The organism is Kosakonia sp. YIM B13588 (assembly GCF_042788165.1).
Lineage (GTDB): Bacteria > Pseudomonadota > Gammaproteobacteria > Enterobacterales > Enterobacteriaceae > Kosakonia > Kosakonia sacchari.
Map to the genome: position 1 here is coordinate 400,417 of NZ_JBHZPO010000001.1, position 57,671 is coordinate 458,087.

53 protein-coding genes (2 of these 53 only partly in view) are annotated in these 57,671 nt (G+C 54.4%); 25 read left to right on the forward strand and 28 right to left on the reverse strand.

Going from position 1 to position 57,671, the window contains the following annotated elements; translation table 11 throughout:
* From ACFX4U_RS01945 to nifH, 8 genes are all read right to left on the reverse strand, one after another.
* Window positions 1-110: the start of a NifB/NifX family molybdenum-iron cluster-binding protein gene (locus ACFX4U_RS01945; protein WP_313506994.1), read on the reverse strand. Its footprint begins 349 nt before the window's first position; only the first 110 of its 459 coding nucleotides appear in the window; it begins with the start codon at window positions 108-110; the stop codon falls past the left edge of the window.
* The gene (nifN, locus tag ACFX4U_RS01950; RefSeq protein ID WP_313506993.1) at window positions 97-1,482 is read right to left on the reverse strand and encodes a nitrogenase iron-molybdenum cofactor biosynthesis protein NifN; all 1,386 of its coding nucleotides are present in this window, start codon (window positions 1,480-1,482) and stop codon (window positions 97-99) included. The genes ACFX4U_RS01945 and nifN overlap by 14 nt, the downstream gene beginning before the upstream one ends.
* A gap of 10 nt (window positions 1,483-1,492) precedes the next feature.
* The gene (gene nifE / locus ACFX4U_RS01955; protein ID WP_313507146.1) at window positions 1,493-2,866 is read right to left on the reverse strand and encodes a nitrogenase iron-molybdenum cofactor biosynthesis protein NifE; all 1,374 of its coding nucleotides are present in this window, start codon (window positions 2,864-2,866) and stop codon (window positions 1,493-1,495) included.
* A 156-nt stretch (window positions 2,867-3,022) separates the two neighbouring features.
* Window positions 3,023-3,685, reverse strand: coding sequence for a NifB/NifX family molybdenum-iron cluster-binding protein (locus ACFX4U_RS01960; protein WP_313506992.1), 663 nt, complete (start codon window positions 3,683-3,685; stop codon window positions 3,023-3,025).
* Between the two features lie 11 nt (window positions 3,686-3,696).
* Window positions 3,697-3,915 carry a putative nitrogen fixation protein NifT gene (gene nifT, locus ACFX4U_RS01965; RefSeq protein WP_313506991.1) on the reverse strand — a complete coding sequence of 73 codons (219 nt, stop codon included), beginning with the start codon at window positions 3,913-3,915 and terminating at the stop codon, window positions 3,697-3,699.
* Between the two features lie 40 nt (window positions 3,916-3,955).
* Entirely contained in the window at window positions 3,956-5,518 is a 1,563-nt protein-coding gene (gene nifK, locus ACFX4U_RS01970) for a nitrogenase molybdenum-iron protein subunit beta (protein ID WP_313506990.1), read from the reverse strand.
* 55 nt (window positions 5,519-5,573) lie between these two features.
* Window positions 5,574-7,022 carry a nitrogenase molybdenum-iron protein alpha chain gene (gene nifD, locus ACFX4U_RS01975; RefSeq protein WP_313506989.1) on the reverse strand — a complete coding sequence of 483 codons (1,449 nt, stop codon included), beginning with the start codon at window positions 7,020-7,022 and terminating at the stop codon, window positions 5,574-5,576.
* Window positions 7,023-7,038: 16 nt separating this feature from the next.
* Window positions 7,039-7,920 carry a nitrogenase iron protein gene (nifH, locus tag ACFX4U_RS01980; protein ID WP_305736132.1) on the reverse strand — a complete coding sequence of 294 codons (882 nt, stop codon included), beginning with the start codon at window positions 7,918-7,920 and terminating at the stop codon, window positions 7,039-7,041.
* Window positions 7,921-8,289: 369 nt separating this feature from the next.
* On the opposite strand from nifH, the gene nifJ reads away from it, so the two are divergent.
* Window positions 8,290-11,802 (forward strand): pyruvate:ferredoxin (flavodoxin) oxidoreductase, encoded by a 3,513-nt coding sequence (gene nifJ, locus ACFX4U_RS01985; RefSeq protein WP_313506988.1) that lies wholly within the window; start codon window positions 8,290-8,292, stop codon window positions 11,800-11,802.
* Window positions 11,803-11,987: 185 nt separating this feature from the next.
* Window positions 11,988-12,485, forward strand: coding sequence for a cupin domain-containing protein (locus ACFX4U_RS01990; protein WP_305736130.1), 498 nt, complete (start codon window positions 11,988-11,990; stop codon window positions 12,483-12,485).
* A 45-nt stretch (window positions 12,486-12,530) separates the two neighbouring features.
* Here ACFX4U_RS01990 and ACFX4U_RS01995 read toward each other — a convergent pair whose 3' ends face one another.
* Together ACFX4U_RS01995 and ACFX4U_RS02000 are read right to left on the reverse strand one after the other, a co-directional pair.
* Window positions 12,531-13,259, reverse strand: coding sequence for a metallophosphoesterase (locus ACFX4U_RS01995; protein WP_313506987.1), 729 nt, complete (start codon window positions 13,257-13,259; stop codon window positions 12,531-12,533).
* Window positions 13,260-13,439: 180 nt separating this feature from the next.
* Window positions 13,440-14,342, reverse strand: coding sequence for a LysR family transcriptional regulator (locus ACFX4U_RS02000; RefSeq protein WP_313506986.1), 903 nt, complete (start codon window positions 14,340-14,342; stop codon window positions 13,440-13,442).
* 101 nt (window positions 14,343-14,443) lie between these two features.
* Here ACFX4U_RS02000 and ACFX4U_RS02005 point away from each other — a divergent pair, with 101 nt between their 5' ends.
* The gene (locus tag ACFX4U_RS02005; protein WP_313506984.1) at window positions 14,444-15,268 is read left to right on the forward strand and encodes an SDR family oxidoreductase; all 825 of its coding nucleotides are present in this window, start codon (window positions 14,444-14,446) and stop codon (window positions 15,266-15,268) included.
* Here ACFX4U_RS02005 and ACFX4U_RS02010 read toward each other — a convergent pair.
* Window positions 15,265-16,206 carry a zinc-dependent alcohol dehydrogenase family protein gene (locus tag ACFX4U_RS02010; RefSeq protein WP_313506983.1) on the reverse strand — a complete coding sequence of 314 codons (942 nt, stop codon included), beginning with the start codon at window positions 16,204-16,206 and terminating at the stop codon, window positions 15,265-15,267. The genes ACFX4U_RS02005 and ACFX4U_RS02010 overlap by 4 nt on opposite strands.
* Window positions 16,207-16,251: 45 nt before the next feature.
* On the opposite strand from ACFX4U_RS02010, the gene bla reads away from it, so the two are divergent.
* The 7 genes from bla to glgX all read left to right on the forward strand — a co-directional run bounded on the left by bla (window position 16,252) and on the right by glgX (window position 28,417).
* Window positions 16,252-17,121: a class A beta-lactamase gene (gene bla, locus ACFX4U_RS02015; protein ID WP_313506982.1), complete on the forward strand. Its 870-nt coding sequence runs from the start codon at window positions 16,252-16,254 to the stop codon at window positions 17,119-17,121.
* A gap of 162 nt (window positions 17,122-17,283) precedes the next feature.
* Window positions 17,284-20,334 (forward strand): formate dehydrogenase-N subunit alpha, encoded by a 3,051-nt coding sequence (gene fdnG / locus ACFX4U_RS02020; protein ID WP_313506980.1) that lies wholly within the window; start codon window positions 17,284-17,286, stop codon window positions 20,332-20,334.
* A gap of 12 nt (window positions 20,335-20,346) precedes the next feature.
* Window positions 20,347-21,234 (forward strand): formate dehydrogenase subunit beta, encoded by an 888-nt coding sequence (gene fdxH, locus ACFX4U_RS02025; RefSeq protein WP_313506979.1) that lies wholly within the window; start codon window positions 20,347-20,349, stop codon window positions 21,232-21,234.
* A complete protein-coding gene (fdnI, locus tag ACFX4U_RS02030; protein WP_313506977.1) occupies window positions 21,227-21,868 on the forward strand; it encodes a formate dehydrogenase-N subunit gamma in 642 nt (213 codons plus the stop codon). Before fdxH ends, fdnI begins: the two co-directional genes overlap by 8 nt.
* A 106-nt stretch (window positions 21,869-21,974) precedes the next feature.
* On the forward strand, window positions 21,975-23,762 hold the full coding sequence (treZ, locus tag ACFX4U_RS02035; protein WP_313506976.1) for a malto-oligosyltrehalose trehalohydrolase: 1,788 nt from the start codon (window positions 21,975-21,977) through the stop codon (window positions 23,760-23,762).
* On the forward strand, window positions 23,759-26,269 hold the full coding sequence (treY, locus tag ACFX4U_RS02040; RefSeq protein ID WP_313506975.1) for a malto-oligosyltrehalose synthase: 2,511 nt from the start codon (window positions 23,759-23,761) through the stop codon (window positions 26,267-26,269). The genes treZ and treY overlap by 4 nt, the downstream gene beginning before the upstream one ends.
* 69 nt (window positions 26,270-26,338) lie before the next feature.
* On the forward strand, window positions 26,339-28,417 hold the full coding sequence (gene glgX / locus ACFX4U_RS02045) for a glycogen debranching protein GlgX (RefSeq protein WP_305736120.1): 2,079 nt from the start codon (window positions 26,339-26,341) through the stop codon (window positions 28,415-28,417).
* Window positions 28,418-28,459: 42 nt separating this feature from the next.
* Here glgX and tehA read toward each other — a convergent pair whose 3' ends face one another.
* Window positions 28,460-29,413, reverse strand: a complete 954-nt coding sequence (gene tehA, locus ACFX4U_RS02050) for a dicarboxylate transporter/tellurite-resistance protein TehA (protein ID WP_313506974.1) — start codon at window positions 29,411-29,413, stop codon at window positions 28,460-28,462.
* A gap of 224 nt (window positions 29,414-29,637) precedes the next feature.
* Here tehA and yahO point away from each other — a divergent pair, with 224 nt between their 5' ends.
* The 8 genes from yahO to ACFX4U_RS02090 all read left to right on the forward strand — a co-directional run bounded on the left by yahO (window position 29,638) and on the right by ACFX4U_RS02090 (window position 37,109).
* A complete protein-coding gene (yahO, locus tag ACFX4U_RS02055) occupies window positions 29,638-29,913 on the forward strand; it encodes a DUF1471 family periplasmic protein YahO (RefSeq protein WP_017456766.1) in 276 nt (91 codons plus the stop codon).
* A 183-nt stretch (window positions 29,914-30,096) separates the two neighbouring features.
* Complete coding sequence (locus ACFX4U_RS02060) at window positions 30,097-31,662, forward strand: hypothetical protein (protein ID WP_313506973.1); 1,566 nt, start codon at window positions 30,097-30,099, stop codon at window positions 31,660-31,662.
* Window positions 31,659-32,060, forward strand: coding sequence for a fucose-binding lectin II (locus ACFX4U_RS02065; protein WP_313506972.1), 402 nt, complete (start codon window positions 31,659-31,661; stop codon window positions 32,058-32,060). The genes ACFX4U_RS02060 and ACFX4U_RS02065 overlap by 4 nt, the downstream gene beginning before the upstream one ends.
* A gap of 10 nt (window positions 32,061-32,070) precedes the next feature.
* A complete protein-coding gene (locus ACFX4U_RS02070) occupies window positions 32,071-32,472 on the forward strand; it encodes a fucose-binding lectin II (RefSeq protein ID WP_313506971.1) in 402 nt (133 codons plus the stop codon).
* Window positions 32,473-32,665: 193 nt separating this feature from the next.
* Window positions 32,666-34,912 carry an AAA family ATPase gene (locus tag ACFX4U_RS02075; protein ID WP_313506970.1) on the forward strand — a complete coding sequence of 749 codons (2,247 nt, stop codon included), beginning with the start codon at window positions 32,666-32,668 and terminating at the stop codon, window positions 34,910-34,912.
* Window positions 34,909-35,967, forward strand: coding sequence for a hypothetical protein (locus ACFX4U_RS02080; protein ID WP_313506969.1), 1,059 nt, complete (start codon window positions 34,909-34,911; stop codon window positions 35,965-35,967). The genes ACFX4U_RS02075 and ACFX4U_RS02080 overlap by 4 nt, the downstream gene beginning before the upstream one ends.
* A gap of 141 nt (window positions 35,968-36,108) precedes the next feature.
* Window positions 36,109-36,543, forward strand: a complete 435-nt coding sequence (locus ACFX4U_RS02085; RefSeq protein WP_313506968.1) for a hypothetical protein — start codon at window positions 36,109-36,111, stop codon at window positions 36,541-36,543.
* Window positions 36,544-36,557: 14 nt separating this feature from the next.
* Window positions 36,558-37,109, forward strand: coding sequence for a sigma-70 family RNA polymerase sigma factor (locus ACFX4U_RS02090; RefSeq protein ID WP_313507145.1), 552 nt, complete (start codon window positions 36,558-36,560; stop codon window positions 37,107-37,109).
* 37 nt (window positions 37,110-37,146) lie between these two features.
* On the opposite strand, the gene ACFX4U_RS02095 is transcribed toward ACFX4U_RS02090, so the two are convergent.
* The 4 genes from ACFX4U_RS02095 to lysC form a co-directional block, all read right to left on the reverse strand.
* Entirely contained in the window at window positions 37,147-37,881 is a 735-nt protein-coding gene (locus ACFX4U_RS02095) for a hypothetical protein (RefSeq protein WP_313506967.1), read from the reverse strand.
* 72 nt (window positions 37,882-37,953) lie between these two features.
* Complete coding sequence (locus ACFX4U_RS02100) at window positions 37,954-39,252, reverse strand: glycoside hydrolase family 10 protein (protein ID WP_305736103.1); 1,299 nt, start codon at window positions 39,250-39,252, stop codon at window positions 37,954-37,956.
* 7 nt (window positions 39,253-39,259) lie between these two features.
* Entirely contained in the window at window positions 39,260-39,547 is a 288-nt protein-coding gene (locus ACFX4U_RS02105) for a VF530 family DNA-binding protein (RefSeq protein WP_249881912.1), read from the reverse strand.
* A gap of 274 nt (window positions 39,548-39,821) precedes the next feature.
* Window positions 39,822-41,183, reverse strand: a complete 1,362-nt coding sequence (gene lysC, locus ACFX4U_RS02110; protein WP_349350573.1) for a lysine-sensitive aspartokinase 3 — start codon at window positions 41,181-41,183, stop codon at window positions 39,822-39,824.
* A gap of 639 nt (window positions 41,184-41,822) precedes the next feature.
* On the opposite strand from lysC, the gene ACFX4U_RS02115 reads away from it, so the two are divergent.
* Both ACFX4U_RS02115 and ACFX4U_RS02120 read left to right on the forward strand, forming a co-directional pair.
* Window positions 41,823-43,208, forward strand: a complete 1,386-nt coding sequence (locus tag ACFX4U_RS02115; protein WP_313506962.1) for a diaminobutyrate--2-oxoglutarate transaminase — start codon at window positions 41,823-41,825, stop codon at window positions 43,206-43,208.
* A gap of 17 nt (window positions 43,209-43,225) precedes the next feature.
* The gene (locus ACFX4U_RS02120; protein ID WP_313506960.1) at window positions 43,226-44,689 is read left to right on the forward strand and encodes an aspartate aminotransferase family protein; all 1,464 of its coding nucleotides are present in this window, start codon (window positions 43,226-43,228) and stop codon (window positions 44,687-44,689) included.
* A gap of 78 nt (window positions 44,690-44,767) precedes the next feature.
* On the opposite strand, the gene ACFX4U_RS02125 is transcribed toward ACFX4U_RS02120, so the two are convergent.
* The 5 genes from ACFX4U_RS02125 to ACFX4U_RS02145 are packed head-to-tail and all read right to left on the reverse strand — an operon-like array spanning window position 44,768 to window position 47,822.
* Entirely contained in the window at window positions 44,768-44,995 is a 228-nt protein-coding gene (locus tag ACFX4U_RS02125; protein WP_086869080.1) for a helix-turn-helix transcriptional regulator, read from the reverse strand.
* Window positions 44,996-44,997: 2 nt separating this feature from the next.
* Window positions 44,998-45,531, reverse strand: coding sequence for a DUF2975 domain-containing protein (locus ACFX4U_RS02130; RefSeq protein WP_313506958.1), 534 nt, complete (start codon window positions 45,529-45,531; stop codon window positions 44,998-45,000).
* A gap of 25 nt (window positions 45,532-45,556) precedes the next feature.
* Window positions 45,557-45,904 (reverse strand): hypothetical protein, encoded by a 348-nt coding sequence (locus ACFX4U_RS02135; RefSeq protein WP_313506957.1) that lies wholly within the window; start codon window positions 45,902-45,904, stop codon window positions 45,557-45,559.
* Window positions 45,891-47,006, reverse strand: a complete 1,116-nt coding sequence (locus tag ACFX4U_RS02140) for a serine hydrolase domain-containing protein (protein ID WP_313506956.1) — start codon at window positions 47,004-47,006, stop codon at window positions 45,891-45,893. The genes ACFX4U_RS02135 and ACFX4U_RS02140 overlap by 14 nt, the downstream gene beginning before the upstream one ends.
* Window positions 47,007-47,015: 9 nt before the next feature.
* Window positions 47,016-47,822, reverse strand: a complete 807-nt coding sequence (locus ACFX4U_RS02145) for a MipA/OmpV family protein (RefSeq protein WP_305736096.1) — start codon at window positions 47,820-47,822, stop codon at window positions 47,016-47,018.
* Between the two features lie 146 nt (window positions 47,823-47,968).
* On the opposite strand from ACFX4U_RS02145, the gene ACFX4U_RS02150 reads away from it, so the two are divergent.
* Window positions 47,969-48,709, forward strand: coding sequence for an SDR family oxidoreductase (locus ACFX4U_RS02150; RefSeq protein ID WP_313506952.1), 741 nt, complete (start codon window positions 47,969-47,971; stop codon window positions 48,707-48,709).
* A gap of 294 nt (window positions 48,710-49,003) precedes the next feature.
* Here ACFX4U_RS02150 and ACFX4U_RS02155 read toward each other — a convergent pair whose 3' ends face one another.
* A complete protein-coding gene (locus tag ACFX4U_RS02155; protein WP_313506950.1) occupies window positions 49,004-49,399 on the reverse strand; it encodes a DUF4440 domain-containing protein in 396 nt (131 codons plus the stop codon).
* Between the two features lie 153 nt (window positions 49,400-49,552).
* On the opposite strand from ACFX4U_RS02155, the gene ACFX4U_RS02160 reads away from it, so the two are divergent.
* Complete coding sequence (locus ACFX4U_RS02160; protein WP_313506948.1) at window positions 49,553-50,518, forward strand: hypothetical protein; 966 nt, start codon at window positions 49,553-49,555, stop codon at window positions 50,516-50,518.
* 7 nt (window positions 50,519-50,525) lie between these two features.
* A complete protein-coding gene (locus ACFX4U_RS02165) occupies window positions 50,526-51,131 on the forward strand; it encodes a hypothetical protein (protein WP_305736092.1) in 606 nt (201 codons plus the stop codon).
* 31 nt (window positions 51,132-51,162) lie between these two features.
* Here ACFX4U_RS02165 and ACFX4U_RS02170 read toward each other — a convergent pair whose 3' ends face one another.
* A complete protein-coding gene (locus ACFX4U_RS02170; protein ID WP_313506946.1) occupies window positions 51,163-52,077 on the reverse strand; it encodes a LysR family transcriptional regulator in 915 nt (304 codons plus the stop codon).
* 128 nt (window positions 52,078-52,205) lie between these two features.
* On the opposite strand from ACFX4U_RS02170, the gene ACFX4U_RS02175 reads away from it, so the two are divergent.
* Window positions 52,206-53,615 carry an MFS transporter gene (locus tag ACFX4U_RS02175; protein WP_305736090.1) on the forward strand — a complete coding sequence of 470 codons (1,410 nt, stop codon included), beginning with the start codon at window positions 52,206-52,208 and terminating at the stop codon, window positions 53,613-53,615.
* On the opposite strand, the gene ACFX4U_RS02180 is transcribed toward ACFX4U_RS02175, so the two are convergent.
* The 4 genes from ACFX4U_RS02180 to ACFX4U_RS02195 all read right to left on the reverse strand — a co-directional run bounded on the left by ACFX4U_RS02180 (window position 53,612) and on the right by ACFX4U_RS02195 (window position 55,791).
* The gene (locus ACFX4U_RS02180) at window positions 53,612-54,220 is read right to left on the reverse strand and encodes a class I SAM-dependent methyltransferase (protein ID WP_313506944.1); all 609 of its coding nucleotides are present in this window, start codon (window positions 54,218-54,220) and stop codon (window positions 53,612-53,614) included. The genes ACFX4U_RS02175 and ACFX4U_RS02180 overlap by 4 nt on opposite strands.
* 64 nt (window positions 54,221-54,284) lie before the next feature.
* Complete coding sequence (locus tag ACFX4U_RS02185) at window positions 54,285-54,827, reverse strand: NUDIX hydrolase (protein ID WP_305736088.1); 543 nt, start codon at window positions 54,825-54,827, stop codon at window positions 54,285-54,287.
* A gap of 152 nt (window positions 54,828-54,979) precedes the next feature.
* Entirely contained in the window at window positions 54,980-55,153 is a 174-nt protein-coding gene (locus ACFX4U_RS02190; RefSeq protein WP_017456786.1) for a hypothetical protein, read from the reverse strand.
* 155 nt (window positions 55,154-55,308) lie between these two features.
* Complete coding sequence (locus tag ACFX4U_RS02195; RefSeq protein ID WP_313506943.1) at window positions 55,309-55,791, reverse strand: GNAT family N-acetyltransferase; 483 nt, start codon at window positions 55,789-55,791, stop codon at window positions 55,309-55,311.
* 345 nt (window positions 55,792-56,136) lie between these two features.
* On the opposite strand from ACFX4U_RS02195, the gene ACFX4U_RS02200 reads away from it, so the two are divergent.
* Window positions 56,137-56,757 carry a response regulator transcription factor gene (locus tag ACFX4U_RS02200; protein ID WP_305736086.1) on the forward strand — a complete coding sequence of 207 codons (621 nt, stop codon included), beginning with the start codon at window positions 56,137-56,139 and terminating at the stop codon, window positions 56,755-56,757.
* Here the strand turns inward: ACFX4U_RS02200 and ACFX4U_RS02205 are convergent.
* Window positions 56,754-57,671 carry the final stretch of an AAA family ATPase gene (locus tag ACFX4U_RS02205; protein ID WP_313506941.1) on the reverse strand. It continues 4,626 nt past the right edge of the window, so the window shows 918 of its 5,544 coding nt (coding positions 4,627-5,544); its start codon lies off the right edge, out of view; it ends in the stop codon at window positions 56,754-56,756. The genes ACFX4U_RS02200 and ACFX4U_RS02205 overlap by 4 nt on opposite strands.

Consider the following 57,671-nt stretch of genomic DNA (forward strand, 5'->3'; position numbering starts at 1 on the left):
GTGGCGCCAAAGTGTTGATCCACATGGTGATAATCCGAACTGGCAAAAGCGACTTTCATTGACCATTCGCCCTGACAAATGGTGCTGAACTGACGATTAACATGCGGCATACAGATCTCCAGGCGTAACGTTGTCGTCGGCGTGCTGGCGCAGCGGCGAGCGGTAGGTTGTAGGCGGGTGATGGCGCTCGCGCATCACATTCGCCAGCTCAAACAGCGTGTCACGAATGCCGCTGTACCCCTGGCGCAGGCGACGAAATTCCCCCAGCCGGTCATACACCGGGAACCCGGCGCGGATAAGTGACAAATCAAACTGCGCGGCGAGATCGGCGGCATGAGAATTGGCCACCAGTAACGCGGCGGGCGTCGCGCAAAGCCGATCCTGCATATCTTCCAGATCGCCGATAACCACGGTTTCCACCGGCAGATTTTGCAATCCCGGCTGGCTGACCGGTGCGACAATCGGGCCGGGGATCATGCCCTGGCTGCGGGCGAAATCGCACCACGCCGCCAGGTGATCGCCTTCTGCTGCCATGGCGATAGCCGCACCCTGCAGCCACATATGGCAATCGATCATCGCATCCTGCACTTGCCCGCGCTGGCGCTCAATCCACGCGGGGACATCGCGCCCGGAGAGGGTTTTCAATCGATGAATAAACATGTCGCACGCCTCAAGCGTCATCAGATGCGGCAAGGCGATCACCTCGCCACGGCTGCGCTGCGCCAGTAACGCCGCCGCACGGCCCAGCGAGTTGCCAATCACAAAGGTGGCCAGGTTTTGCCCCATCTGTTCAATCATACGCAGCGATGTTCCCCCCTGGGTAACAGGCGAAAAATCACCCTCTGCCAGATGCCCGTCCAGCGACAGCGACAGATCCGGCACAATCACCGGTTGCAGGCCGAAGGCTTCAACATAACTGCGCAACAGTTCGATATCGCCTGGTGTCAGTAAATGGCTGACCAGCAGGTTGACACGGCGGTTGCGCAGGCTGGCGGCGGGCTGTGCGGGTACCCACTGTTCAATCATGCTTTCCAGCACGGCGCTGTAGCCGTTTTCCAGCGAGCCGTAGAAATCGGGTGTGTTGACGGTGAGCAGCGCAACGCCTTTATGCCGGGGAAAATCATCACGAAACTGGCGCACCACCCGCGAAATGTCGCTGCCCTGGGCTTCTGAAAGCCCGGTGCTGAGCAGCACAATGGCTTTCGCGGCGTTGCGCTGGCAGAGAACATTGAGCGCGGTAAAAATGTTTTCATCGGCGCCCATAATGGTGGAAGTCGGATCCATCGCCGTCGATTGCAGGGGGATCGGATCGTGAAAATGTTGAATAAAGAACACCTTCGCGAACGCGCTACATCCCTGTGCGCCGTGTACCAGCGGTATGCACTGTTCGACACCCAGGCTTGCGAGGATCGCCCCCAGCGGCTGGCCGCTTTTTATCGGGCTGACCGCCAGCGGTTTTTTACTGCGCAGAATTTCGGCCATTGAACGCTCCTTATTGCCACGGCGCGCGGGCATGCGTTTGCGGCCAGACCGGGCTTTCCAGGGTCTGACAAAGTTGTTCGGCAAGCGTGATGATGCCGCGATAACCGGCAAAGGCGTGCTCACGCTCCTGGTTGATATCAAGAAAGGGCAGACGCGCTTTATAGGCGGTGTACATGTTGCGACCGCCTGCGATCATCATGTCGGCTTTGCAGCGATAAACCACATCCAGCAAGGCGCGGGCGTTGCCTTCGTCCAGCATAATGGCGTCATCGCCCATCAGTTCACGGATGCGCTGTTTATCCTCTTCGGTGGATTTGCGGGTTCCGGTAGCGACGACCGTCATGCCGAGATCCTGCAGTGCCGAAACCACCGACCAGGATTTAACGCCACCGGTATAGAGCAGCACTTTCCTGCCGCGTAAACGTTCGCGCAGCGGGGCCAGTGCCTGTTCTGTTGCGCGCTCCTCACGCGTAATCAGCTGTTCGGTGCGCGCCATTAAATCGCTATCGCCGGTGAGTGTTGCCAGCTGGCGCAGGGCATCAGAAGTGGCGCGAACGCCATAAAAACTGCCTTCAAACCACGGCGTGCCGTAGCGTTGTTCCAGCGATCTGGCGACATTAATCAGCGCCCTGGAGCAAACCAGCATATTGACCTGCGCACGGTGCAGCGTCTGGATCTCGGCAAAGCGCCCGTCGCCGGAAAGGGTTCCCAGGACGCGAATCCCCAGCTCATCAAGCAGTGGCTGGATATGCCAGAACTCGCCGGCGATGTTAAATTCGCCAATCAGGCCAATATCATGGCGGTGCGCCGGGGCAAAAGGGGTATTTTCCGGCCACGGCGCGGGTTCGCGTCCGCCGATGACTTTTTTCACCATCACTTCGCCCGCCAGGCGGTTACCCAGGTTTTTGCTACCGTAAAAACCGGCCACATCTACGGCAATCACGGGCACACCGGTGGCGGTCGCTGCGGCCTGGCAGACGGCTTCAATGTCATCGCCTTCCATTGCCGGAACGCAGGTGTTGTAAATAAATACCGCCGCCGGATGATAGCGGTCGACAATATGGCGCACCGCGTGAAACAGCCGCCGCTCGCCGCGTCCCATGATGACATCCTGCTCGTTCAAATCGGTGGTGAAGCCGAGCCGGTTAACTCGCGGGCCGGAGCTCAGGCTGCCGCGGTTATCCCATGAGCTACCGGCGCAGCCAATCGGGCCATGTACCAGATGCGCCACGTCGGAAAGTGGCAGCAGGGTGATCTGTGCGCCGTCGAAGGCGCAGCCTCCGGCAGTCGCACCGGGTTTTGGCGCGCTACAGCCGGATTTCTGTTTATGGTTATGCTCGCAGGCCGGTTCATCGAGCAGGGCCAGGATGTCGTTCCCCTTCATCATCACCTCATTTTCTGGTTGGGTTAGCGTTAATGGTGCAAATCGCAAGCCAGAAAAGAGTGATTGATTTTTAAGGGGAAAGTGTTGTGCGCTTTGTGACAAAACAGACAATTGGCGCAATGCCCACGCCAAAAAACGCCCCCATCAGGGGGCGGTTTAAAACACCCGCGCTTCCAGCGGATTAGCGCGTTCCAGCCGTTTCGCCAGCCACGGCGGTAACGGCCCGGCCAGCAGGTTCTGGATAGCGGCGCACTGGGACAAAATGGTATTGCCCGGTGACACTTTCATCGGGTGAATATTATGGCGAATCAACCGTGCGGCTGCCGGGCCGCCGATCGCTTCACAAAACAGCAAATGGCAGTCGTGGAGTAACTGCGCGCGGATTTCATTCGGCTCCTGGTTTTGCGGGTGAGAAGGGTAGCGGCGCAGATCATGGAGCCAGCCGCCCTGGTCATCAAACCCGTAAATAAAGAAAAGTCGCCCCTGGCCGAAATGACCATTGATGGTGAGCCCATCCTGTGAGCAGAAGGCGACAACCAATTGCGGACGGCGGGTTTTGCCTTCCTGCACCTGCAAATGGGCAGGTAGTTCGCCGCGCAGGCAGGCTTTAACCCGCGCCCAGCGGCCACTGGACATCAGGGCTTCCGCATACGGAAACCGGGCTTCCAGTTGCGGTAATTCGAGTGCTGCCAGCACATTGGGTGTCAGCACTTCATCACTGCTGTGGGTAAGCCAGGCCATGATTTGTGCGGGTTGCAGCTCCGGCAGGCACTGGAACAGCGCCAGCATCCGCCAGAACAGCGTATCGTTGTCGGACATTGCGCACCTCCTTATACCTGCGCATCGCGGGTGGCGCGCAGGCTGAGCGGAAAAGCCGGGCGGCCGGGTTGCAGATTGACGTAATAACGGCGTCCACCTTCCAGTTCAAGCGCGCCGCCCCAGTGTTCCGGCGTGTCATGTTCAATCTGCAATACGCGGGCTTCCAGATCCTGTTTCGCGATATAGCAATAGAGATCCGCGCCGCGCTGGCGAAGAATAATGACCGGCATAGAGCCTCCCTGGCCCCGCGTGGCGCGGGGCATGTAATGGTTAACGGATAAGATCGAAGCTGTAGTCGGTTTTGCCGAGCTTGATGGTCTCTTTGTCCACTTTCTCCAGTACCGCATTCACAAGGGTAGTGAGAATGCTCATGGCGCCCTCGTAGCCCCAGGTGGTCTGGCGGTGCAGATGGTGGCGGTCAAACAGCGGAAAACCGAGGCGGATCAGCGGAACTTCAAACTGTTCACCCTTGGCTAAGGTGTCGCGCTGAATAAACTTGCCGTACGAGTTGCCAATCATAAAATCCGGCTGACGGGTAAACATCAGCGAGCGGAAATGCCACAAATCGCAGTTGATAAACACCTCGCTCTCCTGGCCGTACGGTGAGGCGTCGAGCATTTTCTTCATCGCTTTCAGCCAGCGCTTGTTACCGTTATGGCAGAGGATAACGGTCGGTTCGCAGCCCAGCTCCAGCAGGAAACGGGTCAATCCCATGACAAAATCCGGATCGCCAAACAGACCGAATTTTTTACCGTGCAGCCAGGTGTGGGAATCGAGCATCATATCGACCAGCCGCCCGCGCTCCAGCGCCAGTGAATCGGGAATGGCCTTGCCGGTTAACTGACTGATCGCCATCAACAGCTCGTCTGTTCCTGCCAGCCCAACGGGAACAGAAACCTCGGTGGCGGGCTGATTCCACATCTCCTGCACCACTTTTTTGCTTTTTACCAGCTGCCAGGGCTGCAGCAGCAGGGTGTCGATAGCGTCCGGCGCCTCGCGCATTTCTTGCTGCGTCGTACCGCCCGCATACATCTGGTAATGCCCGTTGGCGGGAGTATCCAGCACTTCCGACGGATCGGAGAGCACACTCGCCGGCACCTCCATTTGTTCCATCATGCGTTTCAGCACGCGGAAATTGCCGAGATAGGTTTCGAACCCGGTCACCAGGTTGATACGTGAAATTTTGCCGGGCTGTGCTTCATGGTCTGCCGTAAAGGTACGGGCAAAACCTTCAAACATGTTGTCCCAGCCGGTGATATGGCTGCCGATAAAACTGGGGGTGTGCGCGTAGGGCACGGGGATGGCGGCATCAAGAAAACCATCTTTTTTGGCGTTGGCGATAAAGGCCTGCAAATCATCACCGATCACTTCCGCCATACAGGTGGTAGAGACGGCGATAATCTCCGGTTTATACAGCGCGCTGGCGTTTTGTAAGCCGGTATTGAGGTTGTTATTCCCGCCGAACACGGCCGCGTCTTCCGTCATTGAATCCGACACGCAGGCCACCGGTTCTTTAAAGTGGCGGTTAAAGTACGTGCGGAAATAGGCCACGCAACCCTGTGAACCGTGCACATACGGTAGGGTATTGGCAAACCCCAGCGAACAGAGCACCGCGCCCAGCGGCTGGCAGGCTTTTGCCGGGTCGATAGTCAGCGCTTCGCGTTTAAAGTTCAGCGCTTCATATTCCGGGGTGGTGGTCCATTGAAACACTTCCTGCACCCGCTCCGGCGAGTGCGCCTCTTCGAGTGCCCGTTTACCGGCAAACAGCGTCTGGTAAGCATCCTGTTCAAACAGGGGATGGCAATTCTGTATTTTCTCAGCAGTCTGGCTCATGGTGTTCTCCTCCCGCGCCACAAATCGGTGAACAAACGGGATAACAGGATAAAAATCAGGCGGATTTCAGCCACGGCGCGGTCAACTGACCCCAGGCGGGATTGTTGAGCGTCATATCCATATCACGAGCGAAGATGGCGAAGCCGTCATAGCCGTGGTACGGGCCGGAGTAATCCCAGGAGTGCATCTGGCGAAACGGCACGCCCATTTTCTGAAAGATATACTTCTCTTTGATGCCGGAACCGATGAGATCCGGTTTCAGTGCGTTGACGAACACCTCCAGCTCATAACTGCTGGCATCATCAAACAGCAGCGTGCCCTCTTTCAAATCCGGCAAGGTGCGGTCGTAATCATCGTTATGACCGAACTCATAACCGGCAGCGATGATCTCCATCCCCAGGTCTTCATAGGCGCCAATCACATGGCGCGGACGCAGCCCGCCCATATAAAGCAGCACCTTGCGACCCTCCAGACGCGGGCGATATTTGGCGATAATGGCGTCGTTTTGCGCCTGGTATCTGGCGATCACCGCTTCGGCGTTGGCGCGAATGGTGTCGTCAAACTGGTCGGCGATTTTGCGCAGCGATTCCGCGATTTTCGTCGGACCAAAGAAGTTGTATTCCATCCACGGAATACCGTGCTTCTCCTCCATATGGCGCGAGATGTAGTTCATTGAGCGGTAACAATGCACCAGGTTCAGTTTGACGAACGGCGTGTTTTCCATCTCCACCAGCGTACCGTCGCCAGACCACTGTGCCACCACCCGCAAGCCCATCTCTTCGAGCAAAATGCGCGAAGCCCAGGCATCGCCGCCGATGTTGTAATCGCCGATGATCGCCACATCGTAAGGGGTGGATTCGAACGGTTTGCCTTCGCGGTTATCCAGCACCCAGTCGCGGATCACATCGTTGGCAATATGGTGACCGAGGGATTGCGACACGCCGCGAAAGCCTTCGCAACGCACCGGAATAACCGGTTTGTTAATGGCTTTGCGGCTGGCGTTCGCGACGGCCTCAATGTCATCGCCAATCAGGCCGACCGGGCATTCCGACTGAATCGAAATGCCTTTGGTCAGCGGGAACAGCTCTTCCAGCTCTTCGATCAGTTTGGCGAGCTTTTTGTCGCCGCCAAACACGATGTCGCGCTCCTGAAAATCGGAGGTGAAGTTGAGCGTGCCGAAGCTGTCCACGCCGCTGACGCCGGTGTAGTAGTTCCGCCGCCCGGCGCGGGAGTACTGGCCGCAGCCGATTGGGCCATGCGAGATATGCGCCATATCCTTGATTGGCCCAAATACCACCCCTTTCGATCCGGCATACGAGCAGCCGCGCACGGTCATCACGCCTGGCTGCGATTTGCGGTTAGAGATGATGCATTTACCGACGCTTTCCTGCTCCGGGTCCGTCACCATCATGTGTTTTCTGCGTTCTTTGCGCGTCTTCTCCGGGAAAACCTCGAGCACTTGCTCGATTATCTCCAGGTTGCGTTCGCCTGTTGCATTGCTCATGGGTGTGCTCCTGTGGTCAGACGGCGTTTTCTTCGGCGGCGGTTTTACCAATGATGCTGGTGTCTTCCACATCCATAATGCCGAACTCCATCAGCAGTTCTTCCAGTTCATCCATGGTGCAGGGGGTGGGCACCACCATTTTGGTGTTGTTGACGATTTTGCTGGCAAGGCTGCGATATTCGTTCGCCTGGTTGCAGGTCGGGTCATATTCGATAACCGTCATACGGCGGATTTCCGCACGCTGCACGATGTTGTCGCGGGGAACAAAGTGGATCATCTGCGTGCCGAGTTTTTCTGCCAGCGCAATGATCAGTTCATCTTCACGATCGGTCTGGCGCGAGTTGCAAATCAGCCCGCCGAGGCGCACTTTGCCGGATTTGGCGTATTTCACGATGCCTTTGGAGATGTTGTTGGCGGCGTACATCGCCATCATTTCGCCAGAGCAAACGATGTAGATCTCCTGCGCTTTGTTTTCACGAATCGGCATGGCGAAACCACCGCATACCACGTCGCCCAGCACGTCGTAGAAAACAAAATCGAGATCCGGCACGTAAGCGCCTTCTTCTTCGAGGAAGTTAATCGCGGTGATCACCCCGCGACCGGCACAGCCCACGCCTGGCTCCGGGCCGCCGGACTCTGCGCAGCGCACGCCGCCGTAACCGATTTGCAGCACGTCTTCTAACTCCAGGTCTTCCACGGAGCCGACTTCAGCAGCCATCTCCATAATGGTGTTCTGCGCTTTCGCATGCAGGATCAAACGCGTGGAATCGGCTTTCGGGTCACAGCCGACAATCATGACTTTTTTACCCATCTCCGCCAGCGCGGCGACCAGGTTCTGTGTGGTGGTCGATTTGCCGATCCCACCTTTGCCGTAAATGGCGCATTGACGCATGGTCATGGTGTTTCTCCTGTTGGTTATGTGTTTGCCACATCTCCTTGTGCAGGGAACATACCAGCCATGCCAGAGTGGTTAATGGTTTGATTTTTATAGTTTTTATATTTTGACGCAGAAGAGGGAAGGAACAAAGAGTTCACAATCATCAGACCAATTGTACGAAACAACACAATTCTGTTTGCGCTCGTTACCCGCGCTGCCCGGCGTGACACTTTGTCGGCAGTTCAACAAGCTGTCGCGTCCGCTGTCTTATTCCACGCAAAACCTTTCCGGCGCCGGTTACTAATTGCTTGTATTCACTGAAATAATCGAGATGGCACAGGCTGTGCAATAGCGACGGTATCACCACCTCTAAGAACCGAGGAACGAGCAATGTCCGGAAAGATGAAAACGATGGATGGCAACGCAGCGGCAGCCTGGATCTCCTATGCCTTTACCGATGTCGCGGCGATTTACCCGATTACGCCCTCCACGCCGATGGCGGAAAACGTCGATGAGTGGGCCGCGGCGGGCAAAAAAAACCTGTTTGGTCAGCCGGTGCGTTTAATGGAGATGCAGTCGGAAGCAGGGGCGGCTGGCGCAGTCCACGGCGCGCTCCAGGCCGGAGCGCTCACCACCACCTACACCGCGTCGCAGGGATTGTTATTGATGATCCCTAATCTGTACAAAATCGCCGGTGAACTGTTACCCGGCGTATTTCACGTGAGTGCGAGGGCGCTGGCGACAAATGCGCTGAACATTTTTGGCGATCATCAGGATGTGATGGCTGTGCGCCAGTGCGGCTGCGCGATGCTGGCCGAGAGCAACGTTCAGCAGGTGATGGATCTCTCGGCGGTGGCGCATCTGTCGGCAATCAAAGGCCGCGTGCCGTTTATCAACTTTTTCGACGGGTTTCGTACTTCGCACGAGATCCAGAAAATCGAGGTGCTGGAGTATGACGAACTCGCTCTGCTGCTGGATAGCGATGCGCTGAACCGCTTTCGCCGCAATGCGCTTAACCCGGAACATCCGGTGATCCGCGGGACGGCGCAAAACCCGGATATCTACTTTCAGGCGCGCGAAGCGGCTAACCGCTATTACGATGCCTTGCCGGAAATTGTCGAAAACTATATGGCGGAAATCTTTGCGCTCACCGGGCGCGAATACCATTTGTTTGATTACTACGGCGCGCAAGATGCCGAACAAATTATTGTGGCGATGGGCTCCGTGTGCGACACCATTTCGGATGTCGTGGACGCGCTTTGCGATAGCGGCGAAAAAGTCGGTCTGCTGACGGTGCATCTGTTTAGACCGTTTTCACTGGCGCATTTCTTCGCCCGGATCCCTTCAAGCGTGAAACGCATTGCGGTGCTCGATCGCACCAAAGAGCCCGGTGCGCAGGCCGAGCCGTTATGCCTGGATGTGAAAAACGCCTTTTACCACCACGATAACGCGCCGTTAATTGTCGGCGGTCGCTACGGGCTGGGCGGTAAAGATGTGCTGCCGGGGGATATCGTCTCAGTGTTTGAAAACCTGAAAAAACCGCTGCCAAAAGATGGCTTTACGCTGGGTATTTTTGACGACATCACCCACACCTCGCTGCCGGTGCCTGCGTATGACGTGCAGGTTTCACGCGAGGGGATAACCGCCTGTAAATTCTGGGGGCTGGGATCGGATGGCACCGTCAGCGCCAATAAGAGCGCGATTAAGATAATCGGTGACAACACGCCGATGTATGCGCAAGCCTATTTTGCCTATGACTCGAAAAAATCGGGCGGCATTACCGTGTCGCATCTGCGTTTTGGCGAACGGCCCATCACCTCGCCGTATCTGATCAATAAAGCCGATTTTATTGCCTGCTCTCAGCAATCGTATGTCGATAAATATGATCTGCTGGAGGGGTTAAACCCCGGCGGGACATTTCTGCTCAACTGTACCTGGTTTGGCGAAGAGCTGGAGGCGCGGCTGCCCAACGCGATGAAACGCTACATTGCGCGCCAGGGGATCCGTTTTTATACCCTCAACGCGGTGGATATCGCCCGCAGGCTGGGGCTGGGCGGGCGCTTTAATATGCTGATGCAGGCGGCGTTTTTTAAACTGGCGGGCATTATCGAACCCCAAACAGCGTCGGGTTATCTGAAGCAGGCCGTGGAGAAATCTTACGGGCGCAAAGGCCAGAAAGTGGTGGATATGAACAATGCCGCTATCGATCTTGGCATGGAAGCGCTGCAGGAAGTGATGGTGCCGGAGCGCTGGGCGTGGCTGGAAGATAATGTCAGCGAAGATACGCGCCTGATGCCGGATTTTATTCGCGATATTCTTGAGCCAATGAATCGCCAGTGCGGCGACAAACTGCCGGTCAGCGCCTTTATTGGCCGGGAAGATGGCACGTTTCCACCCGGCACCGCCGCCTGGGAGAAACGCGGTATCGCCATGCAGGTGCCGGTCTGGAACCCTGAAGGTTGCACCCAGTGCAATCAATGTGCGTTTATTTGCCCGCATGCGGCGGTGCGCCCGGCGCTGCTGGATGAGGCCGAGCGGCAAGCCGCGCCGCCTGCGCTGTTGAGCAAACCTGCGCAGGGGGCGAACGGGTATGAATACCATCTGGCGATTTCGCCGCTGGATTGCTCCGGGTGCGGTAACTGCGCGGATATCTGTCCGGCGAAAGGCAAGGCGCTGACCATGCAGCCGCTGGAGAGCCAGCAGGCGATGGTTCCTGTCTGGGATCATGCGGTAGGCCTATCGCCCAAAGCCAATCCCTTTAGCAAAACGACTGTCAAAGGCAGCCAGTTTGAGACGCCGTTGCTGGAGTTTTCCGGCGCGTGTGCCGGGTGCGGAGAGACGCCGTATGCGCGGCTGGTCACGCAACTGTTTGGCGACCGCATGATGATCGCTAATGCTACAGGTTGCTCGTCAATCTGGGGTGCCAGCGCGCCGTCCATTCCGTGGACGACAAACCATAAAGGCCAGGGACCGGCGTGGGCGAACTCGTTATTTGAAGATAACGCCGAGTATGGCCTTGGCATGATGCTGGGCGGTCGCGCATTACGCGAACAGATCGCCAGCGATGCGCGAAACGCGCTGGCGTTACCGCTTGGCGCAGACCTTGAGCAGGCGCTGCGCCAGTGGCTGGAACATAAAGATCTCGGCGACGGGACGCAGGCACGCGCCGGGCAGCTTAGCGCGTTACTTGAACAGCAGAAGGGCGATGACCCGCTGCTCAACCGGCTCTATCAAAACCGCGACTATTTCGCCAAGCGCTCGCAATGGATTTTTGGCGGCGACGGCTGGGCGTATGACATTGGCTTTGGCGGGCTGGATCATGTGCTGGCCTCCGGCGAGGACGTCAATATTCTGGTGTTTGATACCGAGGTTTACTCCAATACCGGCGGGCAGTCGTCGAAATCGACACCCGCGGCGGCCATCGCCAGATTTGCCGCTGAAGGCAAGCGTACGCGCAAAAAAGATCTCGGCATGATGGCGGTTAACTACGGCAATGTGTACGTCGCGCAGGTGGCGATGGGCGCGGATAAAGCCCAGACATTGCGGGCGATTGCCGAGGCGGAAGCCTGGCCGGGACCGTCGCTGGTGATTGCCTATGCTGCGTGCATCAACCACGGGTTAAAAACCGGTATGGGATGCAGTATGCGTGAGGCGAAACGGGCGGTTGACGCGGGCTACTGGCATTTATGGCGCCATAACCCGCAACTGCTGGCAAAAGGGAAAAATCCGTTTATTCTCGACTCCGACGAGCCAGAAGAGGATTTTCGTGAGTTTCTGCTTGGCGAAGTGCGCTATGCCTCGCTCGAGCGCATCTCACCTTCACTGGCTGAGCAGCTGTTTGCGCAAACTGAACAGGATGCGAAGCAGCGTTTTGCCCAGTATCAGCGGCTGGCGGGAGAGTAAGACGATGAAGCCTGGCGGCGCAGCGACCGGGCTGATATACATCCGCAGAAGATATTGCGGATAAGCTCTTTCTGCCAGCGGCGTTATGAATGGCGACCCGATCATTCTCACTACGCTGGCAGAACAGATTGACAGGCCGAAGGGGCGTTTCAATACTGAACAGGAACCCTCTACCGGAACTGTTTATGAACGACAAAACCCCGCCCGCGTTTGTGATCCGCAATTTTAATCATATTGAAATGGAAAATTTCGTGCGCCCGCCGCTGTATGAATCGCTCGGCGGCTCGCTGACCAAAGGCACTCTCGCCAGTAAACTCGGCGCGTCGGTCGATATTGTGCCGCCCGGCAAACGCGCCTGTCCGTTTCATCTCCATCATGCGCAGGAAGAGATGTTTATTGTGCTGAACGGCAACGGTACGTTGCGCATCGGCGATGAAGAGCGGCCCATCCAGGAAGGGGATGTTATCTGCATTCCGCCAGGCAAAGCGTGGCCGCACCAGATTATTAATACCTCCGATCAACCGCTGCGTTATCTCTCGATTAGCACTATGGAAAGCCCGGAAATCTGCGAATACCCGGATGCGGATAAATTTCTGGCGAAAGCGCACAGCCACGGGCGCGAAGATTTTCGCCAGCTCAATTTTCGCGGTGAGAACGTGGATTACTGGGAAGGCGAACCGTGAAAGTTATCGCCCATGCAGAGAAAACCGGCGCATGGGTGATGCCCGCTACAGGCTGACAAAATGGCTAACCCGGCTATCATCGCGCAGTTCGTGTATGAGAAGCGCAGGCGGATCGCTTGCCGCCGGGATGTGCTGAGCATTGATCATCAGCGGGTTCGCCGGGCAGATGGAGCCGCAAAGATACGCCGGGATACCGGCAAAGGTGGCGGACATCGCGCGGTGGACGTGGCCGGCGCACAGCGCCAGCGGCGGGTGCGGTAAGCGCGCCAGCAGTTGTGCCAGCGCTTCGCCGCCCTCGCACATGGCGTTATCCAGCGGGGTAATGCCGCTCGGAAAAAGATGCTGGTGCAAAAAGATCATTGCCGGTTGCGGCTGCGCGCGTAGCGCCGCTTCCAGCCAGTGCAGATGCGGGCGGATATCGCCCCGGCTTTCACCGCTTACGGTCACATCCACGCCAATCACCGGCACGTTATTTATGTACTCATGAAAATGCAGCGCGTCATGCGCAGCGCGGTGAGCAAAAGCAGCCAGATTTTTACACATCACGGTTTTATCATCGGCATTGCCGGGCAGGATCAGCGAGCGGCACGCCAGACGCTGTAAGGCGCTGTCAATGGCGCGATAGCCCACACCCCAGCCGTCATCGGTTAAATCGCCGCTCACCACCAGCAGATCGGGTTTGAGCTCAAGCAACCAGTCGATGGCGCGGTGCAGGCGCTGAAGGTTGTCATTATCCGGTGCAGCATGAATATCGCTCAGTTGGGCAATCAGCATTCTCTCTCCGCTTTATCCGTTTTCACCGTCAAAGCGTAGCCTAAGCACGCCCACTGTAGAAACGGCATAAGTGATTGCATCAGACGGTGTGGTATTAGGCTCCGGCGACTGGGATCCGCCAGACGGCGGGCGCGATTTCCGCTGGATCTGCACACCGGGCAGTTACTTGACAGCTGATCGTTACAGTGCGGCTTCGTTGGCCTCGCGGATAGCGGCGATAAATGCGTTTAACGTCGCCGGTATTTGCCGGTGACCGGAATAATAAAGGCATAAACCTGCAATCGGCGGGCTGAACGGCGACAGCACCTGTTGCGCCAGCCCGCTGTCGATGGCTTCGCGGGCATAGGGTTCCGGGACATAAGCAATGCCTAAGCCTTTTACCACCGCCTCGACTATCAGCGCGCTGTTATCAAGGCATAAATTGCCGGGTACGTTGAGCGTGAGCGGTTTGCCATGTTGCATAAACTCCCAGCGATAGCGTTTTCCGCTCGGCAAACGCTGGGCGATACAGCGATGCTGCAAAAGATCTGCCGGGCTTTGCGGTATACCTGCGCTGTTCAGATACTGCGGTGAGGCGATGGCGATAAAGCGGATTGGCCCGCCGAAGGGCACCGCAATCATATCGAGTGGTACTGCTTCTGCCAGCCGCACGCCCGCATCAAACCCGTCGGCGACGATATCCACCAGTCGACCTTCGGTCACGATATCCAGCACCACCCGCGGGTGTGCCTGTAAAAAACCATCAACCACGTGCGCCAGCAGCCAGCGCGCGCCGCCTTCATTGGCGTTGATGCGCAGCGTGCCGTGCAGCTCCTGCGGGCGAAAGCGGGTGGCATCCAGCGCCGTATCTAACTGGTTGAGCAGGGGATCAATGCGCTGCAATAACGCCGCGCCTTCTTCTGTCAACGAGACACTGCGGGTCGTGCGATGTAACAAGCGCACGCCTAGCTGGCTTTCCAGCCCGCGCATGGCGTGGCTCAGCGAGGAACGCGACACCCCCAGTTCATTGGCGGCTCGTTGAAAGCTACGGTGCTGTGCGACCAGCAGGAACGCTTTTAAATCTGCGAGACTGACATTTTTCATTGTTGAATATTTTTCACCGCTGCATGCCGATTGGTGCGTCTTATCATAGCAGCGCCGGTTGCTTACGCTATCCACTCACCGGAAAACATGTGGAGGTATTTATGATGACATGGCTGATCACTGGCGCTTCGTCCGGGCTGGGATTATTGATGACGCAAACGTTGCTGGCGCGCGGCGACCGCGTGGTGGCCTGCGCGCGGCGCGCGGATGCGCTGAGTGCATTACAGGCGCAATATACGTCGCGGCTGCACGTTAGCTGTTTTGATATGACCGATAGCGCCGCACTGCGCAGTGAAGTGGACGCCGCGTTTACCGCTTTTGGTGTGATTGAACGGGTGGTAAGCAACGCCGGATACGGCTTGTTTGGCGCGGCGGAAGAGGTGAGCGATGCGCAAATTGACCGGCAGATCGCTACCAATCTTACCGGCTCCATTCAGTTAGTGCGTGCCGTGTTGCCGTGGCTGCGTGCGCAGCGCGGCGGGCGAATTGTGCAGGTCTCTTCGGAAGGCGGTCAGGTGGCGTACCCCAATTTCAGCCTTTACCATGCCAGCAAATGGGGTATTGAAGGCTTTCTGGAATCGGTGGCGCAGGAGGTGAAACCGTTTGGTGTCGATATTGTGATTGCCGAACCCGGCCCAACGCAAACCGGTTTCGGTGCCGGGCTCGATCACGCCACGCCGCTCGCCGTCTATGACGATACGCCTGCGGGCAAGGTGCGCCGGGGGATCGCCAGTGGCAGTTTTGACATAAAAGGCGATGCGCAGCGCACCGTGGATGCGATTATCGCGACGGCAGACGCCCCCGAGCCGCCGTTCCGGGTGCCACTGGGCAGCCTTGCCTGGGAGCACCTGGTGGCCTCGCTCCGCACCCGATTAGCGGAAATTGAGCGCCAGCGCGATGTGGCGTATTCAGCCGACAGGGATTAAAACGACAGCAGCGGTTTGGCTATCCGGCCTGGCGTCTGGTACAGCGTGATAGCCTGTTGCCACTGCTGAAAATCAACCTGCATGACCTCGCTAACAGGCGTTGTGCGCAGTCGCTCCCAGAGCGAGCAAAACGCCTGCTGCCAGCCATCTGCCGTCATTGCGTCGAGATAGTTCCGCACGTGGAACCAGTGGACCGCGGGTAAGCGCTGGCGAATGCTGAATGGCTGTCCGGAGAGCAAACCGTAGCTGATAAATTGCCCCGTTTTCGGCATTGATTGCAGCAGCGTTTCCGCCAGTGAGCCGCCGGTGGCGTCATAGATAACGCCGGCTTTACCCGCCGCCTGTTTGATGGCAGCGATCTCCGTATCGGCCAGCGCTTTCACGCCGCAGGCCGCCAGGCGGCTGGCGTGGATGGCGGAGCGATAAATGCCGGTCACGCTTTTCGCCCCCTGAAGCCTGGCCCACTGCGCAAGGTAACCGGCGCAGCCAGATCCCGCCGCAGTGACCAGCACATGTTGGCCGTGAGCCGGGTAATGTTCCAGCATCATCTGTGCGGCCAGCGGGTTGATGTAGGCGCGGGCGGCGAGCGTATCGTCAATATCATCCGGCACCGGCACAGCCAGTTCCGCCGGGCAATCCACATACTGCTGCCAGGTGCCCTGACCGCGCAGCGCCAACACACGTTTGCCCAGCAGCTGCGCGTCTGAGCCAGACGTTTCTGTTACCACGCCCACGCCTTCATAACCCGCGATAGCGGGCAGGGTGATACGGTGGCTGTAGGCGCCGGTGACCGGGATCAAATCCGAGGCGTTCAACGGCGCAAGGCGCATTTTGACGCGAACCTGTCCTGCCGGAAGCGCTGCCAGCGCGGTGGTTTCAGCTTGCAGAACAGTCTGCGGTTCACCGAAACTTCTGTACACTAACGCGGTGTTATACATGATGCCCACTCGTGATGTTGCTCTGTCTGAACAAGGATTATACCTATGTTTTTCCCAGTGAAATCAATCTGTTCTTTACTGTTGTTGAGCGCCTTTGCCGCCAGCGCCGCCAATATTGATAACGCCACGCTGACGGCGGTGGCCCGCCTGCAGGAAGAGCACTTAGGCGCGCGCATCGGCATTGCGGTGGTGGATACCGCCAGCGGTGAGACGGTGAGCTACCGGGGCGATGAGCGTTTTCCGCTAAACAGCACCCACAAAGCGCTGCTGTGCGGTGCGGTGCTGAGCAAGGTCGACAAAGGTGAACTGGCGTTAAATGAGACCACCCAGTTTGCGCAAAGCGAGCTGGTTGCCTATTCGCCGGTAACCAGCAAGTTTGTTGCGCCTTCATCGATGAGCTGGCAGCAACTGTGCAGCGCAGCAATCACTGAAAGTGACAACACGGCGGCAAATCTGCTGGCGAAGAAGCTCGGCGGTCCGGCTGCGGTGACGCGTTTCCTTGCTGATTCAGGTGACAGTGTCACGCGACTCGATCGCGCGGAACCCGAACTGAACAGCGCCATACCGGGCGATTTACGTGATACCACCACGCCGCTTGCCGTCAGCCACACGCTGCAAAAGCTGACGCTTGGCGAGGTATTAACGCCGCGTTCGCGTGCGCAACTGGTGCAGTGGATGAAAGAGGATAAAGTCGCTGATGCGTTGTTGCGTTCCACATTGCCAAAAGGCTGGGTTATTGGCGATAAAACCGGGGCGGGCGGATATGGTTCGCGGTCGATTATCAGTATTGTCTGGCCGAAAAAAGGCGCGCCTCGTATTGTATCTATTTATATAACGGATACAAAAGCGACAATCGCGCAAAGTAATGACGCCATTGCCCGCATCGGTAAAGCCATATTCAGCGCGACGAAGTAATAAAAAGGGCAGAGAGAAAAATCTCTGCCACTAATTTTAGTTAAATAAGTATCTGCCCCAAATTACCCGCAAAAATAACCATAAATGGATAATGGTTAAGTGTTGAGAATATCCTTATAATCTCCGTCCCTTTTCATGTCTTAAGTTTAAGCTGGAGGACAAATGGAGCTCAACCGGAGGCAGTTCTTTCGGATCTGCGCGGGCGGTCTGGCAGGAAGCACTGTCGCATCTCTCGGATTTTTATCTTCTTTTTCCGTTCACGCGGAAACCCGTCAATATAAACTCTTAAAAGCAAAAGAGACGCGAAATAACTGCACCTATTGTTCAGTCGGCTGCGGCATGCTGATGTACAGCCTCGGTGATAATGCGAAAAATGTCAGTGAAAGTATTTATCACATTGAAGGCGACGCCGATCATCCGGTGAGCCGGGGTTCATTGTGCCCAAAAGGCGCTGGCGTTCTGGACTATATTCACAGCGAAAATCGTTTATTACATCCGCAATATCGCGCGCCGGGTTCAGATAAATGGCAGCGAATTAGCTGGGATGAAGCAATTGATAAAATTGCGCGGTTAATGAAAAAAGATCGCGATGAAAACTTTATTGAAAAAAATGCGCAGGGCGTAACGGTCAATCGCTGGACCACCACCGGTATGCTCTGTTCTTCCGCCGCCAGTAATGAGACCGGGATCCTTGACGGCAAATTTACCCGCGCGCTGGGCATGGTGGCGATCGACTGCCAGGCGCGTTTGTGCCACGGCCCGACCGTTTCCGCACTGGCACCGACCTTTGGTCGCGGCGCGATGACCAACAACTGGGTGGACATCAAAAACGCCAACGTGGTGCTGATCATGGGCGGTAATGCCGCTGAAGCGCACCCGGTCGGCTTTAAGTGGGTGGTAGAAGCACAAACCAAAAACGACGCCACCGTAATGGTCGTCGATCCGCGTTTTAACCGCAGTGCGGCAGTGGCCGATTTCTATGCGCCGATCCGCGCCGGTTCCGATACCGCGTTCCTGCTTGGCGCGATCCGCTATCTGATTGAACATGACCAGATCCAGCATGAATATGTGCGTCATTACACCAATGCCAGCCTGATTATTCGCGAGGATTACGCGTTTAACGACGGCCTGTTCAGCGGCTATGACGCACAAAAACGCCAGTACGACAAATCCAGTTGGTTCTACCAACTCGACGCTCAGGGCAATGCGCTGCGCGACGAGACGCTGAGCCATCCGCGCTGCGTGTGGAACTTGCTCAAAGCCCACGTTGCGCGCTATACGCCGGAAATGGTCAGCCGCCTGTGCGGCACCACGGTGAAAGATTTCACCCATGTTTGCTCGGTGCTCGGCAGCACCAGTGTCCCGAATCGCACCGCCACCATTCTTTATGCGCTGGGCTGGACGCACCACTCGGCCGGGGCGCAGATCATTCGTGCGGCGGGGATGCTGCAACTGCTGCTCGGTAATATCGGCATGGCGGGCGGCGGCGTGAACGCGCTGCGCGGTCACTCGAATATTCAGGGTTATACCGACTTAGGTTTGCTGTCGACCAACCTGCCGGGTTATATGCCCTTACCCTCGGAAAAACAGCCGGATTACCAGACCTATATTTCACAGATCACGCCGCCGTCACTGGGGGTGAACGAAGTGAACTACTGGCAGAACACGCCGAAGTTTTTCATCAGCATGATGAAGAGCTTCTGGGGCGATCGCGCCACGGTGGAGAACAACTGGGGTTATGACTGGCTGCCGAAATGGGATCGTCTCTACGATGTGATGACCCAGGCCGAGCTGATGCTCGAAGGTAAAATCAACGGTTATATCGTGCAGGGGTTCAACCCGCTGGCGGCCTTCCCGGATAAGAACAAGTCATCACGCGCGCTGGCGAAACTGAAATACATGGTGGTTATCGATCCGCTGGCGACCGAATCCTCCACCTTCTGGCAGAACCATGGTGAGATGAACGACGTCAATCCGGCGGAGATCCAGACCGAAGTATTCCGTCTGCCATCCTCCTGCTTTGCTGAAGAGGACGGTTCCATCGCCAACTCCGGGCGCTGGTTACAGTGGCACTGGGCCGCCGCCGAGCCGCCGGGAGAAGCGTTGCACGACGCCAAAATCCTGGGCCGCCTGTTTATGCGCCTGCGCGAGCTGTATCAGGCCGAAGGCGGAGCCAACCCGGAACCGCTGCTGAACATGTCCTGGGATTATAACGATCCGTACGATCCGCATCCGGAAGAAGTCGCCCGCGAAGCCAACGGAAAAGCGCTGCGCGATCTGTATGACGACAAAGGCACGTTGATTGCCAGAAAAGGCGAGCAGTTAAGCAGCTTTGCGCAACTGCGCGATGACGGCTCCACCAGCAGCTTCTGCTGGGTGTATTGCGGTAGCTGGACGGAGCGCGGTAACCAGATGGCGAATCGTGATAACAGCGATCCGTACGGGCTGGGCTGCACGCCGGGCTGGGCGTGGTCGTGGCCGGCGAACCGACGTATTCTTTACAACCGCGCCTCTGCCGATCCGGCGGGAAAACCGTGGGATGCGAAACGTGCGCTGCTGCACTGGGATGGTCAGCGCTGGACAGGCATGGACGTTGCCGACTACAGCCAGGCCGCGCCAGGCAGCAATGTCGGGCCGTTCATCATGAACCCGGAAGGGGTGGCGCGCCTGTTCTCCATCGACAAGATGAACGACGGCCCGTTCCCGGAACACTACGAGCCGATTGAATCGCCGATTGGCACCAACCCGCTGCACCCGGAAGTGGTTTCCAGCCCGGTGGCGCGTATTTTTGCTGCCGACAACGCCAATATGGGCAAAGCAGATGCCTTCCCGTATGTCGCCACCACCTACTCAATAACCGAGCTGTTCCGCCACTGGACGAAACATGCCCGCCTTAACGCTATCGCACAGCCGGATCAGTTTGTGGAGATTGGCGAAGCGCTGGCCAAAGAGAAGGGCATTCTCGCCGGAGACGACGTGAAAGTGATGTCGAAACGCGGTTTTATCAAAGCCAAAGCGGTGGTGACCAAACGCTTGCAGACGCTGACTATCGACGGGCGCAGCATCGATACCGTCGGCATTCCGTGCCACTGGGGTTTTGAAGGGGCCACGCGCAAAGGCTTCCTTGCTAACACGCTGACGCCGTCTGTTGGCGACGCTAACTCGCAGACGCCGGAATACAAGGCGTTTTTGGTCAATATTGAGAAGGCGTAAGGAAGCGAAACCATGTCCATGCAATCACAAGACATTATTAAACGTTCAGCGACCAACGGTTTTACGCCGCCGCCGCAGGCACGGGATTTCCGTGCCGAAGTGGCAAAGCTGATTGATGTGTCCACCTGTATCGGCTGTAAAGGCTGTCAGGTGGCCTGTTCCGAGTGGAACGATATCCGCGATGAAGTGGGGTATTGCGCCGGGGTGTATGACAACCCGCTCGATTTAAGCGCCAAATCCTGGACGGTGATGCGCTTTAGCGAGACCACGCAAAACGGCAAACTGGAGTGGCTGATCCGCAAAGATGGCTGTATGCACTGCGCGGAGCCGGGCTGTCTGAAAGCCTGCCCGTCTGCGGGCGCGATCATTCAGTACGCCAACGGGATTGTCGATTTCCAGTCGGAGCACTGTATTGGCTGCGGCTACTGCATTGCCGGTTGCCCGTTCAACGTGCCGCGTCTGAACCCGGATGATAACCGCGTTTACAAATGCACGCTCTGCGTCGATCGCGTCAGCGTCGGTCAGGAGCCTGCCTGCGTGAAAACCTGTCCGACCGGGGCGATCCATTTCGGTACTAAAGCCGAGATGCTGCAGCTTGGCGAGCAGCGCGTGGCGCAGTTGCAAAAACGCGGTTACGCCAGTGCGGGGGTATACAACCCGCAGGGCGTGGGCGGTACGCATGTGATGTATGTGCTGCATCATGCTGACCAGCCGGGGCTGTATCACAACCTGCCTGCGGAACCGAAAATCGATGTACCGGTTACTCTGTGGAAGGGCATTCTCAAGCCGCTCTCCGCCGCCGGGTTTATCGCCACCTTTGCCGGTCTGCTGTTCCACTATATCGGTGTAGGCCCGAACAAAGAGACGGATGACGATGAAGAGGAGCACGCCCATGAATAAAAGCAAAATGATCCTGCGCACCAAATTTATCGACCGGGCGTGCCACTGGACGGTAGTGATCTGCTTCTTTCTGGTGGCGTTATCCGGTATCGCGCTCTTTTTCCCGACGCTGCACTGGCTGACGCAAACCTTCGGCACGCCGCAGATGGGGCGCATTCTGCACCCGTTCTTTGGCGTGCTGATCTTTCTGATCCTGATGTTTATGTTTGTGCGTTTTGTGCATCACAACATCCCGGATAAGAAAGATCTGCCGTGGCTGAAAAACATTGTCGAAGTGCTGAAAGGCAATGAGCACAAGGTTGCGGATGTCGGCAAATATAACGCCGGACAGAAAATGATGTTCTGGACCATCATGAGCATGATTTCGCTGCTGCTGGCGTCGGGCGTGGTGATCTGGCGCCCGTACTTTGCTCACTTTTTCCCTATCTGGCTGATTCGCTGGTGTTTGCTGGCGCATGCCACTTCCGCCATTATCCTGATGCTCGCCATCCTGGTGCACATGTATATGGCGTTCTGGGTGAAAGGGTCGATCAAAGGCATGATTGAAGGCAAAGTGAGCCGCCGCTGGGCGAAGAAGCACCATCCGCGCTGGTATCGCGAAGTCGAAGCCGCAGAAGAAAAACACCAGCAGTAACACAACTCGCCGCCCGGTATGCGCGTGCATCACCGGGCGGCCCGCCAATGGCTTTGCAGATTATCGACTATGATTGTTCTTCGTGACATCGTGGAGAGGTAATTGCATGGCGTCGAAATCGTTTTGTAAAAGTTGGGGAGCCGAATACCTCGCGAATGGTCGCGTGCGTTTTCGCTTATGGGCCACCGGGCAGCAGCAGGTTTCACTGCGTTTACCGGCTGGCGAACTGCCAATGCAACGCCTTGATGACGGCTGGTTTGAACTGACCGTCGATAATATCGCCGCAGGTACGGCGTACCAGTTTGTCCTGAGCAACGGTATGGCGGTTCCCGATCCCGCCTCGCGCGCGCAGGCCGCCGACGTTAACGGCCCTTCGCTGGTTGTCGACCCGGATCATTACGTCTGGCAACACCCGCAGTGGCAGGGTCGCCCATGGCAAGAATCCGTGGTCTATGAACTGCATATCGGGACATTTACCCCGCAGGGCACTTTTCGCGCGGCAATGGAAAAACTGCCGTACCTCGCGCAACTCGGCATCACCATGATAGAAGTGATGCCCGTCTCCCACTTTGGCGGCAATCGCGGCTGGGGCTATGACGGCGTGCTGCTCTATGCGCCGCACTCGGCGTATGGCACGCCGGATGATTTTAAAGCCTTTATCGACGCCGCTCACGGCTACGGCCTTTCAGTGGTGCTGGATATTGTGCTCAACCACTTTGGCCCGGAAGGTAACTACTTACCCGCGCTGTCGCCGGATTTTTTCCACGCCGAACGCCAGACGCCGTGGGGGCCGGGCATCGCGTATGACGTTGACGCGGTGCGGCGTTACATCGTTGAAGCACCGCTCTACTGGCTCAACGAATACAACCTGGACGGGCTGCGATTTGATGCCATCGATCAGATTGAAGACAGCGCCGAACCGCCGGTGCTGGTGGAGATTGCCCGCCGTATTCGCGAGGAGATTACTGACAGGCCGGTGCATCTGACCACCGAAGATTGCCGCAACATTATTGCGCTGCATCCGCGCGATCCGGATGGGCGGGCGCCGCTGTTTACCGCCGAGTGGAACGACGATCTGCACAATGCCGCGCATGTGTTTGCCACCGGTGAAACCCATGCCTATTACCAGGATTTTGCGGATAAGCCCGAAGTGTGGCTGGCGCGGGCGTTAACTGAAGGGTTCGCTTTTCAGGGGGAAATTGCCCCGTCAACCGGTGAATCGCGCGGGGTGGACAGCCGTAACCAGCCGCCGGTGGCGTTTGTCGATTTTATCCAGAACCACGATCAGACCGGCAACCGCGCGCAGGGCGAGCGGCTCATCACGCTGGCGGGCGAGGAGAGAACGCGCGTGCTGCTGGGCGCGCTGCTGTTTTCCCCGCATATTCCGCTGCTGTTTATGGGCGAAGAGTATGGCGAAACCAATCCTTTCCTGTTCTTTACCGATTTTCACGGCGATCTGGCGCGCGCCGTGCGCGAAGGGCGGGCGCGGGAATTCCAGGGCCACGCCGGACATGAGGGGGAAACGGTTCCCGACCCAAACGCGCCTGAAACCTTTACCCGTTCACAACTGGACTGGGCAAAAACGCAGCAGGAAACAGGCCAGCGCTGGCTAACGCAAACCCGCGACTGGCTGACGCTGCGCCAGAAATATGTGGTGCCGCTGCTGACTCATGCGCAGCGGCAAAATGGGGAAGTGATCGCCACCGCGCCGGGGTTTGTCGCGGTCCGCTGGCGCTTCCCGCAAGGGACATTATCGCTGGCGCTCAATATTGGCGAGGCGACGCAACCGTTGCCGGATCTTCCCGGTAAAACGCTGGCTGCCTGGCCGCGCGGACAAGATGACTTGCCGCCGAATGCGTTCATTGTTCGTCTGGCTTTGGGAGAGGGAATGTGAATACGCCAACCGCGACTTACCGCTTGCAGTTTCGTAACGGAATGACGTTTGATCGCGCCGCGGCGCTGGTTCCGTATCTTAAACATCTGGGCATCAGCCATCTTTATGCCTCGCCCATTTTCACCGCCGCCAGCGGTTCTACCCACGGTTATGACGTGACCAACGCCAATGAGATAGACCCGACGCTTGGCGGGCGCGACGGGTTTGATCGGCTGGTGAACGCGTTAAAAAACGCCGGGCTGGGGCTGATTCTCGATATTGTGCCAAACCATATGGCCGCCTCACTGGAAAACGCCTGGTGGCGCGATGTGATAGCCAAAGGCGAAAAAAGCCCGTATGCCCACCATTTCGACATCGACTGGTCGCGGCGGCTGACGCTGCCGTTTCTCGGCGATGATTTTGACACTGTGCTTGCAAACGGCGAGCTGGCGATTAAAGCCGATCCGCTGACCGGTGAACCGGCGCTGGCCTATTACGACAACGTTTATCCGCTGGTGGCGGAAAGCTGGCAAGGGCGGGAGCAGGCACTTATCGGCGAGACCGATCACGCGCTAATCGCTGACATTCATGCGCAGCAGCCCTGGCGGTTGATGAGCTGGCGCGATGCGGCGAATGACCTTTCGTACCGGCGCTTTTTTGAAATCACCGGCCTGGTTGGCGTGCGCGTGGAAGATGAAGCGGTATTTGATGATGCGCACCGGCTGATCCTTGAACTGGTGCACAGCGGCGCGGTAGATGGTTTGCGAATCGATCACGTCGACGGGCTTGCCGATCCGCAGGGTTATCTGATGCGCTTACGCCAGAAGGTAGGGCCTGAGTGTTACCTCACGGTGGAGAAGATCCTCGGCAAAGGCGAGCATCTCCCGGCGGACTGGCCGGTTTCCGGCACCACCGGGTATGAATTTATCGCCGCGCTATCGGATGTGTTGGTCGATGACGCAAAGCTCAGTAACTTGCGCAAAGCCTATGACAGCGTTGCCGGGCGGCGCGTGAATATGCACGAGGAGCTGCGCGACGCCAAGCTGCTGATGGTCGATCGTAATTTTAACGGCGAATTCAGCGTGCTGGTGTCGCTGGCGCTCACTATTGGTCACGCGGAAATCCCGGTGCCGCAGGAGGACGCGGTGCGCCAGGCGCTGCGCGAACTGCTGATCGCCTTCCCGGTTTATCGCACCTATGGCACGGAAGATGGGCTACCGGCGGCTGACGCTGCGCTGCTGCACAAGGTGGTCGAGAGCGTTCAGCGCAGCCCGTATGCGCCGGACGCGGCCGCGCTCGATTTTGTACGCCGCATTTTAGTCGGCGATGTGGCGAAAAGCGCGCTCGGCGCGGCGGCACGTTTTCGCACGCGTTTTCAGCAGCTCACCGGGCCGCTGATGGCGAAGTCCGTCGAAGATACGCTCTTTTTCCGCCAGCATGTCGATCTGGCGCTTAACGAAGTCGGCGCGGAACCACTACCGCGCACCTTTTCGCTTGATCGTTTCCACGCGGAGATGCAAACCCGGCTTGAGCGCCAGCCGGATGCGCTTTCCGGCACCTCAACCCATGACACCAAACGCGGGGAAGACGCCCGGGCGCGGCTCTATACCCTGACGGAAGCGCCCGAGCGCTGGGCCGATTGCGTGGCGCGCTGGCGACAGATGAACCATAGCAAAGTACAACTGCTGGATGATGGACACGCGCCGCGACCGATGGTGGCGTGGATGATTTACCAGGCGCTGGCAGGTGTCTGGCCGGTCAACTTACAAGCCGATGACGTGGAAGGTTTGCGCGCGCTGGAAGAGCGCTTTGTGGCGTTTGTCGAAAAAGCGCTGCGCGAAGCGAAACAGCGCACCGACTGGATCGAAACTAACGATGCCTATGAACAGGCGGTGCTCGATTACGTGCGGCATTTGTTGTCACCGGATAAGCGCGAGTTTTTAACCGATTTTACCGCCTCGCTACAGCCGTTTATCCGCGCCGGGCTGGTCAATAGCCTGACGCAAACGGTGATCAAACTGACGGCACCCGGCGTGCCGGATATTTATCAGGGCAGCGAAGCGCTCAATTTCAGTCTGGTCGACCCGGATAACCGGCTGGAGCCGGATTACGCCGAGCTGGAGCGCTTGCTGGTAGACGAAGAGCAGGCCGATCCGCACTCCCAGGAGAGCTGGTCGAGCGGGCAATTAAAGCAGTTTTTCATCTACCGGCTGCTGCATTTACGCCAGCAGATGCCGTCGCTGTTCCGCCGGGGAGCCTATCTGCCGTTGACCGCTGCGGGCGAAGAGGCTGAGCACCTGATCGCCTATGCGCGCCTGGAAAACCAGGATGCGTTAATTGTGCTCGCCCCGCGTCTGCTGTTCGATGCCATCGACGGCAGTCTGGCGGGCGCCAATATTGCTTTACCGCCGGAACTGGCGAATCGGCGTTACCGGGACATACTCAGCTCAGAGGAGGTTTTTCTCACCGACAAAGTGAACCTGCGATCGATAGGCGGTTTCACCTTTGCGGTACTGGTCAGTGCGTGATCGAAGAAAAGGGTGCGGTTCATCAATCGTTATGTCTGGTGAGACTTTACAGGCGATCAAGGGGAAGCAATGTCTGACGGAAAACAGTTTTATATTACGGCGGGGCACGGCCAGCAACTCGGTGCGAATTACGACGGTGAGGGCGTTAACTTTGCCCTTTTTTCAGCGCATGCGCATCGTGTGGAGCTCTGTTTATACGCGCCCGATGGTAAGCAGGAGATCGCCCGGTTTGATCTGCCGGAAAACACGCACGAGATCTGGCACGGTTATGTGCCAGGCCTGCAACCTGGCGCGCTGTACGGCTACCGGGTGCATGGCCCGTTTGAGCCGGAAAACGGCCACCGGTTTAACCCGAATAAATTATTGATTGATCCTTATGCCCGCGAACTGGCCGGTGATATCGAGTGGAACGCGGCCCATTACGCTTACGATTTAGGCCATGAAGATAAAGACCTGACCTTTGATACCCAGGATAGCGCGCCGTTTACGCCCAAATGCCGGGTTATCGATCCCCACGCGTTCGACTGGCAGGACGGCGCACGACCGAATATTCCCTGGCCGCGCACGGTTTTCTACGAAACCCATGTCAAAGGTTTCACCCAGCTTAATCCGGCGCTGCCGCCGGAGCTGCGCGGCACGTTTGAAGGGATGGGCCATAAAGCCTCGGTGGAGTACATCAAAAGCCTCGGCATTACCTCTGTTGAACTGCTGCCGGTTCACTGGTTCCCGGACGACCAGCATTTGCTCGATAAGGGGCTGCGCAACTTCTGGGGCTATAACACGCTCGGTTTCTTCGCCCCGGCGTCGCGTTATTACGGGCCACGCGGTATTCAGGGTTTTCGCGATATGGTGCGGGCATTTCACGATGCCGGTATCGAAGTGATCCTCGATGTGGTTTATAACCACACGGCAGAAGGCAACGAACTGGGGCCAACCCTGTCGTTTAAAGGCATCGATAACTTCTCTTATTACCGCACATTGCCGGATCAACACCGTTACTACATTAATGACACCGGCACCGGCAACACGGTGAACACGTCACATCCGCGCGTATTGCAGATGGTGATGGATTCGCTGCGTTACTGGGCAGAATCGATGCATATCGACGGTTTTCGCTTCGATCTGGGCACCATTCTTGGGCGCGAGCCGGAAGGGTTTGACCAGCGCGGCGGCTTTTTCGATGCCATGACGCAGGATCCGCTGTTATCCCGGCTGAAACTGGTTGGCGAACCGTGGGACATCGGCCCCGGCGGTTATCAGGTGGGTGGATTCCCGCCAGGCTGGGCGGAGTGGAACGATAAATACCGCGACACGCTGCGTGAATACTGGAAGGGCGATAACGTCTCGACGGATTTTGCCGCCCGCTTGCTGGGCTCCGGCGATCTGTACGATCAGCGCGGGCGTCGCCCGTGGGCAAGCGTGAATTTTATTACTGCCCACGATGGTTTTACGCTGAACGACTTAGTGTCGTACAACGAAAAACATAATGAAGCCAACGGCGAAGACAATAACGATGGTCACAATGACAACCGCTCCTATAACTACGGCGCGGAAGGGGTGACCGACGACGAAGGCATCAACACCGTGCGCGAACGGCAAAAACGCAACTTCCTTGCGACGCTATTCTTCTCCCACGGTACGCCAATGCTGCTGGCCGGGGACGAGTTTGGCCGCACCCAGCAGGGCAACAATAATGGCTACTGCCAGGACAGCGAAATCTCGTGGATCGACTGGGACGCGCCGCACAGCGGCAACGGTGAAGCGCTGCGGGAATTTACCCGTCATGTCATTGCGCTCCGGGCTTCGCAGCCGATCCTGCGGCGAGAAAACTGGCGCGATGGTATGGAGATCCGCTGGTACAACGCCGGCGGCGGCGAGCAGTTGCCGGAACAGTGGGATGAAGGTACGACGCTCGGCGTTTATATCGGACGCCCGGATTTGCAGGAAGAAGAGGGGATCTGGCATGACGTGCTGATGCTGTTTAACCCGTTCGAAGGCACGGTGCCGTTTCGCATTCCGCAGTTCGGCGAAGGCGGCTGGGTGCTGGAGCTGACCACCGCCGATAGCGCGAAAAGCGGGATTGTTATCACCAAAGAGAAGGATTTCGAACTCGAAGGACGCAGTATCGTGCTGTTCCGTCGTCCGTAAGCAGAATGCGCCAGGCGACATGCTTGCCTGGCGCATTCTGCTTTATGCGCGGATCAGTAACTTACCCCGCAGTAACAGCGCGAAGGTTTTCACCATCAATAGCGCGATCACCAGGTTAGCCGCGATAAACAGCGGGAATGACATCCAGTACAGTGCGCCACCCGGCGTACCGTGCCCCAGACGAATCGAGGTGGTCGCCAGCGACGCCACGCCGAATGAAAAACTCCAGAACGACGGGTTGAACGGCTGCGAACTGTACCAGGGGATCAGCCTTATCATGAACAGCATCTGTAACAAGCCATAGCCGAATAACAGTTTGGCGAACACATCGGCCTGCCCGCCGTTGACACTCAGCCAGGCGCTACAGGCCACGAATGCAGGTGCCATCTGAATGCCAAGCGATGTGCGCACGGCGGGCGACATTTCATCAAGATTACGCATCCGGCTCAGGATCGCAGGCTCAAGGCTCAGCCAGGAGAAGATCCCGGCACCGAGAAACAACATCCCGACATCGTTAAAACCGAACGCGCCGCAGGCCATCGCGCTGATAAAGTTGTTGGCAACCGTGGGCAGATAAAGCCCCGGCGTCGTCGCTTCTTTCGGGTGTTGGCCGCGCCATAACCCGGCGGTTTGCCAGGCTGAGTAGGTGAGCTGAATAACAACAGCAACAAGAAAAAACCCCAGCGCCAGCGTGTGGAACCACGGCGCAAGGCCAATGGCGACCAGCATCGAGGTTGCCGGTGCCAGGCTGACAAAACTGCTTTTCAGCGGATGGGTGATCTCTTCGAGCACGCTTGCGCCGTGGCGAAACATTCGGCTAATAAATGCCAGCATCAATAGCGCCCAGATGACCATCGCCAGAATGATTAAGCCATCTGCAGGCAGTAGCGTGACCGGCCAGATAGTGGCGGCGAAACGCCAGGAAAAGCCCAGCCCGATAATGCCAAGCACGATGCCAAAGTAGCCCGCTGGCAGGTTGAGGTGTGAATCTTTCATCACCAGACTCCTGAAATGTGTAAACCCTGAAGTAAGACGCGCGCCATTATATATGACATTTCATATGCACGTTTCACTTTTTATTCAGCTTAATATGTTGATTAAATAACCGATTAATTAATGGCATTGAATTATTTTTGGCTTGGTCTACCGTTAAAGAGTAAATAATCGACTGTGCTTTTCTGTTATTTACAGCCATCTCAAAACAATCCGGAGAATGCCTGATGAACAAAAAAAGTTTAGTGATTATTAGCGCGTTAACATTACTGGCGAGTAATGCCTGGGCCGCCAAATTAATGGAAAAAGCAGAATTTGATAAAGTTTCCTCGCAATATGAAAAGGTTGGCGAAATTGCTACATCCGATGAGATGTCACCCATGGATGCCCGCCATGCGCTGAGCAAGCTGGCGGATGAAAAGGGTGGTGATGTGTATGTCGTAACCTCCGATCAGACAAGGAAAAAAATTCACGCAACGGCCGATGTTTACAAGAAAAAATAGCAGAATAAAGCCTTCCCTCGTGGGAGGCTTTTATTTGCGAAATAATCTGATCTGAATATATCGAATATCGTAATAGATAGCTTTTAAATTAAATATTCTTTTTAACTAAATATAGTGGTGCGCAGCGTGAATACACCTGCGCACCTATTTTCGTTTTTCTACCGCAGTAATAGAGGAGTTTATATGGGCGTCATCTCAAGAATGACGATGCGCGTCTTTGCCATCGTTTTATTTATCTTTGCCAGCGCTGGCGTGTTTGCAGGTCAGTTAATCCTTAAAAACACCTCATCATCACCGATAACCTGTACGGTTGACGGCTGGACCCGCGCGTCTGGCGGCAGCTTTGACTGGTTTATTAAGGTTGAACCGGGGCAGAGTTTTTATGTCGGGCAAAATACCAGCCGGCCAAATCCGCCGATCATTAACTGGGCGAATTGTAATAACCTGCAAACCCGCGCCATGACGCTGACGCCGAAAGGGCCGAACCAGACGCTGGTGCTCAATGGTCGGCAAACGCGTGTGCTTAATGTCTCGCTCTATTCGTACCTGCCGACATTGCCGACGGATAATTTTGAAAGCCTGGTCGCTTATGTGGTGAAAAGCTGGCAGGCACAGCACCCGGACGTGTTGCTCAATGCCGTGCTGAGCCAGGAGGTCAAGATTTATGACTTTACGAAGCTGCGTACCATTCTGGGAAATGACGGTTTTGATGTTGTCGAACTGGATGTGCTGTATCTGGGCTTTCTGGCGGATAACCAGCTTATCAACCCCGCGCAAATCAGCGGAGATGCGCCGTGGCCGGTGGCACTCGCCGGATCGACCTATAAAGGCCAGTTGTGGGGTATTCCAAGCTGGCTGTGCATGAATTTTATCTATGCGTTTGACAAGGCGATTACCAGGCAAAATACGCTGGATAATTTACTGAGCTATATGAACTCGCTGCCCTCTGCGGTTCCCGCGCTGGCGGGGAGTTTTAATGGTCACTGGGCGGTGCCTTCCAACTACATCAATGCGTATGTGCAACGTTACGGCCTGAATGCAATGCCGAAGGCCATGCAAATGCCGCCGGATAACGCCGTGATTTCGCAACTGGTGGCCTTATCGGACACTTGCCAGAAAAACGGTATCAATCAATGTACCAATGGCTATTTTTACAACGGGACGGGCGTTACGCCTGAGCAGGCATTTGCCACCGGACAATCCAGCACCGAGATGGGATTTTCTGAACAGTCGTTCTACGTGAACCTTTATCGCCCGTCGCAAAGCGCTCCGTTGTATGTCATTCCGGTACCGTGGGGGCAAAACGCCCAACCGCTGCTGTTCCAGGATAGTTTCGTTTCCAGCGCGGCCACCTGCAAGCCGGGCAGTCAGTGCAGCCGCGACGCGCAGGCATTCACCACCATGATGACCGGCGTGGCTATGAAAAATTATATTGTGCAGTCGCAGGATCTTCCTGCCGGCACGCCGTGGCGCACGCTGCTGGTGGCCACCCAACCTTTCTGGCAGCAGTCGCAGATTGTTAATAACGCCTATTACCAGCAACTGCGCCCGATATTTGATACGGCCGCACCGTTCCCGAACAACTTCACCGAATCCGTTCAAACGACGATGGATACCCAGATTTGCGCCGCGCTGAAAGCACAGCGCCCGCAATTTGACTGTGGCGACAGCGCGAAAACTTTGCTCGCGACCGGCCACGCGAAGACGCAGCCGCGTCCAACTTCAGGCGAAAGCAGGAGCAAACTATGAGTGTCGGCCCGGTTTCAGGAAATGGCATCGCGATAACGTTGCCGCCAGGAAAAACGGTCTTCTGGACGGCAAATGTGCAGGCATCCTGGGCGCAATACGTTCAGGTAAGGGATTTCTCGAATAACCCGGTCTTTCAGGCCAATGGCGCGTCGACAGGCGGGCATTCACCGACGCAGATCGGCCAGGGAACGTTTGTGGCGTCCGGCACGGGTGCGTATACCGTCTACCTTGGCTACAACAATGGGCAATCCTGGTCGCAAGTGATGTGGGAGGAGATGACGCTCAATATCGGTAGCCAGATCTATTTCAGCAGCTTCAATTTTATTGCCGAAGATGGTGCCGACCAGGACTTTAACGACACCTGCCTGACATTAACCTGGTTTAACAGCATTGGCTGAGGAGAAAAACATGTCGCCAGGACCTGTTAGTGGCAATGGCATTGCTATCGTTATTCCGCCGGGTAAAGTCGTGTTTTGGTCGGTGCTGGTACAAAGCTCGGCAAACCAGTTTATTCAGTTGAAAGACAGCCTTTCTAATGTGGTGTTTACCGTGCAGGGCGCCAGCTCCAGTGGCGGGACGCCAACGCAAATTGGCAGCGGTTTTTTTCAGGCGGATAACGTGGGGAATTATACTGTCTGGATCGGCACCAACGGCGGGCAGCGTTATTCAAACGTTCTCTGGACGCAGGATATTATTACCCGCGGCGCGTCGGTCTTTTTCGGCAAATATATCTTCGCCAGCGAGGATTCAACCGACAAAGATTACAATGACTCATTTTTCCAGCTGCAATGGTTTGAAAACGTAGGCTAAGGCGTTTTCCTCTTAGCAGGAGTGCTTCGGCGCTCCTGTCTCTCGCCGAAACGGCTCATTCCCCTGATATGCCTTGATTTCCCTTGTTGGTTTGGCAAAATCATTTATCCATTCGGTGAATGCTTTCTCTCGCAATCTGTCTGTTTTGCGGGCGGTAGCGTGCCTGCGTATATATATTTAAAGGGAAATAACGATGTTATTCGTAGACAGGGGGCGTGTCGCCATTCCATCCGTGTTACTGCCTGATGGTGCGGCAGAGGCGGAAAAAGAGAAAGCGGTAAATTTTTATAACGGGAAGTATCGCTCTCAACGTTGGTTCGATTTCAAAGTCTATAAATCAAATGATGTGAAAGATGCTCTATATGCGCTTTTTCATGGGAAATGTGCCTGGTGTGAGTCGCGGCTCGGTTCAATAACACCCGGTGATGTATGTCAGTATCGTCCGAAAGGTAGCGTTGCTGAAAGCCCTGCTCACCCTGGTTATTGGTGGCTGGCAAGCGAATGGGAAAATTTGTTATTAAGTTGCCCGGATTGTAACCGCACCCGTAGACACGAAGGCGTTGCGAGCGGGAAAGCTAACCGTTTTCCGCTGGAAGATGAAACAAAACGAGCGTTCGATATAGGTGAAGAAGTACGGGAAAAACCATTATTGCTCAACCCTACCATTGATAACCCTGCTGACCATCTGGCGTACGATTGGGAAGGGCAAGTGTTCAGTGATACGCTGCGTGGAAAGATGACGATAACCACCCTTGGTCTTAACCGGTCCTCACTGATTGTGGCGCGCAAAAGAGCAATGACTGAATTAGGTTATACCTTGGATATGGTTCGTGCTTACGCTGAAAACGAGGAGGCATTTGAGAACTTACTCACTTCCGGGCTTCACCAACTCGCCCAGCTAACCGCTGATGATGCCGAATATGCTGCCATGAAGCGCCAACTGCTGGTGCCCGAGCTCAGAAAACTCGCCCAGAAAACCGGGTATCGTTTTGAATGGCTGGACTCCATTCATGTGGTAACAAAAAAAGATATTCTTAAGAAAAAAGAAGAGCTAAAAGCGTTTGAGGTGGAACAGTCAGATTTCTCCTTAACAAGTAGTCGCGGTATTGCTATTTCACGTTCTCGGCAACGACGAATTGAACAGGTAACGATTGAAAACTTTAAAGGCATTCGTCAGCTGACTTTCACCGTTGCCAGCAACTGGCAAATGTTATTAGGTGAAAACGGAACCGGCAAAAGCTCGGTATTGCAGGCAGTGGCATTATGCCTGGGTGGCGCAGATAATTTTTTAAAATTGCTTAATGCAAAGCATATAAATCCAGTAGATTTAATTAGAGATAAATGTAAAAAAGCCACCATTAAAATTAAAGTGAGTGGTTTCATCGAATCACATATTCTTACCATTTCTCACCGTGAAGCTGTCTTTATACGGACTAAAAATAAAACGGCGACGGTAAATTACGCTGAGCCCAAGGCGACGGTTTCTGGCGAGAAAGAAGCAAAAGATGTGCAATTTGTCTTATTGGGATATGGCGCAACGAGACTCTTACCAAGAGATTCAGAACCGACTAATCATAACGTTCTTAGTTATGTTCGTCTGGACAACTTATACAGTCCTTTTTCTCCCCTCATTTCAGCACAGGCTTGGCTTGTAGAGCAGTCGACGAGAATTTTCGATCTCAGTGCCAGAGTACTAAAAGATCTGTTGGCTTTAGATAACGACACACTTTTCTTTAAACAAAAAGGGAAGGTCATGGTGACGTTAAACGGGCAGCGCACGCCTCTTTCAGCCCTCAGCGATGGTTTTAAAAGTGTGATTGCGCTCTGCATTGATATTCTGGCGGTAGCAATACAACTCTGGGGAAACCCGAGCAATGCAGAAGGCATAGTTTTGCTCGATGAACTTGATTGCCACCTGCATCCAACGTGGAAAATGCGCATTGTGAGCGCGTTAAAACGGGCATTCCCGGAAATGCAATTTATTTGCACCACCCATGATCCGCTCTGTTTGCGTGGCCTTGGAGCGGGAGAGGTGTGTGTGATGCAGCGTGATGGTGAAAGTATCAACTTGCTGAGCGATTTGCCAAACCCGGCGGATTTCCGTGTGGAACAGTTATTAACCTCTGCATTTTTTGGCCTGAACAGTACGCAGGATCCGGAAAATGAGGCGATCTTCGATGAATACTATGCGTTGCTCGCTTTACCTGAAAAGGATCGAGAACAATCTGGGCGGCTTGAGCAATTAAAGATTGAGTTGAAGGATCGACGCTATATTGGCGAGACGCCGCGCGAACAGCTGATGTTTGAAGCAATCGATCATATTATTGCCGACAATAAACAGAAAGGCTTTTTGCAAATCCATGACATGAAACAGGAAACTATTAATACAGTCAGCAACCTCTGGCAAGATGCTTTAAATAAAAGGTTGCTAAAGAAATGATTAAAATAAATCGTAGCCAGGCAACGCCAAATATTCCGGTTTACGTGAGAGCGATGACTCGTGGTAGAAGCATTGGGCTTACTCAAGCGGTGCGGGAATATAATGAATCGATTGATTTTCACACTAATGTATCTCACTACCTCAATGAAGAGAAAATAACTGACAGTAAATTTAAGTTTAATGTTTATAAAGACAAAGAACTGGTTGCTGAACTGGGAAAAATATTTGGTAATAAGTGTGCCTATTGTGAAAGCTGCTTTGGTGCCGTCACACCAAAAGATATCGAACACTTCAGGCCGAAAAGTGAAATAAAAACTCATGGCGAAGCAATACTTCGTCCAGGCTATTACTGGCTCGCAGTTGAGTGGCTCAATTTACTGGTGTCGTGCCCGGATTGTAACCGCCGACGAGAACATGAGGTTCCCGGTCAACCAGCAATGGTAAACCTTGGGAAGGATATACAGTTTCCGATAGCTGATGAAAATGCGCGTTTGCGTGTCCATAGTTGCAGTGCCGTTCAAATTGCTAACGAAGAAGCGCAACGCCTGCTGATCAACCCATGCATCGAAGATCCGGAAGACTATTTTATTTATGATGATGAAGGGCTGATTCACCCCAGAAACGCCAATGACATGAAAGCAATATGTTCAATACATGTCTATGCCTTGCAGCGTAAGGCACTGGTTGAAGCGAGAAAAGCGACGCTGGTACGGTTACAGCGTCTGTTTTTTCATCTTTGCTTGCCGGTTAAGGAGTTAACGCAAATACCTCTCAGACATGTCAATAAACGGGTAATCAAACAAAATCAAATTACCGAGTTAATGAACGATGTTTTGGATATGTTTGAGCCGGAAAAACCTTACCTGGGTTTACTTCGGGACTATATTCGTCGACATGTTGCGTCAGGGACTTATCGGGAATATCGAACAGCCGGTATTCGTGTTGAGGATCTTCTGAGGTTACCTGTATCTCGCTCGCTTCCGGTGCCACGACTTAACCTGAGTACTTTCAGAAACATGACGTCAAGGATCCCCGTCGGGCTGCGGCTGAGATAAATTTATCATTATTTTTCAAGTGGTTGGTTAATTATTGCACTGTGGTGGCATTTATTTGCATTTCCCTGGCAATATTTTTACCGCTCATCCGTCTACTTCATCACAAGCAATTATTCACTAACCTGATGGAGTAGATTAAAGATGAGAGATTTTGATATGCATGGGCACAGACACGGTCACGGCTTTGGTCGGCACCGTATGATGAAACCGTTGATCATTGGCGTGGTGGTATTCATCGCGTTAGGGCTGCTGGTGATGTCGTTGTGGAACGCGCTGTTACCGGCCATTCTTGGCATGAAAAGCATTGGTTTCTGGCAAGCGCTGGGGCTTTTAGTGCTGAGCCGCATTCTGTTTGGCGGGCTGGGATTCCATGGGGGAATGTTTGGCATGGCACGTCGGCGTATGCACGAACGCTGGATGCAAATGACGCCGGAGCAGCGTGAAGCCTTTATCCAGCAGCGCCGCGAAGGTTTTGGTCGCCGCGATCGCTGCGGCTGGCGTGGACGTTGGGATGAAAGGGCGGATGATCGCTATCAGCCTGATGAGAGCAGCACAAAAAAACCGGACGCTGAGTGAGCACGGTGAAAACCATGGACGGCGAGTCTTTGCTGGTCAACGCGCTGAATGCCTGTCGCTCACGCCTGAAAGCGTTTATTCGTGGGCGTACGGCAGTGCGCGATGACGCCGACGACATTTTGCAGGAAGTAACTTACCAACTGATGAATGTGGAACAACCGGTGGAGAATGTTGCAGCCTGGTTGTTTCGCGCCGCGCGTAATGAAATGACCGACAGGGCGCGTAAAAAACGCGAGCTGCCATTGTCCGGTTTTTTCAGCAGTGGTGACGATGAGAGCGATTTTGCGGAAGATGAACTGGCGGAAACGCTGTTTGGCGTGCCGCAAACGCCGGAAGAGGAGTATCTGCGAGAACTGTTATGGCAAGAGCTGGAAAGCGCGCTGGCGGAACTTCCACCCGCCCAGCGCGAGGTGTTCGAAAAGACCGAGCTTGAAGGCTTGAGTTATAAGGCGCTGGTGGAGGAGACGGGCGTCAGCATGCAGGCGCTGTTGTCCCGTAAGCACAAGGCGGTGCTCTATCTGCGCAGCAGGCTGCGCAATGTTTATGATGCGCTGACTGAAATATAACCAATGCTTAAGGTTATAAACCTGCGTCGAATTATAATCACACGTCTTTTTCTACAATTGAAAAGAGCTCTTTTAAAGGGATGGTTGCTAAGTAGTTATAATAAATGTCAATCGCATGTTTTTGGTCGTGACTATTTCTTATTTTTTCGTGGTATTCATCGCTACTAATTATTTCATCTGGGTTTTTGATGAGATAAACATACTTAACTACGGAGTTTAAATCTTCGAGAAATTTAGTGATGGAGATTATCAATTGATTGAAATCATCTTTTTTATTGTTGCGTAAAGACCAGCGACTAAGTTTTCTTGTATTTACTTTAATGTTAAAAAGATCAGATTGTAAATCTGATATCTCATCCAGTAATGCTTCCGCATTTTCTATAACTTTCTCATAATGGATTTTTCCATTGTTTTCCTTACTGAGAGATAGATCAAACCTGGAGGCAATAGTGTGTGTTTTGAAATAAGCCTTATTAACTTTTTTATATAGGCTATCAAGATTATCCATCAACATAGATGTTCGATTGAACCCTTCTGCATGGATTTTATCGTTAAAAAAACTCTTTGCATTTTTAGCAACAACAAACGTAAAGAATGCAATGACGATATTAGCAAGCAGGCTTAACCAATCCGGCCATGAGCCAAAGTCCGGGCTTGAATAGTTATAAACCAAAGCAAGCAGTTTAAACCCCAGAATTACGAATATCAGCAACGGTGCAGCGCAAAGCGTATAAAAAAGAATATTATCCAGATGCGCTAATTTTGATTTCACAGATCCATTCCTTTTTTATTAATTATCACGACCAGGACATGCGCCATTACGCATGTCCTGGTTGATGCCTGCTTAATCGCCCCAGCGGCTCTTCAAATAATTCACCGCTTGCTGAGTTTGCGGCTGTTCCAGATAACTTTCACGGAACAAAATCGTGCCGTTAATTTGCGGCAGCGATTCGTTTAAATCGAGCTGTTTTTTCAGCTCAGGCACGCCGCCGTTGACTGTCCAGTCGGGCTCATTCTTCGAATATTCCCCCACCTTATACAGCGCCACGCCGATGTAGAGACGTGTTTTTGTCGGTTTCACGACATCCGCCCACCATTTTGCCAGCACATCGTAACGTGCCGCATCGCGGGCGAAGGGCCAGTAAATTTGCGGGGCAATGTAATCCAGTAATCCTTGTTGCACCCAGCGGCGCGTGTCGGCAAATGATTCGTCATACGCCGCTGCGCCGCGCGTGTCCGAACCAGCTGCGTCAAATGAGCGGTTACGCCAGACTCCCGCCGGGCTGACACCGAATTCGACATTGGGATTGAGTTGGCGAATGGTGCGTGAAACCTGCTCAATCAACTGCTGCGTATTGTTGCGCCGCCAGTCCGCTTTTGAACTGAACGCCTGGCCATATTGCCGGTAAGTCTGGCTGTCATTCAACGCAGAACCCGGGGTTTCAGAGTAGAAATAGTCGTCAAACTGCACGCCATCGACCGGATAGCGAGCCACCACCTCTGCAACGATGCTGGTTATCCAGTCGCGCACTTCCGGAATGCCGGGATCGAGCACAAAACGGTCGCCCGCCGTGCGGATCCAGTCACGATGCAGCACAAAAATGCTGGCCGGATGCAGGGATAATGTGCGGTTAAGCTCTGCGGTGGTCGACGGTTTGGTATTGACTGAAACGCGGTAGGGGTTAAACCACGCGTGCACTTTCATGCCGCGCTTGTGGGCTTCATCGAGAATAAACTGCAGCGGATCGTAACCCGGATCCTGCCCAATTGTGCCGGTCAGCATATCTGACCAGGGTAAAATCTTCGACGGCCACAGCGCGGTGCCGTCGGGTTTGACCTGGAAAAAGACGGTATTGATGCCGAGGCTTTTTAGCTTATCCAGTTTGTTTCTCAGCGCCTCTTGCTGCTGGCTAACGCGCAACGGGGCGCTCATATTCACCGAATTTACCGGCGGCCAGTCGAGACGCGACACGGTCGCCAGCCAGATACCTCGCACGGGTTGTGTATTTTTTGCAGGCGTCGTTGCGAGTGGGTGTTTTGCCACTGGCGGCAACGGCGTGACGAGAGATTTCGGCGCTTTAGAGGCGCAACTGGCGAGTAAAAGCGCAGTGGCAATAAGCACGCCTGACTTTTTTAGTGACATCTGAAAATTAGCTCTTAGGCGTTCGACCGCTGGTCCACGGGTTAAACGCAGGTTCGTCTGATTTGGCCGGGGCGCGCTCTTCCAGCGATTCGAGATACAGCGCCTCAACTTCCGCGCGCGCCCAGGGCGTGCGTCGCAAAAATTTCAAACTGGATTTAACGCTTGGATCGTTTTTAAAGCAATTGATATTGATGCGTTTGCCGAGTTCTGGCCAACCGTAGCGGGCGACCAGCGCGTTAACCTGCATTTCAAGCGTCACGCCATGCAAAGGATCTTTTGAAATATGAGCGGCCATGTGAAGTCCGGTTTTCGGGAAAAGTTTTGCGGAAGGTTACAAGAAAGCCCGCTGAGCGTCACGGGCTTTGCACCGCTAAACGTTAGCGTCCGGACAGGTAAGGGCGACTTTCTGCGGAAAATGGCTATTTCGCTCATCGTTGCAAGTCACACATTTAGCGTGTCGCTATCACGGATAAAGAGAGGAAGCGGCGGGCGATTGGTCATGAGTTGAGTGCTGGCAGAAGCGCGGCCAGCACTCAACTGTGCCCGTGAATGGGGCGCATTAACCGCCGTTATTCTAACAGGTTACGGTGTAACGTTTTGACTGCGCTGTCAGCGAATTCCGCAGGGAGCAGGAAGCAAAGATTATGGCTGGAGGCACCGTGGCAAATCATCCGCACGGAATGATTTTCCAGTTCGGCGAACACTTCTTTGCACACCGCCGGTGCCTGTGAGAGCGTATTACCAATAAGCGAAACTAACGCCAGCCCGGTCTCGATTTCGACATGGCAGTGCGACGACAGTTCGGTAAGCAGCGCGGTAGTCAGCGTGTCCGCTTCGCCGGACGTCGAGGCGGTGGAGTTGAGGATAAGCGCAATGCTGGCTTCTGAGGTGGTCACCAGATCCATCGCCACATCATGACGCGACAAAATGTTGAACATCTCGGCTAAAAAGCGGTGAGCGGGTTGCGCATTGACGCTGGATAATTTCAATAGCGTTTGCTGGCGACGCACGGCCAGCGCACGGTAACGCGGCGGTTCGTGCGTGTCGCGGCACACCAGCGTTCCGCCCGCGCGCGGCTGAGCGCTTGAACCGACAAAGACCGGAATATTTTTACGCATCGCCGGTAGCAGGGTTGCCGGATGCAAAACTTTCGCGCCAAAGGTCGCCATTTCACTGGCTTCCGAGAATGAGAGCGTATCAATGCGTTTCGCCTGGGGGACGATTCGGGGATCGGTAGTATAAATCCCGGCGACATCGGTCCAGATATCCACTCGCGCTGCCTGCAACGCTTCCGCCAGCAATGAGGCAGTGTAATCGCTACCGCCACGGCCAAGCGTGGTGGTTTGCCCCGCCGCGTCGCTACCAATAAAGCCTTGCGTGACAACCAGAGACTGCGCAATGCGCGGGCGCAAATGCTTTTCCACCCGTTCTGCAATCTCGCTTATAACGGGTACCGCGCAGCCGAACGTGTCGTTCGTGCGAATCACTTTGCGCGCGTCAAACCACTGCGTTTCCACGTCGCGTTCGCGCAGGACTTCCACAAACAGCAGCGAGGACATCAGCTCCCCGTGACTCACCAGTTCATCGCATAGCGCGTCTGAGCGGGAATCAACGGCCATGGCTGCAAGATGGCTGATATTATCGAGCAGGCGGTCGATCTCCTGGCCGATGGCTTCTGGCTGTTTCAGGCGTGAAATAATGTTGTATTGCAGGGTGCGCAGGGTGGCGATCTTATCTTGTCTAACGTGGCTTTCCAGACCGCCAGAGAGTTCAACTAACAGGTTGGTGACGCCTGCGGAGGCAGACAAAACAACCAGACGAACATCTTTATCAGCAAGGACAATGGTGGCACTGCGGCTCATCGCGTCAAAATCGGCGACACTGGTTCCGCCAAATTTGGCAACGATGGTGTGTGGATAAATGCGAGTCATAACAATCTCATATCAGGGCGCCATAATTTTAATGGCATGAAAATTTTCATTCTCGGCATAAGGGAAGAACGCTTCGCCTTACGAAATGTCCGCCCGCGAACATTTCTTTTTACAACCCAGGATTCTGCTCCCGTTGTCGATAACCTGTATTGCCTCTCACGAGTTACCGGGGGTGATGCGCATTAATGGTTAAATAGAGGCTTCCTTTTTTCGGCTCAGGGATTTTTATCGCGGGCATAGTAAGTGATTTAACTCGCTGAATCGATATTTTCCTCAGCATTTGCAATAAACCAATGGAAAATATCATGATTTATTCAGTGCTTGCTGGCGAAGTTTGGCTTAAATAACGTTCTAATAACATAAAAAGAGCATAAATATTAAAAATCGAGTCTTATCACCGCGTTGTTCGCAATGCCGCCTGGAATATTCTTGTAACAGAATTGGTTACAATTCATGCTGAGCAATCCCCGCGCATAAATAATTTTTGTCATTGATTTTTAAAGAAAATGACATAAACAGCCTGGCGAAATAAAAGATTGAGTCCGTTGCTGAAAACACATATATTAGCCGCGTTTTTTACAAGCCCCCTTAAACCCTTATTCAACCCGGTGTTAAACCAACCCAGGTTGTAGGAGAGATATGATGACGGATAAAGTCCGTATTGATTCTTTGAGTGCTAAATCATTCCCGCAAAGCAATGAGACCTTTTTAGCAAGACAGGCCGAATTTGAATCCAATGTCAGAAGCTATCCGCGCAAATTGCCGTTAGCGATTGCCAAAGCGCAGGGCGTCTGGATCACCGATGTTGAGAATAATCAATACCTTGACTGCCTTGCAGGCGCCGGTACTCTGGCGCTGGGCCATAATCATCCTGATGTGATTCAAAGCATCCAAAGTGTCATTACCAGTGGCTTACCGTTACATACGCTCGACCTGACCACGCCGTTAAAAGATGAGTTTTCAGAATATCTGCTCTCTTTGCTGCCGGGTCAGGGCAAAGAATATTGCCTGCAATTCACCGGGCCTTCCGGCGCGGACGCCGTGGAAGCGGCGCTGAAGCTGGCGAAAAAAGTGACCGGTCGTTCCGGTATTATCAGTTTCTCTGGCGGTTATCACGGCATGACGCACGGCGCGCTTTCCGTGACGGGCAACCTGTCGCCGAAAGAAGCGGTAAACGGCATGATGCCGGAAGTGCAGTTTATGCCTTACCCGCACCAGTATCGTTGCCCGCTGGGCCTCGGTGGCGAAGCCGGTGTGAAAGCGCTGACTTACTACTTCGAAAACCTGATCAACGACGTTGAAAGCGGCGTACGTAAACCGGCTGCCGTGATTCTGGAAGCGGTGCAGGGCGAAGGCGGCGTGAACCCGGCGCCAATCGAGTGGCTGCAGCGCATCCGTAAAGTGACCCAGGAACACGGCATTATGCTGATCCTGGACGAAGTGCAGGCTGGTTTCGCCCGTACTGGCAAACTGTTCGCCTTCGAACACGCTGGTATCGAGCCGGATATCATTGTGATGTCCAAAGCGGTCGGTGGCGGTTTGCCGCTGGCGGTACTGGGCATCAAAAAACAGTTCGACGCCTGGGCGCCGGGCCACCATACCGGTACCTTCCGTGGTAACCAGCTGGCGATGGCGACTGGCCTCACTACGCTGAAGATCCTCAAAGAAGATCGCATCGCCGATAAAGTGGCAGAGCAGGGTGAATGGCTGAAAGGCAAACTGGCTGAAATGCAAAAACGTTTCCCGGTAATGGGCCATGTCCGCGGTCTGGGCCTGATGATCGGTATTGAGATCGTTAAGCCGCACGAAGCGCAGGATCACATGGGTTGCTACCCGGCAGACGGCGAGCTTTCTGCACTGTTGCAGAAAAAATGCTTCGAATCAGGTCTGATCCTGGAGCGCGGCGGCCGTGGCGGTTGCGTACTGCGTCTGCTGCCTTCGCTGCTTATCAGCAACGCAGAGCTGGAAATTTTCCTCGATAAGTTTGAAAACGCGCTACTGAGCGCTGGCGTGAAGCCTGTTTAATCGGAGTAAGTGAGCGAATGTCTGATTTAAATCCGATTCTCTCGGGTTCCGCGCAGAGTATTGCTGCCTATCAGGAAGCGATTGAGCAGAGCACGCAAGCGGTTGTGCAGTGGCTCAAGCAACCTGAAATGTATCAGGGTAAAACTGTCGCGGAATTACGTGAGCGCATCAATTTAGAGTTCACTTCTCAGGGCCTGGGCAACCAGGCCGCTATTGAGCGCGCTGTTGAATATTTCCTTAAAGACAGCTTGTCCGTGCATCACCCGCAGTGTGTGGCGCATCTGCACTGCCCGAGCCTGGTGATTAGCCAGGCGGCGGAAGTGCTGATCAACGCCACGAACCAGAGCATGGATTCGTGGGATCAGAGCCCGTCGGCAACCATCATCGAGATGAAACTCATCGAATGGCTGCGCGCACAGGTTGGCTATCCGGCCGGTGACGCAGGTGTGTTCACCAGCGGCGGCACGCAGAGCAATCTGATGGGCTTGATGCTGGCGCGCGATGCGTTTTTTGCACGCCAGGGCCACTCCGTTCAGCAGCACGGTTTAACCGGTAATCTCAGCAAAATTAAAGTGTTATGTTCTGAAAATGCACACTTTTCGGTGCAGAAGAATATGGCGCTGATGGGGCTGGGTTACCAGTCCGTCACGCTGGTGAAAACGGATGCGTTCTCGCGCATGGATCTGAACGATCTGGCGCAGAAACTGGCCGAAGCGAAAGCCAACGGTGAGCAAGTGATGGCGATTGTTGCTACCGCCGGTACCACCGATGCGGGCGCGATTGATCCGTTAGCGGAAATCGCCGCGCTGGCCGCTGAACAGCAAATTTGGGTTCACGTTGATGCGGCCTGGGGCGGCGCGTTACTGCTCTCTGAGAAGTATCGCCATTTCCTCAATGGCCTTGAACTGGCTGATTCCGTGACGCTGGATTTCCATAAGCAATTCTTCCAGACCATCAGCTGTGGCGCGTTCCTGCTGAAAGATGCGCGCCATTATCAGTTGATGCGTTACCAGGCGGCTTACCTGAACTCTGACTTTGACGAAGAGCAGGGCGTGCCAAACCTGGTGTCGAAATCCTTGCAGACAACGCGCCGTTTCGATGCGCTGAAGTTGTGGATGGGTCTTGAAGCGCTGGGTAAAAAGCAGTACGCCGAAATTATTGATAACGGCGTCACGCTGGCGCAGCAGGTGGCGCAATTTGTTGGCGAACAGCCGCAGCTGGAACTGGTGATGCAGCCGCAACTGGCCAGCGTATTATTCCGTTTCCGCCCGGAAAAGGGTGATACGGCAAGCGTTGCGTTGCTGAACCAGCGTATCGGCGATGCGCTGTTGGCCTCCGGGAGTGCCAACGTTGGCGTAACGGAAGCGGACGGTGTGACCTGCCTGAAACTGACGTTGCTGAACCCGACTGTTTGCCTGGAGGACATCAAAGTTCTGCTGGCAAGTGTGGTTGCCTGTGGTCAGCAGTTACAGAACGCCTGATTCGCGTCGTAAATAAAAAAAGCCGACAGCAGCGATGTTGTCGGCTTTTTTATTGTCTGCAAAACGAGTCCCGGTGCGTCACTCTTCGTCTGGCGCAGCGGGGTCGGGTTCCCAGGAGATAATGTCACCGGGCTGACACTCCATGGCTTCGCAAATTTTCGCCAGCGTATCGAATCGAATCCCCTTTACTTTACCGGATTTGAGCAGTGAGAGGTTTTGCTCGGTGATACCGATAAAGGCCGCCAGCGCTCTGGACGTCATTTTTTTCTCTACCAGCAGTTTGTCCAGATGAACCACCACAGCCATAGTCAGATAAACTCCCTGGTTTCTTCTTCCGCTTTGATCCCCGCGAGCATGGCGTGAAACGTGACAAATAACAAGCCGCCAGTGAGTAACAGGATCACATCGCCAATCAGCACGGTGACCTGGTAATATTTTTCCGGCCACCAGACGACCAGCGGTATTAAAAAGCGGCACACCGGCAATACAATGCCAAGGCTTAGCATCATCAATGCAATAGTACGCACACAACGCGCCATCGCCAGGTTGAGGATTTGCCGTTTACCAACCAGGCGCATCACCTGCATTCCCTGCCAGATAGCAAAAGCAAATAACCCAACGGGGAAATAGAGAATAATCAACAGCAGTAACTGGCGAAGCGACGATACGGCAGCCACTGGCTGGCTTTCTGCTTGCATCTCGGCAAATTTAAGCATGCTGGAAATAAAAAACGACTCACCGGAAAAATATAACCACAGCGGTGTAATTAAGGCGAGGATGAAAAAGAGCGGTAATATCCCTGAGATAAATATCAGGCTGAGTTTATTTCGTACACCTTTCACTTGGTACCTTCCTGAATTAAGGATTCTATTTTAAAACCAGCATGCTCAAGCATGACATAAGCATCAGCGAAATGGCAATCTTGCCAGCCGCCAGTACGCGCGGGCTGCGCGATAACCAGGGCGCTGGCCACGCGCGATAAATACTTATGGCAATAAACGACGCCTGAACGGTCCATGTCAGCATTCTGAACAGATAACCGGTCTTGGTCAGATGCGTGATTGTCTGCATCATTTCGGCACAATAAATGACAATCAAAGCCAGCACGATATAGTTCAATATCCGTATTTTGTAACGCGCGACCCATGAGCCGCAAATAAACAGAATAACCGAGACAAAGGTTAATATTGCCCACAACATATCAATCCAGTTCATGATGAGCGTCCGTTTTAGCAGGGATCTGCGTTAACAGCAGGCGCATGGCCGGACCAATAACGGGCCATGCGGTATCTGAGAGGATCACTACGGCGGATTGTTGCTGTGGATCGACCGCAATCGCGGAGGCAAAACCGGAGGATTCACCGTCGTGCCAGGTGATGTCCCGCCCACGAATACGGGTGGTAAACCAGGCGTAACCCACGCGCGAATCTGCATCGTCAGTGGCAAAGCGTGGCTGCATTGCCGCACTACCGGCAAGTTTGCCCGCCAGTAAGGCCTGCGCATAATGCGCCATATCGACGATGGTCGACCGCACACCGGCAGCCGGCGTGAACGCGTGCTGTATCCATGGCGCTTCGGCAAATCCGGACACCGCCCAACCGTGGTGAAACGTGGGCGTGTCAGGGGTTAATGCTTCGGCAACAACGGTGTTTGTCATTTTCGCCTGCGCAAAAACCCGCGTTTGCAACAGCGAATTAAAAGGCTGATGTGCTGCTCGCGACAGCGCCAGTCCCAGTAAGGCGTAGCCGGTATTGGAATAATCAAATCTGGCGGGCGTGGCTAAGCGGGTGTTATTCACCATTTCGATGACTGATTTTTCGTCATACTCCCAGAAGTTTTCACGCAGGATCATCTGGCTGATCACCCGGATCTTCTGGCGCAGCGATGAGGCCAGTGGCGGCAGGCCAGAGCGATGCGATGCCAGTTGCTCAAGGGTAATTTCTCGCGCCGGGCCGCTGATTTCCGGAATAAGATCGCCGACGCGGGTTTGCGCTGTCGCTTCACCCCGGCGAAAAGCGTCCATCAGTAAACTGCTGGTCATGGTTTTGGTCAGGCTGGCGATTTCATATTGCTGGTTGTAATCGCTGTCCCAGAGGGCGTACTGCACACCGCGCGGCGTGATTAGCGCGGCGGCGACGCTGCCTCGCGATCCTTTCAATAACGGCGTTAAAAACGACACCAAACTGGCGTCTCCCGTCTGGCGAGGAGACGGGGTGCTGAAACCAGGTTGCAGGTAAATACCGGCGGCAATCAGTGCGATAAATACCGCGCCCGCAGCAAGCAGCCGCGCGCGGCTGCGAAAGTGACATTTGCTCATGGCGCCGCCTCAGAATGTGTATTGAATCAGTGACGCCAGGGTGTACTGCATTCGGCTGTTGACCAGAGGGCTGCTCCCCGCCTCATCGAACAGATACTGCGCGCGGCTGGTCAATCCTGCCGCCAGATTTTTATCAAAATGCCATATCACTTCGGCGTACAAACCTCCTTGCTGCAGGCCTGACGAAGGGGAATAAACTGCAAAACCGGTGCGTTGCGCCTGCTGCGCCGTTACGCCGTAGTGGCGTTGCTGGTAGCCACTGTTCGCCCAGCTTATGTCGCCACCGACCGAGAGCGCGGCACTCTGCCAGCGCCAGAGTTCGTTTTCCGCGCCGCTCGTGACAATCAGGCTTCTGCCCGGTGCTTCGCCGCCATATCGCTGCTTTTCCGTGGCGGTTAACAGGCACAGCCACAACGTCCAGTTTTCGTGTTGGTAACGCAGGTCTGTACCTGCCATCACGGCAGCCGACAGGTTGCCCATCCCTTGCAGATCGCGGTTTTTTCTGCCGGAAAACGGATAGTTAAACACCTCTTTTCGCGCCTCATCTTGCGTTAACAGCAGGCTCACGCTGAAGGGCGAATCCGGCGTCAGTCCCCATATCAGCCCGCCGGTAGACAAACCGAATAGCCCCCAGTTTTCGCTATGAAGATTTACGCCCGCTTTCAGCAGTGGTCCCACGGCCGTGTGGTTTGAACCGGAGTAAATGGGGCGTGCGCTGACGCCCAGCCCGGCAAAAACGGACAACTCTGCGCTGTGTGTAGGCGCACAGATGAGTAATCCAGAGAACAAAACACCCTGTTGCAGACTTCTTTTCATTCGATGCCTCTCCTGGCAAAGGTGGTTGAAGTGGATGCAGGCTAACCTGGTGTTTATCGTTTTACAATAAGTTTTTATTGTTTTACTTTAATCATCTTTGAGGATAAAAACGCGCATTGGCACAGAAACGGTTTCAGGGAGGCGGGATGGCCAGGTTCACAGGTAAGAAAATTGTTATTACGGGAGCCAGCAGTGGTATTGGTCTGGCTGGGGCGAAACGCATTGTTGCGGAAGAGGGGGAAGTCATGATCACCGGGCGTGATGCGCACAAACTGGCGCGCCTTCGCAAGGTGCTGCCACCTGATGCCCGATTGCTGCAAAACGACGGAGCCGATCCGGCAGCGGCGCAAGCGCTGGCTGAAGCGGTAGCTTCCTTCGGCATGCTGGATGGCTTATGGCTGAATGCAGGGCAGCTGGCTTTTGCACCTGCCGAAAAGGGTAGTGCCGCGCTGTTCGATAGCATGATGAAGAACAATGTTCGCGCCGCGGTACTGCAAATATCCTGTCTTGCCCGCTTTTTGAAAGCGGGCGCGTCGGTGGTGCTGACCGCATCGACCGCCGCATATGAAGGAACACCGCTTGCTGCGATTTACGCTGCCAGTAAAGGGGCGCAGCTGGCGCTGGTTCGCTGTTGGGCAACGGCCTTTGCAGCACAAGGGATCCGGGTAAATGCGCTGGTTCCAGGCGCGATAGAAACCGGTTTGCTTGAGGCGATCCCGGCGCCATTTCGTGATCAATATAACGCGCAGATCCGCGCCATTGTGCCGATGAAGCGGACTGGAGCGCCGGAGGAAGCGGCTGCTGTCGCGTTATTTTTGTTATCTGATGATGCAAGTTATGTCACGGGCAGCCAGTACGTGGTTGATGGTGGGCTGCTGCGTTTATAAACGTTATTCTTAATAATTCGACCGCAAAACTGATTACGACTGACTTCCGGTCAAGAACAGCCTATGAACAGCGAAGCCCGTTAATCGGAAGTGCGATGCAGGAGAGGTGAGCGGCCAGAGCGCTGGGTAGATAGCTCAGCTTGGACTGGGTTTTGTCGAGGCTATTAGCTCACATCATATTTAACATAATATACATTATGCGAACTAACATGACATTGAATAGAATCCAGCCGTTTGCCATCATGATTGCCGTGGTCATTTATCGCTGATTTTCTTGCCTATGTGCTTCGCAGTTTACAGCATTGATTCCGCCATGGGTGTTCCCTGATGAAATCGCATCTGCCATCGGCCTGGTGTTGTTTTACACGCCTCCCACAACGATGCCCGCAATGTTTGCTTCACCATCTGTCCTTGTCCGTTGAGGATAAAACTTCGATACGTCAACAACACATAACCATTGTTGTGCATCGACAATGCAAAATCATCTGATGCGATCGGTTCAGCGTCCTCATTTGCCAGCGCAGCGATCACTTGTTCTCTGCTGTATCGTCTGCCTGATCGGCCAATCTCAAAAAAGTCATGATGTAAAAGCCTCTCAACAACTTCGGGCTGGCATCGAATTTCAGGATCATGAAGCTGCTGTTCATATCTCACTAGCATCGCCAGTAACTCATCTTCTTTGTTCATCATCTTCCTTCCGGCCTGTTTGTGTTTGCATCACACATTTTTGAATGTATCGCTACGCACAAATTTTATTCAGATTATTCTTAATTGATTACAAAGTTGTGCCCTTTACTCTTAAATTCTCAACGACATAAGAACATTCGCACATGGAGAGATTGAATGACATTCCCTGGACAGCTCTCAAACGACCTCCCCGATTACGGTTTTGCTCGCAGTCTTGGTCTTGCCTCTGGGGGTGATATTGATTTCACTGCGCTTGCTAATCAACTGGACTGTAGCCGAAGTTTCAGCCAGGTTGGGATAATTTATTCAGACGGTTCGCGCCAATGGTTGGTCAGACCATCCAGGCGGATTGCGACACCGAACGAAAGTTCGGTAAGCCATGTTGTGGTGACAAAAGTCAACGCGTCGTCGAATAATCCGGTTCAGGCAACCACTAATACGATCCAGTCTCCCTCGTTAGCCACCGAAATCGGTTCGACGGCAATTTCCTGCGGCGCAGCGATACTTACTGTCGTACTGGCTGCCGGTGCAGGTATGGCAATTCCCCTTACCGCCGGTTCCTCCATGGCTGTTGCCGCGGTAATTATTGCCGGAGGTGTTGCGACCGGGCTACAGTGTGCTAATGGGCTTGGTCGGCTCTCATTAATCGCAATGAATCATGATGATTATGTCGGCTGGCTGGATTCCCAGGAGTGGTACACGGCAACCAACACCGCGTTGGATCTCATTTCACTTGCCGGGGCTGCTGCGGGTTTAAAAAGCGCGCTATTAACCTATCGGCTCCTGAATCGTTCAACATCTGAGAGCCTTCTTTCTTTGCTGCAGAAAATGAGCCGCGCTGACCGGACTCGATTGACGGAAGAAATTATCCGAATCCGAAACCCCGGCATTTCTAATTCGGGTATTAAAGCGGCAATGAAAGCTGGTGTTTATCCTAAGCGTTATCCTTCAGAGGCATTGCAATTAGTTTTGCAACGCGAATTGATGAATGCCGTAACAAACTCTTCTGCATTTATCGGCAGTGCGATTTCTGGCACCATTCGAAACCCGCAGAATATAACGCAATCCGGTAAATATATTTTTGGTTTAATTCAGTCATTCTCATTTACAGGAAGTAATTGACCCGGCAATGATGAAATATATAAGAAAAAGCCTTGCGCTAAGTAATGTTATCGCAAAGAAAATAACGACTAACGATCCACAACAACTTGAGTTGCTAAAGGATCGACTAAAAACTCGGTTTGGCGTGCCTGTCGGTATGCATATGACTGGTATTCCTTTAGGTATCAGTATGATACTTGCTATTTTCTGCTACGCCATGCCGCAAGTATCTCTGTGGATGATTATTTTTAACTGGTTATCCATACCTGAATATAAAGTGCTGATCGGCGTTTTCTTTGCGGCGGCTGTTTATTGTGTGCTGATTATGACCACCATGTTGCTTACTGCGCGTGGCTCTCTGGCGGGACTGAAATTGCACCTGTTTATCATTATGTTGACGGGTGCAATAGCTATTTTGTATTTTATCTCCGCCTTTTTCTCACTTTTATTCGGCTCGGTGGATAATTACACTCCGCAGATAACATCACTCCTCGGGTTAATCTTCTTTTTGCTGAATGTTAAATGGATAAATTCCTCACTGTTTTATCGGTCAATCGCGCTGTCGTTACATAATCGAGTCTGGCGAAAACAGTTAAAAATAGAGGCACTGCAAGCACAAATTCTCAAACGCTAATAACATCCGCCGGGGGAAATGTTTACTTCCCCTACTCATCTGGCACGAAACGCCGACACACTCCCAGCATAAACTGGCGCAGCCAGCGATGCGCGGGATCGACTTCTGAACGCGGATGCCACAGTTGAGATACGGTAATGGCGCGCGTTTTTACCGGCAACTCAAACATTGCCACTCCATGCCTGGCCGCAGGGTTGAGAAGAAATGAGGCCGGGATAAGTGCGATAAGATCGGACGCTCGCGCCACGGCTAACGCCGCAGGGAAACCCGGTACCACGGCGGCGATTTTCCTGCGCACGCCCTGCTCTGCCAGCCCTTCATCAACCGGGCCGCTTGTTAACCCACGACGCGATGCCACGACATGACCCCAGGCGACATACTCGTTGATCGTCACACCACTAAGTTGCGCCAGCGGATGCGTATCTCTGACGACGCCCACAAAGCGGTCCCGGAACAGTGCCTGCACGCGAATTTCTGGCCCCATTTCGCCCAGCACGCCAATTTCCAGATCGACCCGTCCTTCCCGCAAGGCGCTGGAGCCTTTCTCCGGCTTTGGCGTAAACCGCAGCATTACGCCTGGCGCAACAGCCGCCATTTCCGCAATCAGCGTTGGGCCGAATGCTTCAACAAAACCATCGTTGGCACGCAAGGTAAACATCTGCTCCAGCGAGGCAATATTGAGTTCGGGTTGAGCGGGCCGCAGCAACGCCCGCGCCTCGAAAACAGCGTTCTGCGTACGCGCCCGAAGCGTTTCTGCATAAGGCGTCAGCACCATATTGCGCCCGGCGCGCACTAATAGCGGGTCGCCGGTGGTTTCCCGCAGACGGCTAAGTGTTCGGCTCATCGCCGAGGCACTCAAACCAAGCCGCCGCGCTGCCGCCGCCACACTGCGCTCGGCAATCAGCACATCCAGTGCAAATAACAAATTCAGATCGGGTTCACTCATCGTCGTGTCCACAACAGAAGGATCAGATATGGCGTTTGCTGCAACGTATTAATGCAAATGCTGCGCCTTCCGCCATATATCCCGCGAAATTATAGTTATCGCAAGCACAAAATCAGCAGAGGTTGTTTATGACACTATTTTTGGATAAACCCGGCGATGAAGGATTGCCCGGGCGAGAGCGGTTGCTGGCCATGATTGCGGTCATGATCAGTACCACAATGGCGGTGTTTGATGGCTCGATGGTGAATATCGCCTTGCCGCAAATTGCGCGGGCATTAGATGTTACCGCCGCAGAAGCTGTTTGGGTGGCGAATGGCTATCTGCTCTCCGCCGCTATGACACTGGCGATCTTCGCTGCATTAGCTGCACATATTGGCTTTCGCCGATTATTCGCGGCCGGGCTGGGACTCTTCACGCTGGCGTCGCTGGGCTGCGCGCTGGCGCAATCGCTGGAAACACTGGTCGCGATGCGTATCCTGCAAGGGATTGGCGGGGCGGCAACACTCAGCATTGCACCGGCGATTTTACGCTCTGTCTTTCCCAATCGGTTGCTGGGGCGCATCCTCGGAATGAATGCGCTGTTAATCGCTTCGAGTACCGCTATTGCGCCGGTAGTGGGCGGCACCCTGCTGGCAACGTTAAGCTGGCAATGGTTGTTCGCCATTAACCTTCCGCTGGGCATCCTTGCCCTGCTCTTCACATTACGGGTGATCCCGGCTGCAACATCTGCGCTGCGCGGGCCATTTGATACGCCGGGTGCGCTGCTTTCGGCTCTTATGCTGGGCTCGGTAGTAATGGCATCGAGCGCCGTTTCCCGTTCCGGATCAGGGCTAACTGCATTGAGTTACGGGCTTGTTGGGCTGGCTGCCGGTGCATTGTTTGTTTTTCGCCAGCGTCAGGCATTGCAGCCGCTGATGCCGCTGACGCTTTTTGCCTCGCCGCGTTTTTCACTGGCGGCACTGACATCGCTGGCCTCTTTTATCAGCCAGGGGATGACGTTTGTCGCCCTGCCGTTCTTGTTTCAGAGCGTGTATGGTTACAGCGCGTTGACCTCGGCGCTGCTGTTTACCGCCTGGCCTGTTGGTATCATGCTGGTTGCGCCCCATGCCGGGCGGCTTGCTGACCGCTACGCACCTTCCTTAATTGCCACCGTCGGTCTGTGCCTTTTTGCGGTGGGGTTAATTTTGCTGGCGCGGTTACCGCATAACCCGCCGGTGTGGGACATCAGCCTGCGCAGCCTGATCTGTGGCATTGGCTTCGGTTGTTTCCAGAGCCCGAACAATAAGGAGATGATGGCGAACGCCTCAAGGGAGCACAGCGGTTACGCGTCCGGCGTACTGGCGATTATGCGTACGTTCGGCCAGTGTCTTGGCGCGGCGCTGCTTGGCGGGATACTTTCGCTCTATGCCCCTTCCGGCAATGTGGAACAGGAGGCTTTTGCTGTCAGGCTTGGCTTAGGGCTGGCCGCTGCGGCAACGCTGCTTGCGATCCTCTTTAGCCTGAGCCGCATCCGGCAGATATCTGCACCGCCGCTTTAGCGAGCGCGCTGCGTCAGCCAGACGGTATGCCCGGCGCAGTGCGGATCTTCCTGAACCATGTCGATAACCTCAAAACCGTTATTTGCTAATAACGCGCGATACTCGTCTGGAGCAAGGCTGGCATGAAACAACGGTTCACCGGCAAACTGTCCCATTGCGATCCCGTGGTCGGTTCCACTGGTGAACATTAACGCGCTGCCCACATGGCTGTGTTCGGCAAAACGATCGAACATACTGCGTTGATCTTCATGTTTCAGATGAAAAAAGCTGTCCCAGGCCAGAAGCCCATCGAAGGTTTCGCCGAGCGACAGCTTGCGCATATCCTGCTGGATCCAGCGCTGAGCGGGAAACTGCTGACGCGCACGCTCCAGCATTGCGCTTGCGCCATCAACACCGGTGAGTTGAAAACCCTGGCGGATAAACCAGCCCGCAATCGGCTGCCCGTTACCGCACCCGATATCGACAATGCTGCCAGCATCAGGAAGCAGGCTGGCGAATTTTTCCAGCCAGCGTTGTTCAAACAACGACTGTGAGCGCTGCTCAGCAAATGTTTGAGCGTGGCGTTGATAGATCGAAAGAATATGTTGTGCGGCGCTGTTGCTCATGTTTATCTCGCTTAGATTCCAGGAATGGACACGAACCGCTCTGTTGTGAAGCAAAATAACTGCGCTATTCCAGCATGCCTTTGAGCTTTGCCAGTAAATACGCGGTGACTGACGTGGCATCGCTGATCTCTCCTTCACAAATCAACGACTCAAATTCTTTCAGGGTAATTTTGCGCGTCGTCAGACCAAACTCTTCAGGATCCAGTTCCTGCTGCTGATGTACCAACGCTTCAGCGAGGAAGATATGGTAACCCTGGCTGGAGTAGCCCTGCGCCAGCTTCTGATACCCAACATGGCGTATCTTTCCCGCCACCAGCCCGGTTTCCTCGCGCAGTTCACCGGCAGCCACACGCAGAGGATCCGCCTGCGGCGCGCATTCCCATGCGCCTTGCGGCAGCTCAATGGTGTGCTTGCCCAGCGGATAGCGAAACTGCTCAACCACATACAGGCTGTCGCCTTCACGGGCGATAATCACGACAAAATCGGCTTTTTCAACCACGGAGTAAATGCCTTCGTTACCATCTGCCCGCAGGATTTTGTCTTCACGCAGACGCATCCACTTGTTGCGGTACACTTCGGTTGTGGCAAGCGTTTTAATCGCCGACATCACAGCTCTCCCTGTTGGATTTCAGACGTGCAGAGTAGCATGTGAAGAGCGTAATCGGATGGATCTATTTGGCGGCGAAATGGGTTTCAGAGGAATCGGCGGTGGAGAAATAGAGGGGATATTTAAATTAATATCCCCTTTGCTATATCGGCTTATGGCACGCCATCGCAATTACAGGCTGCGCCGCCCTCGCCCGCCTGGCACAGGATCTGGCACATGCAGTTCCAGTCCATTTCGCCATTCACCTCACATTCAGTCTGGCTGGCGGCGAAGACATTCATTGATAAACCAAATAATAAAATGGAAAGTAATGCACGGATTTTCATAAAAAAGTCCCTTTATGTAATGAATCATGAAATAAAGCCACGCGATAGCGCAGCGTTATTATTATAGGACGGTATTTTATGATGAAGTGTTAAGTAACCTGTTTATTTTAATAGGAATTTTCTTCATATCAATCCATTTCGTGAATAAATGTTCTTTATTTATCAACAGGAAAATTATATTCCATTTCAATGCAGCGTAATTCCGCGCGCGCCAGCGCAGAGGGGTAAAGACTTTCCCGTAATATGACAAACCCCTGCTTTTGGTAAAACGTACAGGCGTTAGGTGTTGATGCCAGCGTGATGCGTACCAAGCCGCGCTTTGTGGCTTCCTGCTTAATCGCCTCTATTATCTGCGTCGCCAGTCCCTTTCCTTCCCACTCCGGCAACGTGAAAATGGCTTCCACGCTGGCGTTGGCGAGATCGAGAAAACCCGTGGCAACGGGCTTATCATCTACCGTGGTTGCAACATAAAAAGGGTTGTTGGTAATCATCGTACGCTGGCTTTCCGGCATTTTATCCGGTGTCCAGGCGGCGATAACCTGGTCCTCATACACACCTTTGCAACCGTGGCGGATAGCCTGGTTACGGATCTGCCATATCACTTCGGCCTCTTCGGGCCGGGCCTGTCTGAGTTGCATAGTTATCCCCTTTTCTCATCATAAAAAACGACAAAGCACGTGCGAAAAGTTCTGAATTTTGAGTATTAACTTGTCAACCCGTTGCTGCGGTTTCGGTTGACGGGATAAAGGCGTAAAAACAGGTGAGTAAAATTTATACAGCATTCAAACTCTTATCGGGCATAAAATATGCTCGCCTGTCTTGATTTCTCACATCACACATCATGTATGTCGCCCGATAAAAAGCCCACATTAGCTGTGGAAATGTCAATTATTTCATCCAGTTAAATTTTGTGTTATCTGTATGTTATGCACAATCACGGCGCGCTTTTCTTGCATGCCGTTTCCTACCGAGGCTGATAGATAATGGAACCTATCGTATATGTTGTCGATGATGATAACGCCGTCAGACGATCAATTGTCCGGCTCCTGGCAGCAGATGGTTACCGCGCCATTGATTTCGCCTCTGCGGAATCTTTTCTCACTCACCCACTGGTTTCCGTACCCTCTTGTTTGATTCTCGATATGAATATGCCGGTTGCGGACGGTTTCGATGTCGCCAGCGCGTTAAAAGATCGCGGACGCGAACTGCCGATAATCTTTCTGACCGGCTATGGCACCATCCCGCTGACCGTGCGGGCAATGAAAGCCGGGGCGCGTGAGTTCTTAACGAAGCCGGTAGAGTCCGAACGTCTGCTGTCGGCGGTCGCGGATGCGCTGACGGTTGCGGCGCAAGATTTCGAGCAACAACAGGAAAATTTTGCGCTCAAGCAGCGCCACTTATCCCTGACGCCGCGTGAACAGGAAGTGTTTGAACTGGCGATCAGCGGCTTGCTTAACAAGCAGATTGCCGCCGAGCTGGGCGTCAGCGAAATCACCGTTAAAGTCCATCGCCGCCGGGTGATGGACAAAATGCAGGCCCGCTCGCTGGCAGATCTGGTACATGCCGCAAGCCATCTGCATATCGCTAAATCCCGCAGCCGCTAATCCGCAGCCACCGGCAAGGTAAAGGCAAACACGCTGCCGAACGGCAGCCTGGATTTCGCCGTTAGCTTGCCTTTATGCCGCTCGATAATGGCATAACTGATCGTCAATCCCATGCCCATACCCTGCGCTTTGGTGGTATAGAACGACTCAAACAGCCGCGCCTGCACCTCTGTGCTCATCCCGCTTCCGGTATCCGCAATCTGGCAAATCACCTCTTGCGGATTCTGCGTTAACGTTGAGAGCGTTAACACACGCGGGCGAGCGTCGATGTCCGCCATCGCTTCAACGGCATTCATCACCAGGTTAAGCAGCACCTGCTGGATCTGTACGCTATCGCCATAAATAAAGCTGTTGTGCGCCTCCAGCGCATACTCAACAGCTATCTGCCGCCGCGCCAGCTCGCTGCGCGAAAGTGTCATGATATGGCGCAGTAAGAAATGCAGATCGATGCGCTCGAACACTGGCTCCTGCCTGCGCGTTAGCGATTGCAGGCTACGGATCACCTCTCCGGCGCGTTGCCCTTCGCTGATAATCTCCTCCAGCCCGACGCGCACATTATCGACCGGGATCGGTGAGCGATTAAGCCAGCGCAAACTGGCACCGGCGTTGGAGACAATCGACATCAGTGGCTGGTTAATTTCATGGGCAATCGACGAGGTTAACTGCCCGACGGTGGTGGCGCGCGATACCCGCGCCAGCTCGGCCTGGGCGACGCGCGCCGCATCTTCGCTCTGCCGCTGGGCGGTAATATCGGTAATGGTGCCAAAATATTCATGCACCTCATCACCGGAAGAGACCGGATCGCCGATGCCAAGGATATACCGGCACTCGCCATCGGTGCGGATAATGCGAAATTCCGCCTGCATGGTTAACCCTTGCGCAACGCTGCGGGTGACCAGCGCACTGATATGCGG

Coding starts and splice junctions, on each gene's coding strand:
- nifN (WP_313506993.1), bottom strand. CDS start 1,482: ATGGCCGAAATTCTGCGCAGTAAAAAACCGCTGGCGGTCAGCCCGATA.
- nifE (WP_313507146.1), bottom strand. CDS start 2,866: ATGAAGGGGAACGACATCCTGGCCCTGCTCGATGAACCGGCCTGCGAG.
- ACFX4U_RS01960 (WP_313506992.1), bottom strand. CDS start 3,685: ATGTCCGACAACGATACGCTGTTCTGGCGGATGCTGGCGCTGTTCCAG.
- nifT (WP_313506991.1), bottom strand. CDS start 3,915: ATGCCGGTCATTATTCTTCGCCAGCGCGGCGCGGATCTCTATTGCTAT.
- nifK (WP_313506990.1), bottom strand. CDS start 5,518: ATGAGCCAGACTGCTGAGAAAATACAGAATTGCCATCCCCTGTTTGAA.
- nifD (WP_313506989.1), bottom strand. CDS start 7,022: ATGAGCAATGCAACAGGCGAACGCAACCTGGAGATAATCGAGCAAGTG.
- nifH (WP_305736132.1), bottom strand. CDS start 7,920: ATGACCATGCGTCAATGCGCCATTTACGGCAAAGGTGGGATCGGCAAA.
- nifJ (WP_313506988.1), top strand. CDS start 8,290: ATGTCCGGAAAGATGAAAACGATGGATGGCAACGCAGCGGCAGCCTGG.
- ACFX4U_RS01990 (WP_305736130.1), top strand. CDS start 11,988: ATGAACGACAAAACCCCGCCCGCGTTTGTGATCCGCAATTTTAATCAT.
- ACFX4U_RS01995 (WP_313506987.1), bottom strand. CDS start 13,259: ATGCTGATTGCCCAACTGAGCGATATTCATGCTGCACCGGATAATGAC.
- ACFX4U_RS02000 (WP_313506986.1), bottom strand. CDS start 14,342: ATGAAAAATGTCAGTCTCGCAGATTTAAAAGCGTTCCTGCTGGTCGCA.
- ACFX4U_RS02005 (WP_313506984.1), top strand. CDS start 14,444: ATGATGACATGGCTGATCACTGGCGCTTCGTCCGGGCTGGGATTATTG.
- ACFX4U_RS02010 (WP_313506983.1), bottom strand. CDS start 16,206: ATGTATAACACCGCGTTAGTGTACAGAAGTTTCGGTGAACCGCAGACT.
- bla (WP_313506982.1), top strand. CDS start 16,252: ATGTTTTTCCCAGTGAAATCAATCTGTTCTTTACTGTTGTTGAGCGCC.
- fdnG (WP_313506980.1), top strand. CDS start 17,284: ATGGAGCTCAACCGGAGGCAGTTCTTTCGGATCTGCGCGGGCGGTCTG.
- fdxH (WP_313506979.1), top strand. CDS start 20,347: ATGTCCATGCAATCACAAGACATTATTAAACGTTCAGCGACCAACGGT.
- fdnI (WP_313506977.1), top strand. CDS start 21,227: ATGAATAAAAGCAAAATGATCCTGCGCACCAAATTTATCGACCGGGCG.
- treZ (WP_313506976.1), top strand. CDS start 21,975: ATGGCGTCGAAATCGTTTTGTAAAAGTTGGGGAGCCGAATACCTCGCG.
- glgX (WP_305736120.1), top strand. CDS start 26,339: ATGTCTGACGGAAAACAGTTTTATATTACGGCGGGGCACGGCCAGCAA.
- tehA (WP_313506974.1), bottom strand. CDS start 29,413: ATGAAAGATTCACACCTCAACCTGCCAGCGGGCTACTTTGGCATCGTG.
- yahO (WP_017456766.1), top strand. CDS start 29,638: ATGAACAAAAAAAGTTTAGTGATTATTAGCGCGTTAACATTACTGGCG.
- ACFX4U_RS02060 (WP_313506973.1), top strand. CDS start 30,097: ATGGGCGTCATCTCAAGAATGACGATGCGCGTCTTTGCCATCGTTTTA.
- ACFX4U_RS02065 (WP_313506972.1), top strand. CDS start 31,659: ATGAGTGTCGGCCCGGTTTCAGGAAATGGCATCGCGATAACGTTGCCG.
- ACFX4U_RS02070 (WP_313506971.1), top strand. CDS start 32,071: ATGTCGCCAGGACCTGTTAGTGGCAATGGCATTGCTATCGTTATTCCG.
- ACFX4U_RS02075 (WP_313506970.1), top strand. CDS start 32,666: ATGTTATTCGTAGACAGGGGGCGTGTCGCCATTCCATCCGTGTTACTG.
- ACFX4U_RS02080 (WP_313506969.1), top strand. CDS start 34,909: ATGATTAAAATAAATCGTAGCCAGGCAACGCCAAATATTCCGGTTTAC.
- ACFX4U_RS02085 (WP_313506968.1), top strand. CDS start 36,109: ATGAGAGATTTTGATATGCATGGGCACAGACACGGTCACGGCTTTGGT.
- ACFX4U_RS02090 (WP_313507145.1), top strand. CDS start 36,558: ATGGACGGCGAGTCTTTGCTGGTCAACGCGCTGAATGCCTGTCGCTCA.
- ACFX4U_RS02100 (WP_305736103.1), bottom strand. CDS start 39,252: ATGTCACTAAAAAAGTCAGGCGTGCTTATTGCCACTGCGCTTTTACTC.
- ACFX4U_RS02105 (WP_249881912.1), bottom strand. CDS start 39,547: ATGGCCGCTCATATTTCAAAAGATCCTTTGCATGGCGTGACGCTTGAA.
- lysC (WP_349350573.1), bottom strand. CDS start 41,183: ATGACTCGCATTTATCCACACACCATCGTTGCCAAATTTGGCGGAACC.
- ACFX4U_RS02115 (WP_313506962.1), top strand. CDS start 41,823: ATGATGACGGATAAAGTCCGTATTGATTCTTTGAGTGCTAAATCATTC.
- ACFX4U_RS02120 (WP_313506960.1), top strand. CDS start 43,226: ATGTCTGATTTAAATCCGATTCTCTCGGGTTCCGCGCAGAGTATTGCT.
- ACFX4U_RS02125 (WP_086869080.1), bottom strand. CDS start 44,995: ATGGCTGTGGTGGTTCATCTGGACAAACTGCTGGTAGAGAAAAAAATG.
- ACFX4U_RS02135 (WP_313506957.1), bottom strand. CDS start 45,904: ATGAACTGGATTGATATGTTGTGGGCAATATTAACCTTTGTCTCGGTT.
- ACFX4U_RS02140 (WP_313506956.1), bottom strand. CDS start 47,006: ATGAGCAAATGTCACTTTCGCAGCCGCGCGCGGCTGCTTGCTGCGGGC.
- ACFX4U_RS02145 (WP_305736096.1), bottom strand. CDS start 47,822: ATGAAAAGAAGTCTGCAACAGGGTGTTTTGTTCTCTGGATTACTCATC.
- ACFX4U_RS02150 (WP_313506952.1), top strand. CDS start 47,969: ATGGCCAGGTTCACAGGTAAGAAAATTGTTATTACGGGAGCCAGCAGT.
- ACFX4U_RS02155 (WP_313506950.1), bottom strand. CDS start 49,399: ATGATGAACAAAGAAGATGAGTTACTGGCGATGCTAGTGAGATATGAA.
- ACFX4U_RS02160 (WP_313506948.1), top strand. CDS start 49,553: ATGACATTCCCTGGACAGCTCTCAAACGACCTCCCCGATTACGGTTTT.
- ACFX4U_RS02165 (WP_305736092.1), top strand. CDS start 50,526: ATGATGAAATATATAAGAAAAAGCCTTGCGCTAAGTAATGTTATCGCA.
- ACFX4U_RS02170 (WP_313506946.1), bottom strand. CDS start 52,077: ATGAGTGAACCCGATCTGAATTTGTTATTTGCACTGGATGTGCTGATT.
- ACFX4U_RS02175 (WP_305736090.1), top strand. CDS start 52,206: ATGACACTATTTTTGGATAAACCCGGCGATGAAGGATTGCCCGGGCGA.
- ACFX4U_RS02180 (WP_313506944.1), bottom strand. CDS start 54,220: ATGAGCAACAGCGCCGCACAACATATTCTTTCGATCTATCAACGCCAC.
- ACFX4U_RS02185 (WP_305736088.1), bottom strand. CDS start 54,827: ATGTCGGCGATTAAAACGCTTGCCACAACCGAAGTGTACCGCAACAAG.
- ACFX4U_RS02190 (WP_017456786.1), bottom strand. CDS start 55,153: ATGAAAATCCGTGCATTACTTTCCATTTTATTATTTGGTTTATCAATG.
- ACFX4U_RS02195 (WP_313506943.1), bottom strand. CDS start 55,791: ATGCAACTCAGACAGGCCCGGCCCGAAGAGGCCGAAGTGATATGGCAG.
- ACFX4U_RS02200 (WP_305736086.1), top strand. CDS start 56,137: ATGGAACCTATCGTATATGTTGTCGATGATGATAACGCCGTCAGACGA.